The sequence below is a fragment of the Halochromatium glycolicum genome, from assembly GCF_016584085.1.
Taxonomy (GTDB): domain Bacteria; phylum Pseudomonadota; class Gammaproteobacteria; order Chromatiales; family Chromatiaceae; genus Lamprobacter; species Lamprobacter glycolicus.
Map to the genome: position 1 here is coordinate 1 of NZ_NRSJ01000003.1, position 57,671 is coordinate 57,671.

A 57,671-nucleotide genomic window follows, 5' to 3' on the forward strand; every position below is an offset into this window, starting at 1 on the left:
GCCGGGTGACCACGGGTGATTGCTCACCCGTGGTTCCCACAGATCCGGACGTGCGGAATTCCCGCATCCGGCTCCTCAGTTGAGCAGTCGCTACACAACAATCGTTGCACACCCATCGGACAAAAGCCCTATGCCGCGATCTTCTGTCGTACTGTTCAGATGAGCAGGTGACCCAATGTTCACGCCATCATCCCTCCAGAAGGTGTCTCAACCGACCAGCCGCTTCCCTCAGACGGGTCCTCTGGGGCGAGTTCCCCGCCGTCATCGGTACTATCCGCTGGCTCCGATTGCTCAGCCGCCATCGTGCCGCACTTCGTTGCCTTCGCTTGGCACTACCTTGCCTTTGGTCCACTTCGCTCTGGCCGATTGGACCGCGTCCGGCCAGCCTGGGCGGCTTCTTACGCGGCGCCCGCACCGCGTCGCTGACAAGGAACGACTGAGCCCTCCCAGGTTCCTGGGTGACCCTTGCAACCATGCCCTGCTCTCAGACCCCGGTGGAGTGCGCGCATCCGGCCACTGTCAATCCGCTCACTGTTGCCTTCCGCCTTTTCCACAACGTCGGCTCCACATTCACTCTTTCGAGGCTCAATCACACGGCCTAGTTGCCCCCTGTGTACGCTTCGCAGGTGGGGTCGCCCCCACACCACGCAACACTCGGTTCCGGTGGATGGCCAGTCCTTTCCGGTTCGGGACTTTCACCCGGCGGGTCACAATAAGAGGTTTCCGATCACTCAAATCATTTCGCGATCATCCCCCTCTTCCAGGCTTTGCCTGGCGCAAGAAAATAAAGGCTTTGCAGCGTCCAGCGGTCCGAACTGAGACCCGATCTGAAGGGGATTAAGACACGTGTGAGTGTCAAGGCTTCCCTGCCCCGATGGTCCGAACTGAGACCCGATCTGAAGGGGATTAAGACCGGCTCGCGCACTACACGCTTAACCAAGCGAGGGTCCGAACTGAGACCCGATCTGAAGGGGATTAAGACTGATCATTAAAACAAGTGTGTCATGGGGTTGCAGTCCGAACTGAGACCCGATCTGAAGGGGATTAAGACTCTGCAGTTGGGAGTGCATACGCCTTGCCTGGCATGTCCGAACTGAGACCCGATCTGAAGGGGATTAAGACTTCTGGATGCTGGCTAGGTTGATGTTCATGGTTTTTGTCCGAACTGAGACCCGATCTGAAGGGGATTAAGACTTGACGGTTACGTCTGCTTGCCACTTGTTTCCCGTCCGAACTGAGACCCGATCTGAAGGGGATTAAGACGTCCAGAACAGTAGTAGGTCCGATGATGATTTTGTCCGAACTGAGACCCGATCTGAAGGGGATTAAGACGGACGCTCGCCATTGGCTGTAGAACTCCGTGATCGGTCCGAACTGAGACCCGATCTGAAGGGGATTAAGACCACTAAGTCCCGCTCGGTCAACACTGCCGAGCCGTCCGAACTGAGACCCGATCTGAAGGGGATTAAGACTCCAGATTGGTCGGGCCTTGTTGTCCCTCATACGTCCGAACTGAGACCCGATCTGAAGGGGATTAAGACAATACAGTTCGACCCAGTGGTCGGCTGTATTGGTCCGAACTGAGACCCGATCTGAAGGGGATTAAGACTCACCCAAGGGATGGACCCATCGGACGCTCGCCGTCCGAACTGAGACCCGATCTGAAGGGGATTAAGACACGCATAACACTTTGAACACACGGACCCTCGAACGTCCGAACTGAGACCCGATCTGAAGGGGATTAAGACCATCGCGGATCATCGAGACCCTGTAAGCGTTTGTGTCCGAACTGAGACCCGATCTGAAGGGGATTAAGACTCATTCTTACGGAACGTCACAGTCAGGAACCGACGTCCGAACTGAGACCCGATCTGAAGGGGATTAAGACCTTTCCCGCAACGTATGTTGCTTTCGCAGCTTCATGTCCGAACTGAGACCCGATCTGAAGGGGATTAAGACGGCTGTGTCGGTAGCAAGATGGCTGAACAGTGTGTCCGAACTGAGACCCGATCTGAAGGGGATTAAGACCTTTTTTGTAACATGGGGCTGGCGCCTGCACGGTCCGAACTGAGACCCGATCTGAAGGGGATTAAGACTATTATTTTTGTTACAAAGTAACGAAAAGGATAGTCCGAACTGAGACCCGATCTGAAGGGGATTAAGACGCCGATCGCCCGACGCTTGCTTGGCGTCCTTGTCCGAACTGAGACCCGATCTGAAGGGGATTAAGACAAGTTGTTAAAGATCGAGGTAAGCTCGGCGGCTAGTCCGAACTGAGACCCGATCTGAAGGGGATTAAGACCCCACCAGGGAAAACCCTGGTCATCGGTGTGATGTCCGAACTGAGACCCGATCTGAAGGGGATTAAGACAAGAGTCCCGTCCCATTTGCCGAAGAATGCGGCGTCCGAACTGAGACCCGATCTGAAGGGGATTAAGACCTAGACGTGACCTTCCCGTTGACCGCGCCATTAGCGGTCCGAACTGAGACCCGATCTGAAGGGGATTAAGACGATCACGCGCTCGGCGAGCTTGTCCATCAGCTCGCGTCCGAACTGAGACCCGATCTGAAGGGGATTAAGACGCCCGCGTAACAGCGCGACGTTGAGCAGTACCAATGTCCGAACTGAGAGCCGATCTGAAGGGGATTAAGACACGGTTGCAGCCCAGTTTGTTACACGGAGCGCTGTCCGAACTGAGACCCGATCTGAAGGGGATTAAGACCGACAAGGCACCGTCTAGTTTGGTTGCGAGCGCACGTCCGAACTGAGACCCGATCTGAAGGGGATTAAGACCAGTGCTCGCGCGAGAGCTTGACGCTTTTCATTTGTCCGAACTGAGACCCGATCTGAAGGGGATTAAGACCACGCAATTCCGTAATAATTGACGCGCGGGTCGTGTCCGAACTGAGACCCGATCTGAAGGGGATTAAGACTTTTGGAGAACTCGGTCAGTGCGGCCGAGTTGTCCGAACTGAGACCCGATCTGAAGGGGATTAAGACCCATCTGATCGGTGCCGCCGATGACGCGGGTCGTCCGAACTGAGACCCGATCTGAAGGGGATTAAGACCGCTCTAGGTCTTTTGCGCATTCGGCTCTGAGTTGTCCGAACTGAGACCCGATCTGAAGGGGATTAAGACGTGTGCGATCTCGCGCGCTTCCCGCTTGGTCTTGTCCGAACTGAGACCCGATCTGAAGGGGATTAAGACAGCGCCGGACAGGCGCACCTTGATGCGGGCATGGCGTCCGAACTGAGACCCGATCTGAAGGGGATTAAGACGCGATCTCTCGCACGAGTTCATCAATCCCGCGGTCCGAACTGAGACCCGATCTGAAGGGGATTAAGACCGAAACAATCGATACGTTGGTCTTCATCCCAAGTGTCCGAACTGAGACCCGATCTGAAGGGGATTAAGACCGTGACCATTCCCTTAATCTATTAACCGCTATTCTGTCCGAACTGAGACCCGATCTGAAGGGGATTAAGACGGCGGTGCAAGCGGGTCGTTCTGCGCGTCCCGTGTCCGAACTGAGACCCGATCTGAAGGGGATTAAGACTCAAAAAACTCTAGCGATTCGCTTCCGGGCCAGCGCTTCGTGCGCCTATGCGCGGCCCGTACGGTGCAGATGCTGTGATGGCCCGAGCGAGCGGCGCCGCCCATCACCAACCCGAACCTGCCCGCCCCGACCGCCACCGCCTGGCTGCCCTGGTGCATCGCCGATTCCGCCGAGGCATCCCCGCACCCCGGCGCCCTGCCAGCGATCCCGGCCGGCGGCGCCGGCTGGCTGATGGCTGCTGCGGGCGGCCACTGGGCCGACGGCAGCTCGGGTCTCGGTCGTCGCCCGTAAGCGGCCATCAAACCGGCCTTGTATCGGCCCGCTAAGCTGACAACGCTCTGATAGAATTGGTCATATGCAAGAGACGCATCCGGCCAATCAAGCGGTCAGTCTCGTTGATCGAGGCGAGAGCGCGGCCGCGATGATGCCGCTGACGATCGGGCAAACGGTACCCGAGCGTGAGGCGCTCAGCGATCAGGTCGTCGCGCTCGTCGCCCGCTCGTCCGGGTTCCAGCATAGCCTGCCGCAAGGCATTGCCTCGGCCCTCGCCGAGCTCGTGCGGGCGATGAACTGCTACTACAGCAACCTGATCGAAGGGCACGCGACCCATCCGATCGACATCGAGCGGTCACTGCGCGAGGACTTCAGCGCCGTGGCCGAGCAGCGCGATCTCCAGCTCGAGGCGCGCGCCCATATTGCCGTGCAGGCCTGGATCGATGGCGGTGGCTTGCAGGGGCGCCTGTTCAGCCGGGAGACCCTTTGCGCCATTCACGAACGCTTCGCAGCCCAATTGCCGGAGCGCCTGCTGTGGATCACGCATCCGGATACGGAGGCGCGCGAGCGTGTCATTCCCGGCGCCCTGCGCACGCGCGATGTCCGTGTGGGCCGGCCTACACCGCCCAGCCCCGGCGCCATCGCGCGCCTGCTCAGTGCCTACGCCGAGCACTATGCACGCCTTGGCACGATGGAGTGCTTATTGGCCGCCGCCGCCGCCCACCATCGACTGCTCTGGATACATCCATTTCTCGATGGCAACGGGCGGGTCGCCCGTCTGCTCTCGCATGCGCTCTTCGTCGAGAGGCTGGCGACCGGTGGTCTCTGGTCCGTAGCGCGGGGACTCGCGCGCCAGGTCGACACCTACAAGGGCCATCTGGCCGACTGCCGTTCGGATCTGGAGGCGGTCAGCCGCTGGCTCGCGCGCCAGAAGGACAACCCGAACACGCTGGCCGCCTACCAGCGCGAGATCGAGCGCTTCCTGCTCTGGCTCGGTCTAGAGCGCGGCAAGGCGCTTTCTGAAGCAACCGGCGCGGACATCACCCTGTTCGATGATCTGCTGCAGGCCCCGGAGCGCTGGCCGCAGTGGTACGGTGAGGCAAAGCCGCGCCATGATCACGAGTGGAAGCCCTGGGGCGGGCGGCTCAGTGCGCGCTCGCGCTATGCGGCCCTGGCGGTGGTGAACCGCTGCTACCGCCGGCTGGTGACACAGGGCTATCTGCGCCTGAACCCGGTCGATGCCGCCGGGCTGCGGCTGCGCCAACTGCGCGCGGCGGCGGTGCAGGAGCGCTTCCTCGATTGATGGGGTTATCGAACTGTCTGCGCTGCGATCGGTGTCAGCTCAACGTCAGGCCCCAGGGCGCGGATCATCGGATCGAGCCTGCGCAAGCGCTCCGGTAACTGCTGAAGCGCATCGGCGGCGGCTTCACGCGATGCATAGCTGCCGATCAACACGGCATGCCAGCGCTGACTCGGAGAGGCCTTGGTGAGCGTTTGCGCTTTTCCGATGAGTCCTTGCTGCTCCGCGAAGCGCACGAGACTCTGCTGGTCGCGAAAGCTGATCAGCTGGATGCTGTAGCGAGGTTGAGCATCCCCTGGCCTGGTGGCTGCCGCACCAGGGCCGTGATCGATCCCGGGGCTCGATCCGGCTGCTGTCGTCTGGTCTTGGTCGTCCGTTGTTTGAGGTTTCCTCAGTGCGAGCCTTCTTGCTCCGGGCGCTGTAGGTTGCTGCTCGGCAAGAACCCTCTCCATGCTGGTGGCGACCGTCGGAGGTGTTGGCGCGAGCGGTGGTAAAGGGTCGAGGGGTTTGGCGATCTGGGGGCGAGGCCTGCTGTGCGAGGACAGCCTGGCGGTCTCCTCGGCGATAGGCCGAACCGGAGCCACTCCCGTTCCCGGCCAGCGGACATCGAGCTGCTCGATGCCGATGAATCCAGCGAGGACCGCAGCGCCGACCGCGATGCGCCGCACGGGCTTACGGGGTGGTCCCTGTCCGCTGAGGCCAAGCAGGGCGCTATAGATCGGGCGCCCGCCTAAGCCCTCGGCGGTGAAGGTGGCGGCAAGGCAGGTCAGGATGATCGGCAGTGCAAGCGCCTGGGCGTCGGTCAGCTCGATCACCAGGATGATCCCGGTGAGCGGGGCTCGGACCGTTGCTGCGAATAGCGCGCCCATCGCTGCCACCGCGAATACGGCCGGCTCCAGCGCTAACGCCGGTGCCAGGTTTTCGACCACCAACGCGAAGGCCGCGCCGCAGAGGGTTCCGAGCGCGAGCATCGGTGCGAAGATCCCGCCAGGAAGGCCGAGCCCGTAGCTCCCAATCGTGGTCAGCAGCCGCACCGCGAGCAGCCCCAGCAGGAACAGCAGCCCAGGATGGCCGTGCAGAAGCGATTCGACTAAGTGCTCGCCGCCGCCCACAGTCGCCGGTGCGAACCAGAGCAGGGCGCCCAGGATCATGCCGCTCAGCGCGGTCGTGACGTAGGCCCGCCGGGTGCCGAGTGCGCGGAAGGTGCTGACCGAGCCCAAGACCAGCCGATTGAACAGCACGCCCAGGGCGCCGATCAGCAGGCCCAGGATCAGGAACAGCGGTGCCGTCTGCAGCGGCGCCTGCCCGAGGTCGGGCATCGGCATGTCGGGACCCTGCCCGAGCAGCCAGCCGCTGACGACGACCGACGCACAGCAGGCGAGGATGACCGACTGGATGGTCGCGAAGCGATACTCGAAGTGCTCGCGCAGCTCCTCGGTGACGAACACGATCGCTGCGAGCGGCGCATTGAATGCCGTTGCGAGGCCGGCGGCGGCGCCGGCCGCGATCAGCGCCCGCTGATCCCTGGGGCGCAGTCCCGGCCGCTCGCTCGCCATCTGCCCGAGCGCGGCGCCCATATGGATGGTCGGCCCCTCGCGCCCGAGCACGAGGCCCGAGCCGACCGCGAGCGTGCCGGCGATGAACTTGATCGGCAGCACCCGCCGCCAGCGCAATGCGCGTTCACCGGCGAGGATGGCCTCGACCTCCTGCACGCCGCTGCCGGCCGTCTCGGGTGCGAAGCGGCGCACCAGCCAGAGCGCGGTGACCAGCACGAGCGCGCCGGCTGCCATCACGACCAACCAGCCCGGTAGGGGCCATGGCTCGAGGAAGCTATGGAGCAGGGCTCGGCCGGCGGTGCTCTGCTCGAGCAATGCATGGAACCCCGCCCCGATCAGTCCGGCGAACGCCCCGACCAGGGTTGCCGCGGTGTAGAGTTGCCAGAGGGGCTTCGGGGGCTTCATCGCGAGGCGCATCGCGCGCCGAGCTCAACGATGCCGAGGGCGCGGAGGCTTCGCACCTGTCACCATAACGGGTACCGAGTGCCGGTCGCTTGGTCGACGGGGCTGACGCGCGGGCCCGCAGGCTTCATCATTCGATTAGCGCGGTCGCTCGGCCTCGACTCGATGCTTGGCGTTGATGAACGCGGCGTGCGGGACATAGAGCAGCTCGGCGACCTTGCGGACCAGGTATTCCTCCATCGTCGTCAACCGGTCATCGGCGTACGCGACGCGCCACAAGGATTCGATCAATGCGATCTTCTGCTCCGGGGCGAAGCGCTCGTTGATCAGCCGTGTGAACTGGAAGTAGTCGGTGGCCTCTCGCCGTTCGGCCTCGGCGCACTCGAGCAGTGTCTGTGCCTCATCGGCCGGCAGCTCGAAACGCTCCCGCACGAGCTGGGCAGCAAGGTCGCGGCCTGGTCCGCGTCCGCGCTCGCTGGGGTCCTCTTCCATGTGGGTCATCTCGAGTATCAGCGCTGCCGCGGCGCAGCGCATCGCGTGATCCTCGTCGACGCTGCCATCCGGCCGCGGCGCCAGCACGTGTTCGTCAAAGAAGCGTCGGATTCGATCGATCATCTGATATCCGCTGGTGCCCGGGAGGCTTCGACGAAGATGGCGCGCCTGGCAGGATTCGAACCTGCGACCCCCGCCTTCGGAGGGCGGTACTCTATCCAGCTGAGCTACAGGCGCGTGTCGAGGGGCTGTGATGCCTTCGATATCGGTGGCTTGCCAAGAGATGGCGTGCCTTGAACGGCATCAGACGCAGAAGGATAGCTCGAATCGTCGCTGTCGTCCATGGCGGGCGCTTGTTCCAAGAGGGGGTCGGCGAGCCGACTGGTTAGTCGGCGCGCGCCAGCATCTCCTTCAGCGCCGCCAGGTGCGCCTTGCCGCGCTCGCGCTGCTCGGCGGCGTCGGGTGGACGCTGGTCAACCTGGTCGAGCGCATCGGCCGGGAGCTCGTCGAGGAAGCGGCTCGGTGTGCAGGTCACCTGCTCGCCGTAGCGCCGGCGCTGACGCGCGAGCGTGAAGTTGAGCCGGTTGCGGGCGCGGGTAATCCCGACATAGGCGAGGCGGCGCTCCTCCTCGATGGTATCGTCCTCGATGCTGCTGCGGTGCGGGAGCAGCTCCTCTTCCATCCCGACCAGGAAGACCTCCGGGAACTCCAGACCCTTGGCCGCGTGCAGGGTCATCAGTGAGACCCGGTCGCCGCCTTCCTCCTCATCCTGGCGCTCGAGCACATCCATCAGTGACAGGTGCGCGACCATCTCCGGCAGCGTGCCCTCCTGCAGCGCGCCCTTGTTGAGCGCATCGAGCCAGCCCAACAGCTCGTCGACATGCTCGATGCGCCGCTCGGCGACGCGCAGGCTGGAGCTGGTGTCCTTGAGCCAGCCGGTATAGTCGAGCTGGTCGATCAGCGTCCGCACCGCGGCGACCGGCCTGTGCTCGGCCTGACGGCGATGCTGCTCCAGCCAGCTCGTGAGCTCGACCAGGCGCCGGCGCTGGCGTTCATTCAGGTGCTCGGCCAGCGCCAGATCATCGCAGGCGTTGAACAGCGAGGTCTCGCGCTGCTGGGCAACGGTGGCCAGGCGCTCCAGCGTGGCCGGGCCGATCTCGCGCCGCGGCACATTGATGACTCTCAGGAAGGCGGCGTCGTCAGCGGGGTTCGCGAGCAGGCGCAGATAGGCCATCACGTCCTTGACCTCGGTGCGGGCGAAGAACGCGGTGCCGCCGGAGAGGAAATAGGGGATGTTGAGCGCCCGCAGCGCCTTCTCGAACGGTCGCGCCTGGTGGTTGCCGCGGTAGAGGATCGCGAAGTCCCCGAACGCGCGTCCCTTGGTCTGGCGGCCATGCAGGATCTCGCTGGCGACGCGCTCGGCCTCGTGGGTCTCGTCGCGGCAGCGCAGCACCCGCGGGCGGTCGCCCGGCCCGAGCGCGCTCCACAGCCGCTTCTCGAACAGATGGGGGTTGTTCGCGATCAGCCCGTTTGCCAGATCCAGGATGCGCCCGGATGAGCGGTAGTTCTGCTCCAACATGATGACCTTGAGCAGCGGGTAGTCGTCCTTGAGCCGCGCCAGATTCTCCGGGCGCGCCCCGCGCCAGGCATAGATCGATTGGTCGTCGTCGCCGACCACGGTGAAGACGCCGTCCGGGCCGACCAGCAGCTTGACCAGCTCGTACTGGGCGTTGTTGGTGTCCTGGTACTCGTCGACCAGCAGATGGCGGATGCGGCCCTGCCAGCGCTCACGCACCGCCGGTGTCTCGCGCAGCAGCCGCACCGGACGCAGGATCAGGTCGTCGAAGTCCACCGCATTGTAGGCCGCCAGTGTGCGCTCGTAGCGCTGATACAGGCGCGCGAGCCCGGCCTCGAATTCATCATCGGCTGCGCCCTCGGCCCGGGCCGGGTCGATCAGCCCATTCTTCCAATGCGAGATGCGCGCAAGTGCCGCCGAGGCGCTGGTGGCGCCGTCCAGCCCGGCTTCCCCAAGGTGCTCCTTCAGGATCTGCTCGCCGTCTTGCGGGTCGACCAGCGAGAAGCCCGAGCGCAGCCCGGTGTGCGCGGCCTCACGCCGGAGCAGGTCGAGGCCGAAGGTATGGAAGGTCGAGACGCGCAGGCCATGGCCAGTCCGGCCCTTGACCAGGCGGCCAACGCGGGCCTTCATCTCGCGTGCGGCCTTGTTGGTAAAGGTCAGCGCAACGATGCTGCGGGCGTGATGCCCGCGCTCGCGGATCAGATACGCGATCTTGTGGGTGATCACCCGGGTCTTGCCGGAGCCGGCGCAGGCGATCACGAGCAACGGACCCTGGGTATGACGCACGGCCTCGACCTGGCTTGGATTGAGGCCTTTCATCGAGGCGGCGTCGTGCAGCTGGTTGTTGATGACATCCTCTCAGCTCGCAGTTGGAGATCAGCAGGCCATGAAGCGGGAGGTCGGGGATTGGGAGGTCGTCGACCGGTGGGGCATCGAATGGGAAGTCAGGGATCGGGAAGGCCGGGATTGGAGCCGGATCATCAGGCGCAGACGCGCGCGTTGGTGCCGAGTTACCATAGTTAAACCGCGAATCCGCACGCGCAGCTGGCCGGTCTGTGTTGGTCGAGCAACAGAGCGCGTGCTTTACCCCGTCTGGAAGGTCGTTCGAGCCGGGGTTCTCAGTGTCACCCCGTCTCGGCCTCGAGGCCAAGGTCTTCTATGCCAGCGTTTGCATCCTCAATGACATCCATCCGTCTCGGCCTCTTGGTCTCGCTGTTGTCACTGCTGCCTGGTGTCACGTTCGCTCAAGCGGATGCTGGCTTCCTGTCCGCACCGGAGGTGCCCTCGCTGCCCGGTCCCTATGAGGGCGACAGCGTCAGCGCGCCTGAGGTCACCATCATCGAGACCGATGAGGAGGTGATCTACGAATATCGGGTGAAGGGGCAAGTCTACATGGTCAAGGTCGAGCCGATCGCGGGGCCTCCCTACTACATGGTCGATACCAACGGGGATGGCGTTCTCGACGTCCAAGAGCAGGAGGCGCCTGAGCTCTCGGTGCCGCAATGGTTGCTGTTCAGCTGGTAGCAGTGTTGAACCGGGACGCAACCGTTGAACGCGCGGCGGAAGGTGCAGCCGGCCCCGTTCAGGCCGCGTTGGGCTTGAGGTGATGAACGAGGAACAGGGGATGCGGTTCTCGCGCCGTTTGCTCCCAGTGGCCGAGCGGCTGGAGTCGGTCAACCGGACGGTTGGCCTCTTGGTGTCCTGGCTTGCGTTGGCGATGGTGCTGGTGACCTTCGTGGTCGTGGTGCTGCGCTATGCGTTCGATTCCGGCTCGATCGCGTTGCAGGAGTCGGTCACCTACATGCACGCGATGCTGTTCATGCTCGGCGCTGCATTTACGCTCCAGCAGAATGGCCATGTGCGCGTGGATATCCTCTATCAGCGCTTCTCGCGCCGAGGCCGCGCTTGGGTCGATCTGCTTGGCACGCTGCTGCTGCTGTTTCCGGTCTCGGTCTTCCTGCTGGTCGCGTCTTGGGATTATGTCGCCGAATCCTGGGCCGTGCTCGAGGGCTCGCGGGAGGCCGGGGGCATTCCCGGGGTCTGGGCGCTGAAGACGCTGATCCTGCTGATGCCGTTGCTGCTGCTGGTGCAGGGGCTGATCTGGGTGCTGCGCAACGGCCTGTTCCTGGCCGGCGTCGAGGCGGCGCTGCCTGAGCCTGGTGCCCGGCTGGAGACCGACGCCGATGGCTGAGCTGATGCCGGTGCTCCTGGTGCTCGCGGTCGGCGCGGTCCTGCTGCTCGGCTATCCGGTGGCACTCTCGCTGGGCGGCACCGCGCTGCTGTTCGCGCTGCTCGGCGAGGCGCTCGGCTATTTCGATCACGCCTTCATCGAGGCGCTGCCGAATCGGGTCTACGGGGTGATGACCAACGAGACCCTGATCGCGGTGCCACTGTTCGTATTCATGGGCGTGATGCTCGAGCGCTCGCGCGTCGCCGAGAACCTGCTCGAGACCATGGCGCTGCTGTTCGGGCCGTTGCGAGGCGGGCTCGGGATCTCGGTGACCGTGGTTGGGATGCTGCTTGCCGCCAGTACCGGCATCGTTGGCGCGACCGTGGTCACGATGGGGCTGCTGTCGCTGCCGACGATGCTCAAGCGGAATTACGATCCGAGTGTCGCTGCTGGCACCATCTGCGCATCGGGCACCCTGGGTCAGATCATTCCACCGTCGATCGTGCTCGTCTTGTTGGGTGATGTGCTGTCGGCGGCCTATCAGCAGGCGCAGCTCGACATGGGCATCTTCTCGCCGGAGACGGTCTCGGTCGGTGATCTGTTCATCGGCGCGCTGATCCCGGGCCTGCTGCTGGTGGCTGGCTATATCAGCTATATGGTCGGCGTGGCCGTGTTTCGGCCGGCCGCCGTGCCGGCGATCCCCGCCGCCGAGCGTCCCCAGCACGATGCGCGCTTCTGGCTGCGCGTGATCCAGGTCTTGCTGCCGCCGCTGGCGCTGATCGTCGCAGTGCTGGGCTCGATCCTGTACGGGGTCGCGACGCCGACCGAGGCCGCCTCGGTGGGTGCGGTCGGGGCGCTGCTGCTCGCGGCCTCGCACCGGCAGCTGAATTGGAAGACGCTGCAGGGGGTGGTGCGTCAGACCACCATTGTCACCAGTATGGTCTTCCTGATCTTCATCGGCGCGGCGATCTTCTCGCTGGTGTTCCGCGGTTTCGGCGGCGATGAGATGGTGACCGACTTCCTCAGTAGCCTGCCAGGCGGCACCGTTGGTGCGGTCGCCCTGGTGATGCTGGTGATGTTCCTGCTCGGGTTCATCCTGGACTTCATCGAGATCACCTTCGTGGTCGTGCCCATCGTCGGCCCGGTGCTGTTGGCGATGGGGCTCGATCCGGTCTGGCTCGGCGTGATGATCGCGATCAACCTGCAGACGTCGTTCCTGACGCCACCATTCGGGTTCTCGTTGTTCTATCTCCGCGGGGTTGCTCCGGCAGAGGTGCGCACGGCGCAGATCTACAAGGGCGTTGCCCCGTTCATCCTGATTCAGCTGTTGATGCTCGCGGCGCTATCGCTCTTCCCGGCGTTGGCGACATGGCTGCCGGGCGCGATCTATCGATAAAAATGGACAATGGGTCGCGACGGCGACTCATCGCCATCGAGATCAGCAGCTTGGGTGGGCGAGCACTTGTCCGTCGTTTGCTTCCCGTCGTTGCCGCGATCGGTGGCCTCGGAATCGGGAAGTCATCTGCGGACAGGCACGAAGCGGTTGGGTGTGATCGAACCGCCTAGATTCGGAGTGGGTCGCCGAGAGCGCCGGTGAGGGGTGGAGGCAGCTCGGTGTTTCGGTGCTCGAGCAGTTCGTTGAAGAGAGCGGGCTGCGGTTCCTGAAACATGACGCCGATGCCGCTGTTGTCGCCATAGGTCACGATGGCTGGCAGCAGCCAGCGTTTGCCGGCGCAACGCAGCTCGAGCTCGATCGGTGTCCCATTCGGCAGTGTCAAGGCCTGCACGGATAGGAACATCCCACCGATCGAGAGGTTGCATGCCGTCGCGCCCAGGAAGGGACGCTTGTGGTAGCGGATGTAGACCGGCAGGTCGAGCTGATGTCGCGCCCCGTAGCGTCGTTCCCCAGTCATCCTGTGTTCTCCTGCTTGAAGATTTCTATCGTTGGCACGTGATCTTAGCTGCTCAACTTTACCGTCGAGTTCAGCTTCGATGACTGCTCTGTGACCGTTACCACGGACATCCCTGTTGTCCCCGCTGCCTCGCGCCGTGATACTGCAATGATTCCGCTTGATTGCTGAGGGCTCGCATGGATCGTCAACAAGCCGCCAAGTTCGTGCTCGATTGTCTCCGGACGATGCTGGCTCGCAATGGCTCGGATCTGTTCATCTCGGCCGGTTTTCCGCCCGCCTGCAAGTTCGATGGCAAGCTGACGCCGCTCAGCCAGCAGGCGCTGAAGCCCGAGCAGACCTCGATCTTGGCACGCTCGATCATGAACGATCAGCAGGTGCGCCAGTTCGACGCGAGCAAGGAATGCAACTTCGCGATCAGCCCGCCCGGCATCGGCCGTTTCCGGGTCAACGCCTTCGTGCAGCAAGGGCGCTCAGGGCTGGTGTTGCGGACCATCCCGACCGAGATCCCGACTGTCGAGCAGCTCGGGCTGCCGGCGGTGCTCGCGGAGCTGGTGATGGCCAAACGGGGTCTGGTCCTGGTCGTCGGCGGCACCGGCTCGGGCAAGTCGACCTCGTTGGCGGCGATGCTCGGCCACCGCAACCGCGAGAGCTATGGTCATATCATCACGATCGAGGACCCGGTCGAGTTCGTCCATGATCATCAGAACTGTCTGGTCACCCAGCGCGAGGTCGGCCTCGACACCGAATCCTGGGACAATGCGCTGGTCAACACCCTGCGGCAGGCGCCGGATGTGATCCTGATCGGTGAGATTCGGACGCGCGAGACGATGGAACACGCAATCAATTTCTCCGAGACCGGCCACCTGTGCCTGTCGACCCTCCACGCCAACAGCACCAACCAGGCCCTGGACAGGATCATCAACCTGTTCCCAGAGGAGCGTCGCGCGCAATTGCTGATGGACCTCTCACTGAATCTGCGGGCGATCATCTCGCAGCGGTTGTTGCCGAAGATCGGCGGTGGGCGGGTCGCGGCGATCGAGGTCATGATCAATTCTCCGCTCATCCAAGACCTGGTCTTCAAAGGCAGGGTCAGTGAGATCAAGGCGGTGATGCAGCGCTCGAAGGAGCTTGGGATGCAGACCTTCGATATGGCCTTGTTCGACCTCTACGAGGATGGCCAGATCAGCTATGAGGACGCGCTGCGCAGCGCCGACTCGATGAACGAGCTGCGCCTGCGCATCAAGCTCGAGAGCAAGCGCGGTTCCGGGACGGGCGCGTTGGGCGATGAGGACGGGCTTGCGCTCCTCGACGACAACGAGCTTCCGAGCTCCGCGTTCCCCGACGACCCCGGCTCCCGCTGAGCGCTGTATGGATTTCCGCCCTTATCTCGAGATGATGGTGGCGAAGAAGGCGTCCGACCTCTTCGTCAGCGCCGGCTCGCCGGTTCAGATCAAGATCGACGGCAAGTTCCATCGCATCGGCGAGACCCACTACACCCCGGCACTGTGCCGTGAGGCCGTGCATTCGCTGTTGACCGAGGCACAGATCGCGGAGCTCGATGCCAAGCGCGAGATCGACCTCGGTATCGGCCTCGCCGGTTGCGGTCGCTTCCGCATCAACGCCTTCCATCAGCGCGGCTCGCTCGGCATGGTGATTCGCTATCTCTCGACCGAGATCCCAAGCATCGATGCCCTGCAGCTGCCGCCGGTGCTCAAGGAGATCGTGATGCACCGGCGTGGTATCGTGCTGATGGTCGGGGCGACTGGCTCGGGCAAGTCGACCACGCTCGCGGCGATGATCGAGCACCGCAACCTCAACAGTCAGGGTCATATCCTGACCATCGAGGACCCGGTCGAATACCTGCATCCGCACAAGGGCTGTATCGTCAACCAGCGCGAGCTCGGCGATGACACCCTCTCCTATGCTGCGGCGCTCAAGAGTTCGCTCAGGGAGGCGCCGGATGTGATCCTGATCGGCGAGATCCGCGACCGTGAGACGATGGAGGCGGCGATCGAGCTCTCCGGTACCGGCCATCTCGCGATCTCGACGCTGCACGCGAACAACGCCCATCAGGCTATGGAGCGGATCATCAATCTGTTTCCGCAGGCGATGCACAAGACCCTCTTCATGGACCTGTCGCTGAACCTGCGTGCGATCATCGCGCAGCGTCTGGTGCGCACGGTCGAAGACAAGCGGGCCGCGGTGGTCGAGATCCTGGTCAACACCCCGCACATCGCGGATCTCGTCCGAGAAGGCCGGGCCGACGAGATCAAAGAGGCGATGGCCGACAGCAGCGAGGGCGGCATGATCACCTTCGACGACGCCTTGCTCGCGCTCTACCGGGAAGGCCGCATCAGCCTCGAGGAGTGTCTCGTGCACGCGGATTCGGCGGCGAATCTCGAGGCGCAGATCAACTTCGGTTGATCGCTGCTGCGGCCACTGAGGTCTGGCTCGATTCGACGATCTCGCGGTCCGCGCCGTCTGATGCGTCGGCATTGGTTTCGTGTCTAACCGCAGCCAAATCCCGTCGATCCAGCGCTTTGCAGATTGACTCGTTCGGCCTGACCAGTTGGCATACCTGTCCCGATTGATCGCCAGACAGGTTGCGCTGACGGGCCTCCCGTCGATCGCGACAGCGATGTTCTAGCGGGGCGGTCCGGTCGCGGTCTACAACCATCAATAATGAGGATCTTTGTCATGCTCCGATTCAATGTCCCCGTGCTGCATTTGAACGCCGTGCTCGGCGCACTCATGGCGTTCAGCAGCGCCGCTGCCCTCGCAGAGAACCCCAAGGTGGCGATGGATGTGCGTATCGGCGGCGAGCCGGCCGGCACGATCGAGGCCGAGCTGTTCGCCGATGTGGTGCCCAAGACCGCCGAGAATTTCCGTGTGCTCTGCAGCGGTGAAGAGGGCGAGGAGATGCGTTACGCCGGCAGCCCGTTCCATCGGATCATCCCCGGCTTCATGATCCAGGGCGGCGACTTCACCAACGGCAATGGCACCGGTGGCAAGTCGATCTACGGCGGTCAGTTCGACGACGAGAACTTCGAGCTCAAGCACGACGAGGCGGGCCTACTGTCGATGGCCAACGCCGGACCGGACACCAATGGCTCGCAGTTCTTCATCACGCTCGCACCGACGCCCTGGCTCGACGGCCGCCATGTCGTCTTCGGCAAGGTGACCTCGGGGATGGACGTGGTCGAGGCGATGGAGGCGCAGGGCTCACGCCGTGGCCAGACCAAGACCGAGGTCGTGATGAGCGATTGCCGCGTGCTCTGAGGCCGCGCGAGCCGGCTTCGGGCCCTGCGGCGATCGCGTCGCCGGGCGGATAGCGACCCGGGGAACCGGATATATACCCAAACCACGTCAGTCGACGGCAGGGCGTAGCGGAGGGCCGCTGCCCGACCCGGAGCGGGCTCGAAACGCCGAAAACTGATCTGCGATGAGTATAGCCATTTCATCGGGTCGCCGGACAAGACACGCCCGAGCCGTTCGATGACAACGGGCTCATCCTGTCCAGCAGTCAGCGCGCATCGCAATATGCGCCGCAGTGGAGAAGACCATCAACGAAGGCCTGCGCCGAAAGATCCGGTGCCGTACGCCGGTCTCCAGCAGTGAACCCGAAACACTCGCCGCGAGATATCGCGGCCACTGCTGGAGACCCTCATCATGAGCACTGCAACCCTCAACGTTTCGCATCAACAGCCACTGGCCGAGCGTGCTCAGGCGCTCGATCTCAGCGCGCATGCTCACTGGCTGATCCGTCTGCCGTTCGCAAGCGTCTTCCTGTTCCACGCAGTCGGCAAGTTCGCCGACATGGCTGCGTTCGCCGGCATGATGGAGCTGCCGCTGTTCGTTGCCTGGCTTGTCGCACTGGCCGAGCTCGGTACCGGCTTGGGGGTCCTGATCGGCGGCGTGCTGCGCAACGGCCTGGTGACCCGCCTCGCCGGCCTGGCCAGCGTCCCAGTGCTGGTGGGTGCGATCGCGATGGTCCATTGGGGTCAATGGAGCTTTGTCCCGAGCGACAGCCACCCGATGGGCGGGATGGAGTTCCAGGTCCTGCTGCTGGCAATCGGTCTCTGGTTCGCACTGACCGGCAACGCCTCAGCTCGCCGCTCGCGTTGATCCTCGAGGAGAGCGGCCGGTCTCGCCGGCCCTCCTGACCGCCGACCCCAGGGCCTGCGTGAGTACGCAGGCCCCGCGCTGTTGCTGACATAAGGCGATTTCTGTCAAAGCTCATACCGCCTTGCTGGTCTTTTCGCTCGCCTTCTTCGTCGCGCCGCCGGTCACATAGCCCGGCTATGCTCCCGGCGACGCTCCTCGAAGGCAAACGACAATCCTGCGCAATTCGGTACGAGCTTTTCCGGCAATCGCCTAAGCGCTTGTCCGCGAATAACTTGAACATTTTCGCAAAGCTGGCCTTGCGTTATGGGTGCCAGCAGGCCAGACCTGTTCAGGTTATTTGCGGACGGGCCCTAAGCGGGCCCACATGCAGGGGGTGGCCCTGAACCTCTCGACTGAACTGCGGCCATGTCCCGGCAGAAAGGGTGGTGCAAATGGCCAATGAGTGGTGCCTTTCAACCAGATGCAGCCGTTGAACGGCCCGCAGGGTTCCTTCCGCATCCCTGATCGCAAACAGGCCGGGACAGCCCGGGACAGCACGACGCGGCAGAATCGCCATTCGATTCCAAGGAGCTGTAACACATCGGGTTGAAGCGCCGTTATCGTGCCGTCTGTGCGTCGGTATGGCTGCCCTGGCATAAGCGCTGCTTAGTGGCTCTCAGATTGTCCTGTCACCGTTTTGGAACCTGACGCCGATTCAACGGGAACAGGTGTGTTTTGTGCCATTGGAGTCACCGATGATGCATCCTTTGGCGGGCGGTGCCCCAAAGCCTGCTCGCTACGCCAAGCTTCTGCTGCGGCCGTTCGGCCTCGCGTGGATACTGATGATAAGTGGGGCCGCGACAGTCCAGGCGGCTCCGGAGGCCCTGGCGCGGGTCGACCCGCCCACCGCAGACCACAGCCAGTTCGAGCCGCTGCAACAGGATTTCGCGAGCGGGCGCGAGGTCACCCGCGCCTGCCTGGAATGCCACACCGAGGCCGGCAAGCAGGTCCGTGCCAGCATCCATTGGCGCTGGGAATACCGGCATCCGCAGACCGGCCAGCTGCTCGGCAAGCAGCATGTGGTCAACAGCTTCTGCAACAACGTCACCACGAACCTGGGGCGCTGCACCGCCTGTCACGCCGGCTATGGCTGGGACGGTCCGGACTTCGACTTCAGTGATGACAGCCGCGTCGATTGCCTGGTCTGCCACGACACCACCGGGACCTACGAGAAGGCCCCGAAGCGCGGCGGCCGCGTGCTGCAAGAGCCGGTCAAGGTGCACGGCCACCCGCTGCAGCCGCCAGACCTCGGCAAGGTCGCCCGCAACGTCGGACCGACCAGCAGCGAGACCTGCGGCAGCTGCCATTTCTTCGGCGGCGGTGGCAACGGCTCCAAGCACGGCGATCTGGACACCTCGCTGCTGGACCCGCCGCCCGGGCTCGATGTGCACATGAGCGATGCCGGCGCCGGGCTCGAATGCAGCGACTGCCACGTCGAGCGCGCGCATCAGATCGCCGGCAGCCGCTACCAGGTGACGGCGCGCGACCGCAAAGGGACCGGTGCGCCCGGTCAGCGCCGCTACGCGGCGACCTGCGCGTCCTGCCATGGCCTCGAGCCGCATGCGCTGGGCAGTGATCCGGCCGCGCTCTATCAGGGCGCCAAGCTCAATGCCCATGTCGACCGGATCGCCTGCCAGACCTGCCATATCCCGGCGATGGCGCGCGGCGGTGTTGCGACCAAGATCTGGTGGGATTGGTCGCAGGCTGGCCGGCTGGACGCCGATGGCAACCCGATCAAGCGCCATGATGCCGATGGCAATCTCACCTATTGGACGCGCTGGGGCGAGATCGAATGGGGCAAGGATCTGGTGCCCGACTACCGCTGGTTCGACGGCACCATGCGCTACACCTTGCCCGACCAGACCATCGATTCGTCACAGCCGGTCCCGATCAATCGCTTTGCCGGCCATCACGATGATCCCGACGCGCGCATCTGGCCGTTCAAGATGATGCGCGGCAAGCAGCCCTATGATCCGGTCAAGGACCAGCTGGTCTACATGCAGCTGTTCGGCAAGACCGAGCAGGCCTATTGGCAGGGGCTCGAGTGGCAGCCGGCCATCGCCAGCGCGATGGAGGCCGCCGGGCTGCCGTTCAGCGGCGAGGTCGGCTTCACCGAGACCCGGATGGCCTGGCCGATCACCCATATGGTCGCCCCGGCTGAGGACGCCCTCGCGTGCGGTGAGTGCCACGCCCGCGATGGCCGCATGGCCGAGCTGACCGGCTTCTACCTGCCAGGCCGCGACAGCGAGCCGGCGCTCGACCGCTGGGCGCAGCTGGCACTCGCCGCAGCGCTGCTCGCGATCGGCGTCCATAGCGGACTGCGCATCCTGTTCCACCGCCGCCGGAGGCACGCCGAATGACCCGCACCGTCGTCATGTTCACCGGCCTCGAGCGGCTTTGGCATTGGAGCCAGGCGCTGCTGATCATCCTGCTGCTGATGACCGGTTTCGAGGTGCACGGCAGCTATCGTCTGCTCGGCTTCGGCGCCGCCGCGACCCTGCACGTGCTGGCCGCGCTGGCGCTGATCGTCGTCTGGGTCTTCGCGATCTTCTGGCATCTGGCGACCGGCGAATGGCGCCAGTATCGGCCGACGACGCGCGGGCTGGCAGCGGTGGTGCGGTTCTACCTCTACGGCATGTTCCGCGGCGAATCGCATCCGTTCAATCCGCGCCCGAAGCGCAAGCACAATCCGCTGCAGGCCGCGTCCTATCTCCTCTTCGGCGTCGTCATCTCGCCATTGCTCTGGATCACCGGGCTGCTCTATCTCGGCATCGACCTGTGGTCGGCACCGGCCGATCTACCGCTGGCGCCAATCGCACTGATCCACGTCGCTGCGGCCTACGGTGCGGCCCTGTTCCTGCTGGTGCATGGGTACATGATCACCACCGGCCGCACCCCAACCGCGCACCTGAAGACCATGATCACCGGCCGGGAGGAGATCGAGGAAGCGGCTCAGCGTGAGCAACAGCCTGAGCGCGGGTGAGGGCCGTTGTGTCGGGGTTCACGCAGTGGCCAGCACGCTGCGCACCTCGAAGCCGACGACGTGACGTTGCTCGCGGCTGAATACGACACCGATCAGATGGATCGGCTCGCCGCGGGCACGGTATCGGTCCGCATAGCCGTGAGCCTCGAGCTGCGCGAGGGCGCGACCTCCCGGTTCCAGCTCGACGACCTTGAACTCGAACAGGTAGACCTGCCCGTTGAAGCGCAGCGCGAGATCCAGCCGGCCGGCATTGCTCGTCTCCTCGGGCGTGAGATCGAGCCCGAGTGATGCGAAATAGGCGTATGAGGCTGGCGATGGGCAGGGATATCGACTCAGGCGATTGCCGGAAAAGCTCGTACCGAATGGCGCAGGATTTTCGTTTGTCTTCGAGGAGCGTCGCCGGGAGCATAGCCGGGCTATGTGACCGGCGGCGCGACGAAGAAGGCGAGCGAAAAGACCAGCAAGGCGGTATGAGCTTTGACAGAAATCGCCTCAGCCCGAGGTTGTCCGTTCGCGCTGCCAGAGGATCGCAGCGATGATCAGCGCCAGTCCGAACGGGGTGCTGGCGGCGATCGGCTCGCCGATGATCAGGTGTAGGAACACCAGGGACAGGAAGGGCGCGAGATAGATCAGCTGTGCGAGCCGGGCGGCGCGATGGCTCCATTGCAGGGCGGTGAGCCAGAGCACGAAGGTCAGGCCCATCTCGAACAGCCCGACGTAGATCAGCGCCGGCCAGGCCGCCGCCGGCGGCAGCGCGATTCCGCCGAACAGCGGGCTGGCGAGCAGCGCCAACAGCAGCCCGACGCCGAAGCCGAGGAACAGCGCGATGACCGGATCGGCCTGCGCGCGTGCGTTCAGCAGCCAGAAGCTGGCCCAGATCAGGGTGCTCCCGAGCGCCAGTGCGACCCCCCAGGGGTCGATCCCATCCAGCGACAGGCTGCCGCCGGTGACGATGATCAGCGCGCCGATGAAGCTGATCCCGATCGCCAGCCCCTGCCTGCGGCTCAGCGGCTGGCGCAGGATCGGCACCGCCAGCAGTGCCAGCACCAGCGGCCAGGCATAGTTCAGCGCCATCGCGATCTGCCCGGGCAGGCGCGCATAGGCCGCGAACAGCACCAGGTAGTACAGGAACGGATTCAGCGCGCCGAGCGCGGCCGCCTGGAGCCAGGTCGCGCGCGGGACATCGCCGAAGCGCGACCAGGCCCGCTGCGCGCTCAGGATCAGCGCCAGCGCGATGACCGAGGTCGCGCTCGCATAGACCAGCAGCTCGAACGGGGTGACCCAGCGCAGCGCCAGCTCGAACGCGGTCGCCGCCGTCCCCCAGAGCAGGACGACGATCCCAGCGAGCAGGATGGCCCAGCGATCAGAGGCGATGGCCAGCCTCCAGCGCAGCCCGGTCGGAATTCATCAGGGGACCCATCAGGGGGCGCTCGTGATGGTGCTCGTCATCGAGCTCGTCATGGTGCTCGTGATGGTGCTCGGCATGGTGCTCATCCCCCGGGGGGCATCAGGAGGGCATCATGACCCCGTCAAGGCGCCGAGTCCCGCAAGGCCAGCCTGCGCCCGGCGAGCCAGACCAGCAGCAGCACCGGCACCCCGATCAGGGTCGTGAAGATGAAGAAGCCCGGGTAGCCGATGCCGTCGACGATCGAGCCCGAATAGCCGCCGATCACCTTCGGCAGCAGCGTCATCAGCGAGCTGAAGATCGCGTACTGGACCGCGGTGAACGAGACGCTGGTCAGGCTCGACAGGAAGGCGACGAAGGCCGCGCTCGCCAATCCCGCCGCGAGGTTGTCGGCCGCGACCGTCAGATACAAAAGCGGCAGGCTGTGCCCGGCATAGGCGAGGCCGACGAAGATCAGGTTGGTCAGCGCCGAGAACACGGCGCCCAGCATCAGGATGCGCATCACGCCGAAGCGCGTCGCCATCAGCCCGCCGATGAAGCCGCCGGCGATGCTCACCAGCACGCCGAAGGTCTTCACGGCCTCGGCGATCTCGGGCTTGGTGAAGCCGAGGTCCTGATAGAAGACGTTGGAGATCACGCCGAGGACGATGTCCGAGATCCGGTACAGGCCGATCAGGGCCAGCAGCAGGAGCGCTGTACCCAGCCCGTAGCGACGGAAGAAGTCGAGCACCGGCTCGACCCAGGTCTCGCGCGCCATGCGGCGGTTGACCGCGCCGAGCCGGACCAGCGCCCAACCGACGCCGGCGGCGATGGCAACGGCAAGGCTGAAATGGAGGGTCTCGATCAGGAAGGCGCCGAGCGCGCCGCCGCCGACAGCGGCCTTGAGCGCCGCGCTGGCGCCGCCGGTCAGGAAGAAGCTGCCGGCGAAGGCGGTCGCCGCGAGCGCGAACACCAGCACCAGCCTCGCATAATCGGCGGCGCCATAGCCCGTGCTTTGGCCGCGCTCGACGTCGGGCTCCGGGACCACCAGGGTCGTGACCACGCCGACGAGCATCGTCGCCGCCATGATCAGATAGGTGAGCCGCCAGGCGTCATACGAATACTGCGCCATCGACGAGAAGAAGGCTGCGGCCAGGAACAGGGCGCCGGCGCCGCTGACGACCATGCCGACCCGATAACCGGCGATATAGGCCGCCGAGAGCATCCCCTGCAGCGCCGGCGGCGCGCTCTCAATCCGGAACGCATCGATGCAGATGTCCTGGGTCGCGGCCGAGAAGCCGAGCATCACCGCCGCGAGCGCCATCGCCACCAGGCTCTCGCGCCCGGCGGCCGGGTCGACCGAGGCCATCAGCACGATCGCGGTGATGATCGCCAGCTGTGACAGCAGCAGCCAGGCGCGGCGGCGGCCATAGCGCCGGGTCAGCCAGGGAAGCGGCAGCCGGTCGACCAAGGGCGCCCAGACGAACTTGAACGAATAGCCGAGCGCGGCCCAGCTGAAGAAGGTCACCGCATTGCGCTCGACACCGGCCTCGCGCAGCCAAAGCGACAACGATGAGAAGATCAGCAGCAGCGGAATCCCGGCCGAGAAGCCGAGGAACAGCATCGCGAGCACGCGCCGGTCGCGCAGGGCGCTGAGTCCCCGACGCCAACTCTGGTTGCCGTTGTCGGCGGTCGGGGCGGGAGGAGAAGGTGCTTGACTAGTGCGCGTCATCAGGTCACGGCTGGCTCGGCGGCTGAGGCCCGTTGGGGCGAAGGCGCGCCATGCTAACGCTAACGGTCAGCCCCCGGCAGGCGTGTTCGCCGCCATAAGGTGTTCCGAGAACCGGAACCGGTCCATACTAACGCTGTTTTAGGCTTCGAGAGGATGCCCACGATGGCCAGCGCCGTGCTCAGACAAGAGGTCGACGAGCTGCGTGAGTACATGAAGGAGCTCAGTTATCAGGCGATGCGCACCGAGATGTCGGTGAATCGGCTGTCCGACGAGATGCGTGCGTTCAAGGACGAGATGCGTCAGTTCAAGAATGAGATGGGTGAATTCAAGGATGAGATGCGCGCGTTCAAGGGCGAGATGGGCGATTTCAAGGATGAGATGCGCGCGTTCAAGGACGAGATGGGCGATTTCAAGGATGAGATGCGCGCGTTCAAGGACGAGACTATCCGCGATCGCCAGCGCATGAACAAGCAATGGGGCGATCTGGCCAACCGGCTGGGTACGCTGGTCGAGGATATCGTCGCGCCGAGCCTGCCGAGGGTCGCGGCCGAGCTGCTCGGTTGCGAGCGACCCGAGCTGTTCGCGCTGCGCGTGGTGAGGCGCCGCAACGGCGAGGCCCGGGAATACGATGCGCTGGTCGTCTGCCCAGAGGCCGTGCTCATCAACGAGACCAAATCCCGTCTCCAAAGCAGCCATATCGACCCCTTTCTCGAAAAACTGGCCGAGCTGCCCCGCTTCTTCCCCGAGTACGAGCACAAGCGATTGGTTGGCGTGCTCGCCAACCTCTATCCCGATCCGAGCGTGGTGCGCCGGGCCAGTGCCGCAGGCATCTTGGTGATGGGCATGGGTGACGACGCCATGCAGGTGCTGAATCCGGAGGCGCTGGAGGCGCGCGATTAGGCTGACACGATTAGGCTGACTGGAGCGGGGCGCTTGGCGTTGGAGGCTTCCGCTCGGGCGCTGCATCGATCAGATTGAACGACGATCAAGCCTGGCGGCCGGCATCCACTGGTGAGTGTTAAGGGGTCACAAACTCCCAATGAACCGAAGCTGCTCTCCGAGCTGCTTCGCGGTCGATTGCTGCGTGTAGTCGGTTATCGCGAAGTCACCGGAGCCCAAGCGATACGGGGCACCTTCATGTCGTGGCCGGCAAGGACAATACGCGTCGGCGTAACCGTTGAGACCGGAAGTCCAAGCGCGCGGTATGGCGCCCCCCTGTCTGCTCACCTGGCGACATGGATCTGAGCCAACTGCTGTCTGAGCTCTGGGTCGTGACCGTCGTTGGGCTGCAGGCGGCCGCGATCGTCCTGACCTCGGCGCATCTGGTGCTGAGCAATCGCGATGTGCCGTCCACCGTGGGCTGGATGGGCCTGGTCCTGCTCGCGCCCGTGGTGGGCGTCGCGTTGTACTGGGTCTTCGGGATCAATCGGATCGAGCGCAAGGCCCATCGGCTGCGCCCCGAGACCTCATTGCAGAGCGACGCGGCGAGCCTGGATGCGGAACAGCGCGCGCATCGGCTGCTCGAGGCGCGCTTTCCGGGGCTGGTCGCGCTCGGTCATCTCGGTGATGAGCTGACCCAGTCGGCGCTCGAGTTCGGTAATCGGATCAGGCCGCTGGTCAATGGCGATGCGGCCTACCCCGAGATGCTCGCCGCGATCGATACCGCCGAGCGCAGCATCGCGTTGTCGACCTACATCTTCGACAACGATGCCGCCGGGCAGCAGTTCATCGCTGCGCTGCAGGGGGCGCAGGCGCGCGGCGTTGCCGTGCGCGTGCTGATCGACGGGGTCGGCCAGCACTACAGCCGCCCGCATACGCCCAAGGTGCTGCGCGGGCTCGGCATCCCGACCGGGGTCTTCCTCGAGTCCGCCCTGCCGGTGCGCAACCCGTATGTCAATCTGCGCAACCATCGCAAGATCCTGGTCGTCGATGGTGCGCTCGGCTTCACCGGCGGGCTCAATATCCGTGAAGGCTGCGTGCTCGCGCGCGGGTCGCGGAACCCGGTCCAGGACCTGCATTTCCGGATCGAAGGCCCCGTGGTGCGCGGCCTGATGGAGGCATTCGGCCTCGACTGGGGCTTCACGACCGGGGAGCGGCTCGGCGGCGAGGCCTGGTATCCGGTGCTGGAACCGGTCGGCGAGATACTCGCGCGCTGCGTCCCGGATGGGCCGGACGAAGACTTCGACGTCTTGCGGCGGTTGATGCTCGGGGCGCTCGCCCAGGCGCAGCAGCGAGTGCGGATCATTACCCCCTATTTCCTGCCCGATCAAACCCTGATCACGGCGCTCAATGTCACCGCGATGAGCGGGGTCGAGGTCCAGATCCTGGTCCCGCAGCGGAACAATCTGCGCTTCGTGCAATGGGCTGCGGACGCGCAGGCCACGCAGATCCTCGAAGGCCGAAGCCGGATCTTCCTGACGCCGCCGCCCTTCGAGCACACCAAGCTGATGCTGATCGACGACGCCTGGTGCTTCGTCGGTTCGGCGAACTGGGACCCGCGCAGTCTGCGCCTGAACTTCGAGCTGAACGTCGAATGCTACGACTGTGCGCTTGCGCGCCGGCTCAATGGCCTGATCGATGAGAAGCTCGCCAGCGCGAGCGAGCTGACGACGGCCGAGATGCAAGCGCGCTGGCTGCCGGTGCGGTTGCGCGACGGGTTTGCGCGCTTGCTGATGCCCTATCTATAGCGATCGTGTGGAGAGGGCGCTTTCAGGAACAGGCACTAAGGCGATTTCTGTCAAAGCTCATACCGCCTTGCTGGTCTTTTCGCTCGCCTTCTTCGTCGCGCCGCCGGTCACATAGCCCGGCTATGCTCCCGGCGACGCTCCTCGAAGGCGAACGAACATCCTGCGCAATTCGGTACGAGCTTTTCCGGCAATCGCCTAAGGTCTCGGACTGTTGGTCGGGCCAGTGTTCTCGTATGCTTTCGGGTCGACTGCCAGAGAATCCCGAGCAAGCAATCATGTTGACACGCCTGGACACGATCACCCTGGAGACGACGGCACCGATCCAGCTCGTCGACCTGACCGAACAGTTGCGCCAACGCTGTGCACTGAGCGGTGTGCGCGATGGTCTCGTAACCCTGTTGTCGCGCCATACGACGGCATCGATCTGTCTGAACGAGCGCGAGACCCAGCTGCAGCGCGACATGGTCACCTTCCTGAAGCGCTTGGTCCCGCGCGATGGCGACTATCTGCACAATCTCGCACCGGTCGATGATCGCGACAATGCGCATGCGCACCTGCTGGCGCTGTTCACCAATGCATCGGAGACCATTCCGATCGCCGACGGCGAGCTGTTGCTCGGCGGCTGGCAATCGGTCTTCTTCGTCGAGCTGGACGGTCCGCGTCCGGAGCGCAGTGTGACGCTGCAATTCCTTGGCCAAGCGCAGGAGGGCTGATCGCTCATGAAGACCAGCGAGATCGATGGTTTCTTCGCCGATGCCGGTCGTCTTGATCCCGAGGCGCATCTGATCCTTGACTATCGGGTCGAATGCTCGGGTGATCCGCGCATCGCAGCGGCGCACCTATGCAGCGAGCAGTCGACGGCGCAATGGCGTCGGGTCGGGGTCGACGAGGACTATCGGCCCAGGTTTGCCGCGAAGGTGCTGGACCTGGAGGTCGAGACCGAGCTCTCGGGGACCAGCTATCTGCTCGACCCGCCGGTGAGCGGCCCGGTCAGCGTCTGCCGGGTGCGCATTGCCCATCCGTACACGAACTTTGGCCCACGGCTACCGAATCTCTTGAGCGCCGTGCTCGGCGAAGGGCCCTTCTTCGCACCCGATGTGCCGATCATCAAGCTGCTCGATATCCAGTTCCCGGACACCTTCCTGGGGCAATTCGATGGGCCGCAGTTCGGTCTGCACGGCTTGCGGGAGCGCTGGCAGATTCGCGAACGGCCGTTCTTCTTCGGTGTCATCAAGCCGAACATCGGGCTCGATCCAGAGTCCTTCGCTGAGCTCGGCAAGCAGGGTTGGCTCGGCGGCCTGGACATCGCCAAGGACGACGAGATGCTGGCCGACCCTGACTGGTCGCCGATCGCGCGCCGCTCGGCGTTGCTCGGCGCTGCTCGGAAGGAGGCCGAGCAGGCGACCGGCGAGCACAAGGTCTATCTCGCCAACATCACCGATGAGGTCGACCGACTGCTGCCATTGCACGACCTCGTGGTTGCGAACGGCGCCAACGCGGTGATGGTCAACGCCCTGCCGGTGGGCCTGAGCGCGGTGCGCATGCTGCGCAAGCAGGCACAGGTGCCGCTGGTGGCCCATTTCCCGTTGATCGCGGCCACGAGCCGGCTGCCGCATTTCGGCGTGCATACCCGGGTCTGGACCAAATTGCAGCGCCTGGCCGGCTTCGATGTCGTGATCATGCCGGGCTTCGGGGGGCGCATGATGACGCCTGAGGATGAGGTGCTCGAGTGCATCGCCGCCTGCGTCGAGCCGATGGGTCCGATCAAACCGGCGCTGCCTGTGCCCGGCGGCAGCGACTCGGCGGTGACCCTGCCGGGCGTGCATGAGCGGGTCGGGGGCGCGGATTTCGGCTTCGTTCCGGGACGCGGCGTGTTCGGACATCCGATGGGGCCCGCCGGCGGCGCGGCGAGCCTGCGCCAGGCTTGGGAGGCGATCGCGGCAGGGGTGCCGCTGGCGACGCATGCGGCGACGCATCCGGAACTGGAAGCCGCGCTCAAGGCGTTCGGGCCGGTAGGCTGAGGTCGGGATACTGATCGCCCTCGGGCGGATCTTCCCGTTCCTCCAGCCTTTCGCCAACATTTGGCACCCGCGGATGCAATCCTGTTCGTGAACCGGCTCCCGGTTGTTTCGGGACGTTGTTCGTGATGGATTGTGTTCCGCAGGAGGGCCCAGGCTCCTCAGGGAACGGCAGACGACGACGCGAGCGGGCTTAGCGTAGCGAACCGCGCACAACGTCCCTGCGGGCATGGCGACTCGCGACACTCCAACCTGAGGGCGCAGCAAAATGACTCCTCCAGAGCAGCACGACCGTCCACTGTCGGGATCGAATGGATCGCAGGGGGTCTGGCACGACGACTCGACCGACAAGGTGAGTACCGAGTCGAGCCGCGCCGTCGCGGCCGTTCGAGCCGTGGACGCCGAGGATGCAACCCTGGACTTCGCTGAGCCTCTCGCCGCCTGGCTGGCTGGTGACGACTGGGTCACGCGCATCCGTCACGTCAAGGAGATGACCGATCAGTATGGTAAGGGTCTCATCAGCGACGTCACCGCGCGGTGCATCGCGATCGATCAGGCCGTACTGGATGCCTGTCGGGCAGGTTCCGGCATCACACAGGTCGTGCTCCTTGGTGCCGGCATGGATACGCGCCCCTACCGTCTTCACCTCCCCGGCGTCGCCTGGTTCGAGGTGGACGTGCCGGCCATCTCCTATCTCAAGCGGCAGCGGATCGCGCAGGCCCCGGCCCACCTTCGCCCGTACACCGTCGCGCGCACTCGATGCCTCGAGCAGGTGCCTCTGGACCTGGCGAGATCATTGGATCAACTGCGACCGATGTTGATTGCGCGCGGCTTCGATGCGCAGGCCCCGGTGCTCTATGTCCTCGAGGGGCTCGTGTACTACCTTTCCAAGCCGCAGAACCACGACCTGTTCGATCAGCTTCCAGCGGCGCCTGGCTCACAGGCACTGGTGAGCTGCATCCCGGCGGCACTGAGGGCATACGTGAACGACCCCGCGGTGCAGGAGCGGGTGCCGCGCTTCCGCGTCATCGCCCCGTCATGGCAAACGGATCTGGAGACGTTTCGGGAAACGCTGGGCAACCGGTGGAGGATCACTGAGGAGGTCAATCTCTTTGACCACGCCGAGCGCAACGGCAGGCGCCTGGCGCGGGACCCGGAAATCGATCGCGAGCCGCGCACGGTGGCCGAATCCTATCTGGTGTTGAAGGCCTGCTGAGCGGTTCAAGTCCCGTTTGCAGTGCGACTGCTTCGGCTGGAGATCGAGAACGGGGCACCAAGCGCGGGCGGCGGGTGCCGCGCGGCCGCAGTGGGTTGAGCGCCGCCGGGCTTAGAAGGTCTAACAGAATGCCCTTTGCGGCCTAGCCAATCAGCAGCTTGTGCAGGCTAGCCTGGCATTTTGATAGGGCCTCTTCAAGTCCGATTAGCTCGGACCCGATGCCGCATTGGCGCAGACGGTGACCGCCGGGATTCCAGCCATCCGCGGCGATTGCTCTGCGCTCACCCTGGTCAGGGCCGACTGGCTGCTCTGCGCTCCCGGCTGGGGGCGACGGCAGTCCAACGGTTAGCGGGCACATGATCGGGGATCACGCGCGTGAAATGGCTACTCGCTTGGTGAGCTTTTCACGCGCTTGAGGTCTCGGGCGATGTCGGTCAGGTCACGACCTGCGGCTGGCGCCGGCGCAGCAGGCGGCGATTGAGCCGAAGCAGCGTCTCCAGGCTCTTCCACTGCACGATTACCAGCGGCAGCATCAGCACGAAGAAGACCGGCGTCAGCGGGGTGACCAGGCCGTTGCCGACGAGCCCGAACATGATCCAGAACCAGCCGAAGACGAAGAAGGCGACGCCGGGACAGATCAGGCTGTAGGCGCCGGGGCTGTACTGATCACCGTGCAGGTAGTCGCGGAAGTAGCCGAGCCGGCGCATCACGAAGTAGCCGAGCAGCCCGAACAGGATCTCGAGTGAGAGGATGACCGAGGTCAGCACGAACAGGGCCGGCTCGGAGACGGCGAGATCAAAGCCGTGCTTCAGCCCCATGATCATGCGCACCAAGGTGATCCCCGATAGCGTCAGGATCGGGATCAGGATCCAGAGGCTCGGCGAGGCGCTCGCGGTGAGGCCGTGGCGGAACATCGCGTTGACGCCGACCACCAGCTTGATCAGGCCGAGCAGCGCCGACAGGCTCAAGAAGAAGATTGCGAAGAACAGCCCGATCGCATTGATGATCTGGTTCTCGCTCATCGCGCCCGGCGCGGCGAAGGCGACCGCGATCATCGCAAAGGCGAAGATCGGCATCATCTGGCCGAGATTGGCGTTGCCGATGAAGTCGAAGGAGCCGGTCACCATCACACGCGCGAGGTAGCGCCCGTACATGTTGAGCGCCATCGCCCCAAGGGCGATCAGCACCACCAGCACGCCGGGGAACAGGTACTCGGCGATCCCCCAGAGGCCGGGGATCGTTGCGGCGCCGACCGCGAACAGCACGTTGATGGTCATGGTCAGGGTCAGCGGGATCGCCATGAAGGCGACATCCTTGTTGCGGGCCTCGATCTGGGCGAGATCGGTGCTACGGCGCCAACGTCGATAGCGAATCAGATTCCAGATCAGCAGCCGGATATGCATCACGGCCATCGTCAGCATGCCGCCGACGCCAAGCAGGATCAGCGGACGGACCCAGTCCGGTCCGCTCGCCCAGAGCGAGAGCAGGTGATCTGCGGTGACGACCGGGGTCTCCGGATGCGGCACCAGGAACATGAAGTAGAGGAAGAAGGTGACGGTCAGTCCACCGGCGCCGAGGGCTGCGAGGAAGTAGAGCGGGTGATAGGGAGGTTGTCGTGTCTCAGTCATGATACTGCTCCGAGTGAGAGTGAATTGGGAGCAGTATATTAGAGTTTTATAATATACTCATTGATGGTTATCAACCTGTCTGGGTCTGGGTCTGGGTCTGGGTCTGGGTCTGGGTCTGGGTCTGGGTCGCTGGGAATGTGTCCAGGGGCCTCCAAGCCCCGGGCATGGATGGGCTGCGTTAGGTTGTCACGGGCACCGATGGTATCGGCTGGCCGCCTACATCAAGGCGGATGCTCACGGCTTCTCGCCGCACCGGCTTGGCCTCCTTCGCGCTGTCCCCGAGAAGGTAAGGCTCGAGCATCGCACGCAGGTCCACCTGGGCGCGCAGTCGGCGGCACAGCATGAAGATGCCGGCGAACTTGCGCTGCAGGAACATCGTCGCCGGGTCCGGCATGTGATTGAACATCTTGTCGTTGAACATGTCGCGGCCCTGGGCGAAGACCTGCTCGAACAGGCGCGAGGCACCGAAATCATAGGGGCCGTCGGTGGTGATGACCTCGCCCGAGCGCATGACCAGGTCGAGCAGGCGGTCGACGTGCTCAGCGGGGTCGTCGGGACCGATGTAACCCAAGGCCGTGGCGCCCTGTTGCAACGCAGCGCGATCCTCAGCTAACGCTGCCCGCCCCAGTTGCTTGTAGCCCTCGAGTAGGCTGTCGGGCACGGCGCGGGTCGCGCCGAAGTCCAGCAGTACGATGCGGCCGCTCGCGGCATCGTAGAGGAAGTTGCCGAAGTTGGGGTCGGTCTGCACCAGTGCGAACTCGAACAGCTCGCGCAGCATGAGCCGAGACATGAGCTCGGCGACGCGGTTGCGCTCGGCATGGCTGAAGTCAGAGGCCGTGAGCTGGTCGATCGAGACGCCCTCGGCGAAGTCCATCGCCAGGATGCGCGGCGTCGAGAGATCGGGATGGACCGCCGGCACGACGAAATCCGGATCATCGCCGAGGTGCTCCCGGTAGGCGGTCAGCGAGGCGGCTTCGGCCTCGTAGTCGGCCTCCTCGTGCAACTGCTTGCGGGCCTCCTCGAGCATCGGGGTCGGATCGAAGCCCGCAGGCAGCATGCCCATGTTGCGGCTCAGAAAGCCCAGATTGGCGATGTCGCTGTCGATGCTTTCGCGCACGCCCGGGAACTGCACCTTGAGCGCGAGGCGGCGGCCATCGCGGGTCTCGGCGCGGTGCACCTGACCGATTGAGGCCGCCGCGATCGGCTCGAACTCGAAGCGCTTGAACTGCTTGTTCCAGTCCTTGCCCCATTCGGCGGTGAGGACGCGGTTGAGCTGGCTCAGCGGCATCGGCTCGGCGCGGTCGCGCAGGGTCGCCATGATCTCGGCGGCCTCGGGTGTGAAGACATCGGAGCCGTCCATCGACATCAATTGGCCCATCTTCATCACCGCGCCGCGCATCCGCGCGAGCCGGTTGGTCAGGCGCTCGGTGGCTTGCGGGCTGAGCCGGATGCGCTGGTCGTCGCCCTCACGGGCGCGCGCCATCTCGAGCATGCCGCGCACGCCGATGCCGGCGGCGAAATCGGTGGTTGCGCGGCCCAGGTGCCAGAGCCGGTTCAGCCGCCGGCTCGGGACGGCCAAGCCGCGTGTTGATGGTTTGCTCGCCATGGTTTCGGCCTTTCCTCGTGAATTGAACGGATTTTGTCGTATGTGGTCATCGACAATTAACGCACAAGGCTAACAGTGCCCATCCTGGGCTGTAGATGATGGAACGCATTCGCTTTTGCATGTTGATCGGTTGCCGCATGCGGGCGACAACAGCCACCGAGAGCGGTAGCGTTCCTGCTTGGCCCCATTTGATGGAAGGAGGAAGCGACCGATGAGCACCACGATGGCCGTGCTGTTGAACGGGATTGCACAAGTCGAATACGACCGCAGCAAACCATTGCCGGACTACCAGGGTGCCTATCTCGACAAGATGGACCGGAAGATGGAGACGGAAGGGATCGATCTCGATGGCAATTGCGTGACCGCGCCCGATCTGGGTCAGAAGGCCCAGTTCATTGCCGGCAACCTTGCCCACGCGATCGTGACCGATAACGAGGCCCAGGTGGCGGCGATGACCACCTGGCTGGCAGTGCGGATGCCGGATCTGCAGCAGGTGAAATTGCAGGAGGAGGAGGGGGGCTTTGCGATCGAGCTCGACTTCGAGCAGCCCTACGTCAAACAACATCCGGTGCAGATCACCCCGCGGAGCCGCTGACGGCGGCGACCGACGGGCGGCATTGACAACAACCCAACGACCGAGGTGGCCACCATGAGGCAGATCCTTGCACCGACGCCGTTTCGTCTGGTCTTGACGGCGTCGATCATGGCGCTGAGTCTGACGGCCTATGGCGCTGGCGACGAGGCGGTCCTGAGCGACCTGAGCAATCCGGGCTATCACGCCCAGCCAAGCTGGTTTAAGCACTCGTTCCTCGATATCGCTGAGGACGTCGCCGAGGCGGCCGAGGCCGATAAACGCTTGATCCTCTACTTCTACCAGGATGGCTGTCCCTACTGCGAGAAGCTGCTGCGCGAGAACTTTGGTGATCGCGAGATCGCGAAGACGGCGCGCGACGGCTTCGATGTGGTCGCGCTCAACATCTGGGGGGATCGCGAGGTCACCGATCTCGAGGGCGAATCGACGACCGAGAAGCGATTTGCCGCTGCGCTCGGCGTGCAGTACACCCCGACCATGCTGCTACTCGATGAGCAAGGCCACACGGTGCTGCGCATCGATGGCTACTTTCCACCGCATCAGTTCCACCAGGGGCTGCGCTACGTCGCGCTCGAGCGAGAGCAATCGGGCGAGACCTTCCCCGAGTTCTATCGCCGCCAGCAGCCCAAGGAAGCGACGGGAAGATTGCATCAGGAGCCCGGCTTCCTGGTCTCGCCCCTGCGGCTTGCGGACAATCGAGCGGGCTCGGAGCGGCCCTTGGTGGTGATGTTCGAGCAGCCCGTCTGCGCGGCCTGCGATGAACTGCACCTGGACATCTTGGAGCGGGACTCGGTGTCCGACTCCTTGGCCGCCTTTGACGGGGCCGTCGTCGACGCCTTCTCGAGCGAGCCGATCCAGACGCCCGATGGCCGCGAGCTCCCGCTGCGCGACTGGTCATCGGAGCTCGGGATCATCTATACGCCGAGCCTGGTGTTCTTCGATGCCGACGGCAGCGAGGTGTTTCGGACCGAGGCCTACCTCAAGGCGTTTCATATCCAGGGTGCGCTGGATTATGTCGCCAGCGGTGCCTATCGAGAGCAGCCGAGCTTTCAGCGGTTCCTCCAAGCGCGCACCGATGCGCTGCATGAGCGCGGTGTCGAGATCGATATGATGGAGTGAGGCCGGGAGACGGCTATCGCAGGGTTGGGTAGGCAGCGCCGCTCAGACGCCACGGATGGCGCGGTCGATTCGCGCCTTGGCCTCGTTCCAGGCATCGTCTCCAATGCCGATGACGACCGAGCGCTCCATCAGGCCGTAGGCGATCGGGCGCTGCTCCGCCGGGATATCCCTGAGCTTGGCGAGCTTGAACAGCCGCCCCGCGCGCTCGTACTCGAGCGTGTTGACCAGCGCGTAGAGGGTCAGGGCGGCAGCGGACTCCGGCGCCGCCTCGATCGCGGCGACGGTCTGGTCGAGGGCTGTGGTGGGATCGATCATGACAGGCTCAAGGTTGCAGCGCGGTTGTTAGCGGCTGTCCGCAAATGACCTGGATCGGTCTTGCTGACTGGCAGCCAAAACGTCGGAGTCGGCTTTGCCACCTGACCCTCCGCTCTGCCGTGCCGAGCATTGACGTGCTTTGGGTATAGGTGCGGTCCAGCGATTAGCGACTGTCCAGAACTGACCTCCCGATTTAGGGGCGACAGGCTGAGGAGGCTTTGGGAAGCAAATGGCGGACATTTCCTTAGAAGCCGTAACAGAATGGCTGCTTGCCTTTCGAAATCAGGGGCTATCGCGATTCAAACGGGCGTTTTGATGGGGCCGCTTAGGATGAGAACGACCCCGAAGGACCGGAGTTACTCACCGGCGATGGTCATCTTGTCGATCAGCCAAGAGCCGGTGGTCGTGCTGCCGCAGAAATCGTGATCGTTACCGATCTCGACGAGGCCCTTGAACATGTCCTTGAGGTTGCCGGCGATCGTGATCTCTTCGACCGGATATTGGATGACGCCGTTCTCGACCCAGAATCCGGAGGCCCCGCGCGAGTAGTCGCCGGTGACGTTGTTCACGCCCTGGCCCATCAGTTCGGTCACGAACAGGCCGGTATCCAGTGCTTGCAGCATCTCGGCCCGATCCTTGTCCCCCATGCGCAGGCTTAGGTTGCGCACGCCGCCGGCATTGCCGGTCGTGGTCATACCGAGCCGACAGCCGGCGTAGTGGTCGAGCAGATAGGTCTGCAGCACCCCGTCACGGACGATCGTCTTGGGCGCAGTGGCGACGCCATCGCCGTCGAACGGTGCGCTGGCCAGGCCGCGCGGGCGTAGCGGGTCTTCCTGGACTTGGACGAACACCGGGAACAACGGCTCACCGAGCTGGTCGAGCAGGAAGCTCATCTTCCGATACAGGGCCGATCCGCTGATCGCGCCGCAGAGGTGACGGAGCAGCCCGGCGGCCTGCTCGGCACGAAACAGGACCGGGGCGCGGCGGGTGCCGAGGCGCCGGCCGCCGAGGCGCGCAACGGTGCGCTCGGCGGCGCGGCGCCCGACGCTCTCGGCCGCCTCGAGGTCCTCGGGGGCGCGCGCCGAGGTCCACCAGTAGTCGCGCTGCATCTCATCGCCCGATTTGCCGACGACGGCGACGCTCAGGCCGTGACGGGTGCTTGGATAGCCGCCGACGAAGCCATGACTGTTGCCGTAGACCTTGAGTCCAGCATGGGTGCTGAGGCTGGCGCCTTCGGAGTTGATGATCCGGTTGTCCTGGGCGCGGGCCGCGTCTTCGCAGTCGGTGGCCAGGCGCACGGCGCCGTCGACGCTGATGCCCCAGGGGTGGTCGAGGTCGAGTGATGGCAGCTCGCGCGCCATCAGCTCGGCCGGTGCCAGTCCCGCGCAGGGGTCCTCCTGGGTATGGCGCGCGATCGTGCAGGCTTGGGCGACCGCGTCCTCGAGCGCCTGCGGGGTTAGGTCCGAGGTGCTGGCCGAGCCCTTGCGCTTGCCGAAGTAGACCGTGACCCCGAGGCCGTGGTCGCGGGTGTGCTCGACGGTCTCGATCTCACCCATCCGCACTGCGACCTCAAGGCCGGTGCTGGCGCTCACGACCGCCTCGGCGGCGGTGGCGCCGCAACGCTTGGCCTCGGAGAGCAGCCGGTCGATGGATTGCTCCAGGCGTTGGAGTTGTTCAGTGGTGTCGGCTGTGGCCAGGTTCGCCATGGCAATGTCCTTGTAGTGAAGAGTGTCGGCGGGAGCGACCGGTCAATGCCCCAAGCCTGGTCGAGGCGGCTCGCGTCTCCAAGGGCTGGGGATGATCGAAGACGGCGCTTCCGCGGCCGTTCGAGAGGCAGGGTTGCGATAATCCAGTGTCGAATCCGGTGTCAAACCCGGGTCCGAACGGGTCGGCCCGGCGTCAACTGGAACCGCTCCGAACCGGAACCCGTTCGACCGACTCAATCGGCCCCGGTGCCGCCGACGGTGAGCCCGTCGACGCGCAGTGTCGGCTGGCCGACGCCGACGGGCACGCTCTGCCCGTCCTTGCCGCAGGTGCCGACACCGGCGTCGAGCTTGAGGTCGTTACCGACCATGCTGACCCGCGTGAGCACGTCCGGGCCGTTGCCGATCAGCGTGGCCCCTTTGACTGGCTGGCTGATCTTGCCGTTCTCGATCAGGTAGGCCTCGCTGGCCGAGAAGGTGAACTTGCCCGAGGTGATGTCGACCTGGCCGCCGCCGAAATTGGCGGCATAGAGTCCATGTTCGACCGAGGCGATGATCTCGCCCGGGTCATGGTTGCCTGCCCGCATGTAGGTGTTGGTCATCCGCGGCATCGGCAGGTGCGCATAGGACTCACGACGGCCGTTGCCGGTCGGCTGCATCCCCATCAATCGCGCGTTGAGCCGATCCTGCATATAGCCGACCAGCACGCCGTCCTCGATCAGCGTGGTGCAATGGCTCTCCGTGCCTTCGTCGTCGATGTTCAGCGAGCCGCGCCGGCCCGGCAGGGTGCCGTCGTCGACCACGGTGACGCCTTTGGCCGCGACCCGCTCGTTCAGCCGGCCACTGAAGGCCGAGGTGCCTTTCCGGTTGAAGTCGCCCTCGAGCCCGTGCCCGATCGCCTCGTGCAGCAGCACCCCGGGCCAGCCGGCGCCGAGCACCACGGTCATCGTCCCGGCCGGCGCCGGGCCGGCCTCGAGGTTGACCAAGGCCTGCCGCACGGCCTCGCGCGCGAAGCCAAGGGCGCGGTCCTCGGCCAGCATCCAGCCGAGATCCAGCCGCGCGCCGCCGCCGCTGTGCGCCTGCTCGCGGCGACCGTTCTCCTCGGCGACGACGACGACGCTCAAGCGGATCAGGGGGCGTACGTCAGCGTTCAAGCGGCCGTCGTCGGAGACGACCAGAATCGTATCCTGGACTGCGACCAGGCTGACCATGACCTCCTTGACACGGGTGTCCATCCCGCGCGCTTCGGCATCAACGCGATGCAGCAGATCGATCTTGGCCGCATCGTCGAGGCTCTCAATCGGATTCATCGGGTCGTACAGGCGCCGTCGTGCGGGCGCGCCGCCAATATTGACGGGGGCGGCCCCGCCGCCGCGTGCAATGGCGCGTGCGGCATCGGCTGCCTTGGTCAGGGCCCCGAGCTCGAGCTCATCGGAGTAGGCGAAGCCGGTCTTCTCGCCGCTGATCGCGCGCAGACCAGCGCCCTGCTCGATATTGAAGCTGCCGTCCTTGATGATGCCGTCCTCGAGCATCCAGGACTGGAGACGGCTGCTTTGGAAGTAGACATCCGCGGCATCGATGGCCGGACTGCTGAGCGCGCTGATCAGACGGTCGAGGTCGCTATCGCCAAGGCCGACCGGGGCCAGGATGCTTTGGCGTGCGAGCGCGATGGAATCGGTCATAGGTGTGTTGATTTCGGCTTGTGCAAGACGGTGGAGGCCGAGGCCTGATGTCTTCGAGGTGGTATGCCCGCAGGCGTTTTTCCAGCCTTGGTCGGCATCGGGGATAGCGGGGACTCGGGGAAGGCGCTTTGTACGCCAGGCTTGCCGGTATTGCCGGCTAGCGGCATTTCAGACGGCGATGCTCGAGCACGGGGAAGGTCTTGCGCAGGAAGACCTGACGATCGCGGTCGAGCGGGCAGCAGACCTGCCCCACGCCGCGGGCCACCTCGGCCAGCACGTTGCCCCAGGGGTCGACGACCATGCTGTGCCCATAGGTTTCCCGTCCGCTGAGATGGAAACCACCTTGGGCAGCGGCGATGACGTAGGCAAGGTTCTCAACCGCGCGGGCGCGCACCAGGGTCTCCCAGTGGGCCTTTCCGGTTTGAGCCGTGAAGGCGGCCGGCACGGCCAGGATCTCGAGGCCGCTATCGACCATCCGACGTGCTGTCTCAGGGAACCGCAGGTCATAGCAGATCAGGACCCCCAGCCGTCCGAACGGGGTGTCGACGACGGGGCTCTGCTCCCCGGGGGCAATGGTCGCCGATTCCTGATAGCGCTCGCCGCCGCTTGGTAGCACGGCATCGAACAGGTGCAGTTTGTCGTAGCGTGCGACCCGATCGCCCTGGGCGTTGTAGATCAGCGCCGCCGAGCGCACCCGCTCCGGGTCGCCGGTGCGGATCGGCACGGTGCCGCCGACCAGCCAGACGCCGTAACGGCGGGCCATCTTCGCCAGAAAATCCTGCAGCTGGCCATTGCCATCGTCTTCGGCGAGACGCAGCAGGTCGCGATCCTGTTGACCCATGAACGCAAAGTTCTCGGGCAGCACGATCAGACCTGCTCCGGCCTCGGCCGACAGGCCGATCAGGCGCTCGGTTTCGATCAGGTTGGCGGTCGTGTTCGGACCAGAGGCCATCTGGATGGCCGCGACCTTCGGTGCTTCGCTCATGGCATTGGGTCAAGGGCGGCGAGAGCGCCACCGATGACGGTTCCGTGTCTGCTCTGTCGATAGTCGGTAACCATAGCACCCCGAGGGACCCGATGGTGCGAGCAGACGCCTCTCCGCCGGCGCGATCCGGCTTCACCCGCTCAGAACCCCTCGAGGAACGGGTTGTCCGGCTCCGTCCGAGCAGGGGAGCGTTTGCGCTGCTGAGCCGATGACGGGCTTGTGTCGTCTGACGCTGACCGCTGCCCGCTCGCCTCGGGGGTGCGGCCCGATTCCGATTCATCGGGGTCTGGCTCGTTGACAAGCAGATCGCCGACGGCCAGCGCCCCACTGGTGCCGATGCGGGTGATCTCCGGATCGCGCCAGGGGCCTTCGACACGGTATGCGTAGCGCCCCAGCCGCTCGACGCCACCATCGGTCACCTTGTCGGCCAGGAAGACGGCGGCGCCGAGCACCGGCCCGCCGGCGACCGCTCCGGCCAGAGCAAGGCCGGTACCGATCTTCGGTGTGACCTCGACGCGCTGATCAAGCAGCCCTTCGACCAGATTGGTCTGGCCGGTGATCTGGATGTCGGCCGGGGGCGCCAAGACCTCGAGGGCGCGGATGCGTGCCTCGCCGCTGCGAATCCTGATCTCGCCCCTGATGCTGTCGAAGCTGAAGCCGTCCTCGAAGACATCGCTGAAATCCAGGCTGAGCCGCCGCCGCAGTGCGCTCGTGTTCAGGATGCCGAGCATGCGCCCGACCCCGGGCTCCATCTCGAGCATGCGTCCAGCGCCGATCTCGAGACCCAATTGCCCGCGCGCACTGGCGAGGGACAGGTCGGACGGTCCCCCGGGCCAGGCAAGATCGATCGACAGCGTGCCCGGGGCGCCGCTCAAGGCGCTGTAGAACCCACTTTCGCGCAGCAGTTCACCAACGGCATCGCTCTGCGCCTCGATCTCGACCACTGTCTCAACGAAATCGGTCGCATCGATCAGCCATTGGCCATGTCCGCTGGCCTGCACATGCGGACCCTCGAGGCTCAGCTCGGTAAAGCGCAGCCCATCAGGCCGAGGTGCGGTCAGGATACGCAGGTGCCCCAGCAGATCATCGCCGTAATGCAGCCGTTCGATCTCGACATCCCAGCCGCCTAGTTGGCTTGGGTCCGCTGCCGAGATCGATGCGCGCCGCGCGCTCTCCCCGGCTTGGTCCCCGGCCTGGTCCTCGGCCTGGTCCTCGGCGAGCGGTGCAATATCTAGTCTCTCGAGCCGGGCCTGGATCGGCTCGCGGCGACTCGGGGGCGGCAGACGGATGCGGCCGCTGCCGGTCTGGTCGGTGCGGAGCTCCACGGTCCAGGCGTCTTCAGACTCAGGCGTGATCAGGGCGTCCAGCCCATCCAGCTGCCAGGCCCCGAAACGGAGCTCGGCGACCTGGAGCTGGACGGGCAGCAGCACGAGCCCCGTCGTGCCGGGGCTGTCCTGGGGCGAGTCCGGCTTGGTCTGAGCGGCCCATTTCAGCCAAGGGTCGAGATCTAGCTGTTCGAGCCGACCGCCTACGCGCAGACGGCCGGGTGGCGGTAGCGCTGATGGAAGCCGATCGAGTCCGATCGCGGCGCGCCGCGCCCGGACCTCGCCCTGTTCGGCCTGACTAAGCTCGAGCAGTGCACCGAGCGCCCCATAGCGAAGATTGACCGACAGGGGCCACTGCCCCTGATAGCGCCCGCTGAGCTGGAAGCGTCGTGCTTCGCCAGCCGATTTGCCGAACGGGGCCGGCGTTTCGACCGCGAGCCCGCGCAGGTTCGAGGTCAGATCGAAGCCGATCGGCGGGTCTGGTTGAACCGCATCGCGGTTCCGCAGCGAGAGCAGCAGACGCCAGTCGAACTCGCCATTGGTCAACCTTGAGAACACCTCCGGAAGCGTCGCTGCGATTGCATTGACAGGGGTCTGGCCGCTGAGGCCGATCTCGGTGCGCGCCTCCGGCGTACCGGCGCCGCGGGTCTCGACGTCGACCGCGATCGGCTGTTCGCCAAGGTTCGCGCTGATCGATTCGGCGGTGATTCCGTCCGGATCGAACCCTAGCTGGCCGCCGATCTCGGTGAAGCGCAGCTCGCTGCCCTTGATCTGCAGGCTCGGCGCGCCGTCACCGAGATCCAGCGTGCCGGCGTAACGGAACGGCAGCCCGCGCGTCAGCGGTACACCGAGATCAAGCCGGAGCTCGCTGCGTCCCTCGATCTCAACCGCGGAGGCGAGCCCGCCAAGCCTGTCTGCCAACGGGGTCGTCGAGAGCACGTGCAGCCCGTCTGCGAGTGGTCCCTCGCCGCGCGCCTCGATCTCCATATAGCGCGGTTGCCATAGGTTGGCCAAGCGGGCCCGGCCGGCTTCGACCCGGATATTGAGGATTGATGCACTCGGCACCTCGATCTCGAGACGGCGGTTCTCGAAGCGCACCGTGGCGGCAATGTCTCGCAGCGGCGGCCAGCTGCGCGAGCGCTGCGGTGCGGCGCTGCGGAGGCCCGTCGTGCTGGCGGGTCTACGTGCACCGACGCCGTAGTCGAGCGTACCCTCGACGGCACGCAGCACGAGCTGGAAACGGCCCTGGTTGTCATCGAAGGGGAATTGATCGAGCGCGCCGCGCAGCAGCAGGTCGCCGGACTCGACCCGGCCGGCAACGATCGCCCGCTGCAGCCAGTCCTCGAGCCGGTCATCCATGATCCCGGCAGGAAGCCATTGACGCAGCCCGCTGATCCGGCCGTTCCGCAGATGGATATGCAGGTCCAAGAATGGACTGGCGCCGGATGGATGGGCGCACAGACTCAAGCGAGTCAATGTCTCGACGTTGGCGGTCTCGGCGCGCAGCGCGGGCGTCCAGAGATGGATCGATCCGGCCGGCATCAGGCGCCAGGCGAGCTTGCCGCGCAGCTGCGTGAAGCGATGGACGCGGGCGAAGAAGGGCCGCAGGTTGAGCTCGACGTCGGCGGCATCGATCTCGGCTCGGCCGCCCTGGGGGCCGAGTTCGCCGCTGAGATCGAGTCCTGCGATGGGGGGGATTGCGGCGCCAGCATTGATGCGAAGGTCCTCGAGCTCGCCCCGGAGACGCCAGTCGACGACCGCGGGCAGGCCGGGCACGCGGCTGGAGCTGTCGCCGTCAGCCGGCGCGTCGATCGCCGCCGCCGATCCTGTCGGCGTAAGGCCGAGATGGAGGGCGAGACGGCGCACCTGACCGCTGACGCCGGCGGTCATGAGCGACGCGGCCGGCTCAGGCAGCTGGGGCGCGATCAGTGCCAGGACCTTGCCGACCGGCCGCAGCGGTACCGCGCCGACTGCGGCGAACAGGCTTGCGGGCGGGCTGGCTGCGCTCGCCGATGGGCTCGGTCTTCGCTGATAGCGTACCCGTGCCTTGGTAGAGGCCATCTCGTCATCGCTACCGGGCCATCGGAGGTCCTGGATATCGAGCTTCCAGCCATCCTCGTCGCGCTGCCAGCGTGCCATGCCAGAGAGCTCGCCGAGACGATAGCCGCGTTGCCCGGCACTGGCCGCCACTGTCAAATCGCTGACTGCGATCCGGGCCAGCGAGTCCTGCAGCTGACCCTCAACGAGCCGGTTCCAGCTCTCCAACTGGAAGGTCGATGTCGCCAGGCTCAATGACCCTCTGCTCGGCGCGTCGATACGCCCTGAGCCAAGGTCCAGGGCGTCTGGGCTTACTGCGGCCCGCCCCGATGCGCCCAGTCCCGATGCGCCCAGTCCCGATGCGCCCAGCCCCGATGCGCCCAGCCCCGATGGGCCCGGCCCCCAAGCGCCTGAGTCGAGTCTGCTTGTATCCTGGCCGCCAGTCTCAGGTGCTGCCGTGACTCGGTCGGCTCCGATCGGTCTGCCGGCGCCTGCCGCTGCTGCGGTCGGACCCAGGCCATATGCGCCGATGTCGGTCCCGAGCCAACCGAGGTAGATGCGGCCGGACCATTGCGCCGGTGTTGCGGCCGGTCCCTCGAAAGCGCCAAGGACCTGTATCTCGCCGGTGGGATCGACATCCGGACGGACGCGCAGTCGCAACCGGTGGGAGCGGCCGTCGTTGTTGAGCTCGGCCACCTCGATCAGAAAGGTTTGCGAGAACCTCGATGCCGAGCCAGGCTCAGTCGTGCCAGCTGTGCCAGCTGTGCCAGCTGTGCCAGCTGTGCCGGCTGTGCCAGCTGTGCGTGCTGCCGGTGCGCTGTCGTGCTGGTCTCGCCAGATCAAGCGGCTATCGAGCAAGCGGAAGCGACCTTGCTTCAGAAAGAAGTCCAGCGCGGCGATATCGTCGCCTCGCATCCTGTCCAGGCCGAGCACGCGCACCTGGCCATCGCGGCCTCGGGCCACCTGGATCTCAGCGCCAACCAGGGTGATGGATTCGATCCGAGGGCGCTGCGCGGTCAGCGATGCGAGCAGATCGATCTCGACGCGCAACGCCCGCGTCCTGAGCAGGACCTGCGGGTCGGATTGCCCGTGCGCGCCAGGCGCGAGCAGCTGTGCATCGCTGAAGGCGAGCACAGGGGACAGTCCGCGCAAGCGCAGCGCGAGGGCGCCGACCTCGACCTCGACGCCGAGGGTCTCGGCGAGACCTGAGATCACCGCCTCGCGCAGCCCTTCGGCGTGCGGCAGCAGCAGCCGTGTCGCGAGCGATAAGATCGCGAACAGGATCAGTGCGCCGGCTGCGACCGTTACAAGGGCGCTTGCAAGCCTATGGAGCGCACGCGTCATCGGGTCAGTCGATGCATCGCCTCCGGCCTAGATCAGGACGACGTCGTAATGCTCTTGAGTGTAGAGCGATTCGGCCTGCAGCTTGATCGGCTTGCCGATGAACTCCTCGAGCTCGGCCAGATGCCCCGACTCTTCGTCGAGGAGACGATCGATGACCTCCTGAGAGGCGAGCACCAACAGTTGCTCGACCTCGAACTGACGGGCCTCGCGCAGGATCTCGCGGAAGATCTCATAACAGGTGGTCTCGGCGGTCTTCAGCGAGCCGCGGCCGCCGCAGCAGGGGCAGGGCTCGCAGAGGATGTGCTCGAGCGACTCATGGGTGCGCTTGCGGGTCATCTCGACCAGGCCGAGCGCCGAGACCTCGGTGATATGGGTCTTGGCGTGATCGCGCGCGAGGCACTTCTCGAGCGCCCGCAGCACCTGCCGCTTGTGCTCCTCATCGGTCATGTCGATGAAGTCGATGATGATGATGCCGCCGAGGTTGCGCAGCCGCAGTTGGCGGCAGATCGCCTGCGCCGCTTCCAGGTTGGTCTTGAAGATCGTCTCCTCGAGGTTGCGGTGACCGACGAAGGCGCCGGTGTTGACGTCGATCGTCGTCATCGCCTCGGTCTGGTCGATCACCAGGTGACCGCCGGACTTGAGCTGGACCTTGCGCTGCAGGGCCTTCTGGATCTCGTCTTCGACGCCATAGAGGTCGAACAGCGGCCGCTCGCCGCCGTAATACTCGATGCGGTCGACGATCTCGGGGATGTACTTGACCGCGAACGGCCTGCCCTTGTCGACGGTCGCGCGTGAGTCGATCCGGATGCGCTCGACCTCCGGGGTGACCAGGTCGCGCAGCGCGCGCAGCGCGAGCGGCAGATCATCGTGGATCAGACCGATCTCGCTGCTGTTGTCGCAACGCTCCTTGATCCCGCGCCAGAGCTTGGCCAGGAACGCCATGTCGCGGCACAGGTCCTCGTCCTCGACGGTCTCGGCGGCGGTGCGGGCGATGTAACCGCCGACGCCCTCGTGCTCGTCGACGTAGGCTTGCAGGATCTCGCGCAGGCGCTTGCGCTCGTCGTCGTCCTCGATCTTCTGCGAGACCCCGGTGTTGCCCAGGCGCGGCATGAAGACCAGGTAGCGCGACGCGATCGAGATATTGGTCGTGAGTCGCGCGCCCTTGGTGCCGAGCGGGTCCTTGACCACCTGCACCAGGATTGGGTCGCCCTCCTTGACCAGGTTGGTGATCTGCTCACTGCGCGCCTCGCCGTCGGTGGTGATGATGTCGGAGGCATGTAGGAAGGCCGCGCGGTCGAGGCCGATCTCGACGAAGGCCGCCTGCATCCCGGGCAGCACGCGGCAGATGCGGCCGCGATAGATGTTGCCGACCAGGCCGCAGCGCTCGGCCCGCTCGATGATGATCTCCTGAACGACACCGTTCTCGATCACCGCCACGCGCGTCTCGGGCGGAGTGACGTTGATCAGGATCTCTTCGCTCATGGGGTGGGCGCAGTGGGCGCGGTCGTCCGGTTCATCGATATCGACCTCGTGACTCTCGGTCCTGGTTGGCTGAATGGCGGGTGCTGCGTTCGGTCGCAGCGGGGAAGCCGGGCTCTGGCGGTGGCCATCGGTGTCATTGGCCGACGGAACCGAAGGCCGGTCCTTCCGATCCGTCGCGGCTCATTGAAGTAAGCGAGCGCGTCTGCTCGCCTGCCTCAGGCGATTTCTGTCAAAGCTCATACCGCCTTGCTGGTCTTTTCGCTCGCCTTCTTCGTCGCGCCGCCGGTCACATAGCCCGGCTATGCTCCCGGCGCCGCTTCCGGAAGGCAAACCCGGAAGGAAAACCCGGAAAGCAAGCCCGGAAGGCAAACCCGGAAGGCAAACCCGGAAGGCAAACCCGGAAGGCAAACGAGGATACTACGCAATTCGGTCTGAGCCTCTCCGATCATCGCCTAAGATCGAAGCACCTCGATCCCTTGTTCGCGCAATAGGGCCGCGGTTTCGTACAGCGGCAGCCCGACCACGTTGCTGTAACTGCCATGCAGGGACTCAACGAACATGGCCCCGAGCCCCTGTATCGCATAGGCGCCGGCCTTGTCGCGCGGTTCGCCACTCTCCCAGTACGACAACGCCTCACTGGGTTCGATCTTACGCATCCGCACCGCGGTTCGGCTGAGGCACTGGCGTTGAGACGGCGCTCTGGCGCCCTCGGGGCCGACGGCAAGGACGGTGACTGCGGTCAGTACCTCATGCGTGCGATCGGATAATAAGGCTAGCATCGACAGCGCTGTTTCGGCATCGGCCGGTTTGCCGAGGGGGCGGCCATCGATGACGACCGCGGTGTCGGCGGCCAGCAGCGGCCCCGTCGGGGCCTCGGGCAACCTCGCCCAGCCCGCCTGGGCCTTGGCTGCGGCAATGCGGGTCACGTAGGCATCAGGCGGTTCATCCGGCTCGGGCGTCTCATCGATTTCGGCAATGATCACAACGGGGCTGAGGCCGAGCTGCTCGAGCAGCTGCAATCGCCGCGGTGATTGCGATGCGAGATAGAGCTGCAGCGGTTCTGGGTGCCGCGGGCGTGACTGCAGAGGGGACGATTGCATCGGGGACGATTGCGCCGGGGAGGATTGCGCCGGGGAGGATTGCGCCGGGGAGGATTGCGCCGGTGAGGATTGCGCTGGGGAGGATTGCGAAGGGCTGGGCTCCACTGCAGCGACCTGCATTGAAGCCATGTCCTGGGCTGGGTCCGTATCGTTTGACACAGAGGATCGATTCGAGCTCATTGCGCTCCTCGGTGGTAGGGGTGGCCTTGGAGGATCGTCCAGGCACGATAGAGCTGCTCAGCGAGGACGACGCGCACGAGTCCATGCGGGAGTGTCAGCTCGGAGAGCGACCAGCGCCGCTCCGCGCGCGCGAGGCAGCGCTCATCGAGGCCCTCGGCACCTCCAACCAGCAGGGCGATATCGCGGCCGCTGGCGAGCCAATCCTCGAGCTCGGATGCGAGTGCCTCGGTGGACCAGCTGCGGCCGCGGACATCGAGTGCGATCACCAGCGCGGTCGGCGGCGTCGCCTTCAAGAGTCGCTGGCCCTCGATCTCCAGTATCCGCTCGCGCTGCGCTCTAGAGGGCTGCCCGCCTTGTCCGTGCTTGCCGCGAACGGCAGGCTCGATCTCGACCAGCGATAGGGTGCAGCTCGGTGGCAGCCGCTTGGCGTACTCGCTGAAACCCGCGTCGACCCAGGCCGGCATTCGCCGTCCGACGCTCAGGATTTGGATACGCATCGCAGATCAAGCCCAAGCGGCGGTGCTACGGTTCGGAGAATCGAAATCGAAATCAAGACTTGTGAAACCTTGTCAAGTAAGCGAGGATTGTCCTTGTTTTACATGACAATCGCTGGAGGATGCATTGCAGGATCATGACTAGGCTGCCGACACCCCGCCCCTGCTCCGCGCACCGCCTGTGGTACCTGCGTGGTCCGTTGTCCGCGCATCTCCTTCTCTTCCTCATGCTGCTCATCGTGACCCTGCTCACCGGCTGTGCCGGCGGTGGAGGCTTGCGCGGTGACGGCCTCAAGTCGATGGACTACAGCGCCTCCGACACCTTCCCGGTGCCGGACCCGATTCAGCCCAATGTCGACTTCTGGCGCAAGGTCTATGGCGTTTGGAGCCGCTCCGAGGTGGCGTTCCACGATGACGAGCATCTGGGTGTCGTCTATGAGGTCGCAGAGCTGCCCGGCGCCACGCGCGAAGGCTATACCAATGCGCAGCGGAATTGGGTGAGAGCGCGCAAGGCGATGTATCGGGATCAACTGCGCGCGCTCGAGTCCAAGGTGCGGCGCGATGCACCGCTCAGCAGCACGGATAAGGCACTGCTCGCCAAGCTCGAGCGTGGCGCGGGCCGCGATGCGGTCTATGGCGCCGCCGACCGTGTGCGCAGTCAGCGCGGTGTGCGCGAGCGCTTCCGGCGCGGGCTCGAGATCAGCGGTCGTTATGACGAGCATTTCCGCAAGACGATGCGGGCTCGGGGTGTGCCCGAGGACCTCGCCTATCTCCCGCATGTCGAATCCTCGTTCCAGACCCACGCGCGCTCGAGCGTCGGGGCCGCGGGCATCTGGCAGTTCATGCCGGCGACTGGCCGTGACTATGGCATGCGCGTCGATCGTGTGATCGATGAGCGCCTCGATCCGATTACCTGTGCCGACGGGGCGGCCCGTTATCTGTCGGCGGCCCATCGCCTGCTCGGTAGCTGGCCGCTGGCGATCACCTCTTACAACCACGGCAAGGGCGGGATGGCCAATGCCAAGGCCCAGCATGGCAGCGACATCGGCAAGATCGTCAAACACTACAAGGGTCGAGCGTTCGGATTCGCGTCCCGAAATTTCTATGCCTCGTTCGTTGCCGCCCGGGAGGTCGCCGAGCATCCGAAGCGCTATTTCCCGGAGGGGATTCGCTACGAGGAGCCCTGGTCCTCCGAACGCATCGTGCTGCGCAGCGCGATGCCGGCTGAGCATGTCGCGCAACATTACGGCATCCCAACGGCCCGTCTCGGCAGGCTCAATCTACACTGGCGCGAGCCCGCACTGAATGGCCGTTCCCGGTTGCCGGGTGGCACCACGGTCTGGCTTCCGAAGGGCAGCCTCGCGCGGGTCGCCAGTCTGCCTCCGGCCTACGACGATCGCATCCGTGTCGCGTCGACGGCGACGCTCAGCACAGGCTCTGGCTCCAATCCTGGCAGAGCCGCCGCCGAACGCCGCCAGGCGAGCCGTTCGTCCGTCGCGAGCGCGGCAAGCCCCGCGGTTGCGAAGCCTGCAGCGAAACGGGCGCCCAAGTACCACGTCGTGAAGCCCGACGAAACCCTGTATCGGGTCGCGGTCAGCAACGGCATCTCGGTTGAGAAGCTTCGGCAGCTCAATCGGTTGGGGCCGAACGAGAACACGATCCGGGTCGGTCAGAGGCTTCGGGTGAGCGGCTGACGGAACGGGCGGTCCCGGAAACGACGGTCGGCCGGTGCGCAGTCCGGGCACGGGCTTGTCACTGACGACCTCATGCGCTTGCGGGGCCTGAGCTGGGCCCTGAACCGGGCCTTGAGCTGGGCCCTGAGCTGGGTCTTGAGCTGGGTCTTGAGCTGGGCCGGAATCGGCGCACCTGCCGACAGAAGTCGCGGTGAGTCGAGGGTTTGGTTGTCGGCCGGTAGCGCAGTCGCAGGTACTGCTCGACGATGGCCGCGGCCGATTGCTCCAGATCGGGCCTCGCCTGCTGTATCCGCTCGAGGTAATGGAACGGACCCTCGTTGCGCTCCGGAGGGAGCCCGATGCGGGCGAGGCGGCGGCCGAATTGCTGCCAGCAGCGCTGGACCGGGTCGCGCGGTCGGGGCTGGCGCGCCAGCACGAGGACCCAGGTGAGCATCACGGCCGACCCGGCGATCGTCATCAAGATCGCCAGGCCGTACTCGCGCAGCGCCTCGAGACCGAGCCGATCCAGCAACCGCAGCTGATCGCGGCTCGAGAACCCGAGCACCCAATTCTTCCAGCCGGAATCGAGCGCATCGGCCAGGAAGCGGGCGCCGCGGAGCAATTGGCCCAGTGCGCTCGTCTCCTCGATGCGGAAGCGCGCCGGCGCCGTGCGTCCGAGGGTGTCGAACCGCAGTTCGCGCTCGATGCGCTCGGCGGCAATGGCCGCGGTCGGGTCCACCCGCACCCAGCCTTGGCCGTCGAGCCAGACCTCGGCCCAGGCATGGGCGTCGGATTGCCTGACCAGGTAGTCGCCGCTCAGCGGGTTGTATTCGGCACCGAGATAACCGAGCACGATCCGCGCAGGGACCCCAGCCAGCCGCATCAGCAGCGTGAAGCTCGAGGCGTAATGCTCGCAGAAGCCGGCCCGGGTCTCGAACAGGAACGCATCGGTGGGGTTGTCGCCGAGCGTTGGCGGCAGCAGCGTATAGCGGAACGGCGCCCGATTGAAGAAGCCCAGCGCCTGTTCCACGACCTCGGCAGCCGAGCCGGACTGCTCCCGCCAGCCGCCGACCAGCGCGCGCATGCGCTCGGTGACATTGGACGGCAGCTGAAGAGCGGCCCGCTCGTCCATTGCGGAGAGCCCGCTCATCCGATAGTCGACGACCGAGCTCGCCCGATACAGCCGCAGATCGGTCACCGGCTTCGACGCGAGTAGCTGGAAGTCGGCGGTCAGGCGGGCACCATCCGGCAGCTGGGTCGGCAGCTCGAGGGCGAACAGCCAGTGCTGATCGGTTGGCTCGAGCAGCACGCTATAGCGGATCGGCTCGCTGATGAGCGTCCGGGTCGGCATCCGGTCGGCCGCAGACGCGGCGTCTGTTTGTTGCTCGGGACGCGGCACCCAGCGCTGGCCGTTCGTGCGCCAGAGTACCGGTCCGCGCCAGTACATCGCGTCGGGGGGCAGAGCCGGCGGTGAATCGAAACGTACCCGGAACGCATCCTCACCCGAGACGATCAGCTCGCTGATCGAGCCCGGCTCGAGCGAATCCGTGAGTCCGGTCACGCCGCGCTCATCGTCGAGCTGAAGATCCCACAGCGGTGCGTCGAGCCGCGGAAAGAGCACAAACAGCACCAGCGCCAGCGGCATGGCCTGTGCTGTCAGGATCAGTGCTCTGTGACCCGCAGCGCGCCAATCGGCGAGTCGGTGTTCCGGCCGCCCCGCGACGCTGAGATCGGCCAGCAATGCGACCGCGCCGATCAGCATCAGCACCATCCAGGCCGCAAGCCAGGGGGATTCGCCGAACAGGAACTGGATCACGAGCAGAAAACCAAAGGTGACCATCAGCACCCGGAGGTCACGGACCGTGCGGCTCTCGAGCCGCTTCAACGCGATCATCACCAGCAGCAGCGCGCTGCCGGCGTTCTGGCCGACGAGCGAGTGGTAGGCATCGAGCACGAGCAGACCGCCGAGCAGGGTCAGGGCGAGCAGTAGCCACCGGTTCGGCTGCAGACGCGGCCAACGGACTATCGCGGCGCTGATTCCGAGCAACGCGAGCACGAACAGCCCGACCTGCAGGCGCAGCGCGAGCAACAGTGGTAAGGCGCCGAGCCCGAGCAGTGCCGTCGCGGCGCTGAGCTGCCAGGCATCCGGGCGACGACTGCGGTAGCGGTCACCGCCGGTACTCGGTGGTTCGGCGACTCGATCCGCCCGGTTCTGCTGGGCTGCCTCGTGGGAGCGGGACCAAAGCCGATACGAGCGTCCCTGCGGCCGATCTCGGCGCTGGCTGATCCGGCGTTGTGCAGCCACTAGCTATTGCACCTGATCGCCGGACAGAAGGCGCCACAGGGTTCAGGGCCTGCGCATCGATCTCGTTCGGCGTTCAGCATGATTGCCTGATCTCGAGCCAGCTCAGGCTGCGCGAGGCGCGCTCGGCGCTGAATCGAATTCAGCCGGATAGCGGGCCAGGGCCTCAAGGCACCGACGCTTGTGATGCTCGCCGCGGCCAGCAGGAATGACCTCGGTGCCAAGTCGCAGCCCATACCGTAACGGTCGGGCCTCCGCATCCAGTATCTGCCTGGTCAGCACAGAGAGCCGCTGCTCGAGGTTGCCGCGATGCTGATGCAGATCGAGCTGCACCTCGGCCGCCGGGTCGCCGGCGAACTCTTTGGTGACCAATCCGCGCTCGCGGGCCAGGACCTTCCAATCGATCTGCCGCGGCGAGTCGCCGGGGCGGTAGCCGCGTGAGCCGATAAAGTCCTCAGCGCCGCTATCGCGCCAAGCCGCGGCCTCGGCCTTGGCTTCGCTGCGATGATCCGCTGTGGTGCCGAGCCCGGGCGGAGGCGCTTCCGGCGCCGGTGCAGGATAGACCAGGACCTGCGCCGGGGTCCGGGTCCAGGCCCAGGCACGGAACAGACCGAGCGGGTGTCGGGTCTCGATCAGGAGCTCGTCGATCTGTACCGGTCCGCGATGGAACGTCGCAACGCTGACGTCGATCTCGGCGTGAGCGCTGGCGGGGATCGGACCGCAGCCGCCGCCGCGCAGGCAGACCTCCCCATGGTCGCGGCCGCGCCAATCCCAGAGCTCGACCCGGAAGCGGGCTTGCCGGCCGCAGAAGACCGGCTCGGCGTCGGCGCAGCGCACCGATAGCCCGAGCAGGTTGTACCAGCAGTGGTGCATGCTCACCAGTGCGATGCCGGCCATCAGGAAGGTCAGGAACAGACCGAGGTTGTTCTGGTAGTTCAGGGAGCCGAGCAGGGTCGCGAACAACATCGCACCGAACGCGAAACCGGTCGCGGTCGGCAGGATGTAGATCCGTCGCGCGCCGATCGTCGCGATCCCGTCGTGATCATGGGGGCAGCGACGCATGAGACCGTCGAGCCAGGCCTGCTGTCTCCTGCTGGTCAAGGGTGCGAGGCGATCCGAAGTGCGACGATCAAAACGGCCGCTCGACTCGCGCAGTCTCTTGATTTCGCCAGCCGCAGGGGACGTTCTGCTCGAAGGTTTGCAGCAGGCGTCGCTTGTCCGCAGTCGAGTCAGGGCGCGGCTCAAAGCGGATCAACAGCAAAGTCTTCGACATCTTGTGCAAGCGCCCCGGGGTAAGCGGTCAACTGCGGTTTCTAGGGTTAAGGGATCGGGACGGCGTCGAGGATCTGGGCCGCGGCGCTCGGATCGGCATGGGGATCGCCGTCGTCACCTTGTCTCAAACGGTGCGCCACCACGGCCGGCAACACCTCCTGGATGTCATCGGGGGCGACGAAATCACGCCCATCGACGAGCGCCCAGGCCTTTGCGGCCCTTAGCAGGCCAATGCCGGCGCGCGGCGAGAGTCCATGGCGGAAACGACTGCTCGCACGCGTATAATCGAGGATTCCCAGGCAGTAATCGATGATCGGCGGCGCGGCATGAACCCCCTCGAGCCTTGCCTGGGCCTGAACGAGGGTCTCGGCATCCATGAGCGGTTCCATGCCGGCGACCAGCGCGCGTCGATCTTCGCCGGCGAGCAACAGCCGCTCTTGGTCCTGGCTCGGATAGCCGAGCGCGATCCGCATCAGGAAGCGATCGAGCTGCGACTCCGGTAGCGGAAAGGTGCCCACCTGATGCGCGGGGTTTTGCGTCGCGATCACGAAGAACGGTTGCGGGAGGCTTCGAGTCTCGCCCTCCGCTGTGACCTGGCGCTCTTCCATTGCCTCGAGCAGTGCGCTCTGGGCCTTCGGGGTCGCGCGATTGATCTCGTCGGCCAGCACCACTTGGGCGAAGACAGGGCCGGGGTGGAAGCGAAACTGCTCGGCGGAGCGGTCGTAGATGGAGACGCCGAGCACATCCGCTGGCAGCATATCGCTGGTGAACTGGATGCGCGAATACCGGAGCCCGAGCAGCCGGGCCAGCAGGTGGGCGAGCGTGGTCTTGCCGACGCCGGGCAGGTCTTCGATCAGCAGATGCCCACCGGCGAGCAGACAGATGAACGCCAGCTTGAGCTCCTGCGTCTTGCCGAGGATGACCGAGCCGGCCGCCTCGATAAGCGGTCGAAAGGGGTTGAGCGCTGGCGCAGCGCCGACAGGTTTGAGCATAGCGATGGGTGAGCGCTCAGGCCGTCAGGGGCGCTTCGAATCTTAGGCCGTTCGGCAAATGATAGGGGTCTACGCCAAGAGGAATCGGGATCATGTTGGCAGAACAGCAATACGACGTCATCGTCGTCGGCGGTGGACACGCGGGCACCGAGGCTGCACTGGCCGCGTCGCGCGCGGGCGCCCAAACCCTGCTGCTGACCCATAACATCGAGACGATCGGCCAGATGAGCTGTAACCCGGCCGTCGGCGGGATCGGCAAGGGCCATCTGGTGCGCGAGATCGATGCCCTCGGCGGACTGATGGCGTATGCGACCGATCATGCCGGCATCCAGTTCCGGGTGCTCAATCGGCGCAAGGGGCCGGCGGTGCGGGCGACCCGGGCGCAGGCCGACCGCATGCTCTACCGGGGGACGGTGCGCGCGGCGGTGGAGACGGCGCCGAATCTCGACCTGTTCCAGCAGGCGGTTGACGACCTGCTGCTCGAATCGACTGGGCAGGGCGAGCGCGTCGTCGGCGTTCGCACGCAGATGGGGCTCGAGTTCCGGGCGCGGGCGGTGGTGCTGACGGTCGGCACCTTCCTCGGCGGCCGCATCCATATCGGGCTGAGCAATTATCAGGGCGGTCGAGCCGGTGATCCGCCGGCCAACGCGCTCGCGGAGCGTCTGCGCGCGATGCCGTTTCGGGTCGAGCGGCTAAAGACCGGTACACCGCCGCGGATCGCCGCGCGCAGCATCGACTATAGCCAGCTCGATGAGCAGCCGGGCGATACGCCGGTGCCGGTCTTCTCCTATCTCGGCAGCGCCGATCAGCATCCGCGGCAAATCAGCTGCCATATCGCCCGGACCACCGAACGCACCCACGAGATCATTCGCGGTGGTCTGGCGCGCTCGCCGATGTATTCGGGCGTGATCGAGAGCATCGGCCCGCGCTACTGTCCGTCGATCGAGGACAAGATCGTGCGCTTTGCCGATAAGACCTCGCATCAGATCTTCGTCGAACCCGAGGGGCTGACCAGTGGCGAGGTCTATCCGAACGGGATCTCGACCAGCCTGCCCTACGACATCCAGCATGCGCTGGTGCGCTCGATCCCCGGCTTCGAACAGGCGCATCTGACCCGTCCCGGCTATGCGATCGAGTACGATTTCTTCGATCCGCGCGATCTGGCGCCGTCGCTCGAGACCCGGTATGTCGCGGGGCTGTTCTTCGCCGGGCAGATCAACGGCACCACCGGCTATGAGGAGGCCGCCGCGCAGGGATTGCTCGCAGGCGTTAACGCAGCGCGGCAGGTCAAGGGGCTCGAGTCATGGTCGCCGCGGCGCGACGAGGCCTACCTCGGCGTGCTGGTCGATGACCTGATCACCCGCGGCACCAACGAGCCGTACCGGATGTTCACCAGCCGCGCCGAGTATCGTTTGATGCTGCGCGAGGACAATGCCGATCTGCGGCTGACCGAGACCGGGCGCCGGCTTGGACTGGTCGATGATGCGCGCTGGCAGCGGTTCGAGGTCAAGCGCGAGGCGATCGAGCGCGAGCAGCAGCGTTTGCGCGGCTGCTGGGTGCGTCCCGGAACCGAGCTTGCCGCCGAGGTCGAACGCCGCACGGGTGAGCAGATCAAGCGCGAGGTGCGGGCACTGGAGCTGCTCGCGCGGCCGGCGGTCGATTATCAGGACCTGGTCGCCTGCGAGGCGATCGGTGATCCGCTCGGGGTCGCTGCCAGCCAGACGGCCGCAGGAGGGGGGGCGCCGCCGGCACCGCAAGCCGATGCGGTCGACCCTCTGCCGCGAGGCGCGGGCGCGGCTTCGAACGAGGACGTTCAAGGCGGTGTCGCGAGTGGCGTCCGCGCGAGCGCCGCACGAGCTGCCGGCTCGGTCCATCCGGATGCACTCGCGATTGCGGAGCAGGTCCAGATCCAGGCGACCTACGGGGGCTATCTGGCACGGCAGCTGAACGAGATCGAGCGTCAGCGTGGTCAGGAGGCGCGCGTGCTGCCGGTCGATTTCGACTACGAGACGGTGCGCGGGCTCTCGGCCGAGGTGACCGAGAAGCTGCGCCGGGTGCGGCCGGCAACGGTCGGTCAGGCGGCCCGCATCCCGGGGGTGACGCCGGCGGCGGTGTCGCTGTTGTTGATCCATTTGAAGCGGTTGAGTGCGTGAGTTGGTATTGGCGCGGTGTCTGGTCCAATCTTGAGAGGATTTGCGTTGCCGAGACGAGATGAAAACGGGGTGGTCGAGCCGGCGGCGTTGCGGGCGCGGCTGGATGCGGGGCTGGCGGCGATGGGCGGCGACGGTGCGGGGCTGGATGATGCGGTTCGGGCGAGGCTGGTCGACTATGTGCGGCTGCTGGCGCATTGGAACCGCGCGTTCAATCTGACCGCGGTGCGTGATCCGGCCGCGATGGTCCCGCGTCATCTGCTCGATAGCCTTGCGGTGCTGCCTTGGGTGATACAGGGGCCGGTGCTGGACCTCGGCACCGGGGCTGGCCTGCCCGGAGTGCCCCTCGCGATCGCGCGGCCCGGGCTCGCCTTCACGCTGTTGGACAGCAACGGTAAGAAGACGCGTTTCGTGCAGCAGGCTGTGCTCGAGCTGGGGTTGACGAATGTTGAGGTGGTGCAGGAACGGCTAGAGACATACCGTCCGGCGCGCAAATTCGCTACCATTGTCGCGCGTGCGCTGGCGTCTCTGCCACAGCTCATCGCTGGCGCGCAGTCTCATGCCGCCAGTGATGGTCGTCTGTTGGCCCTGAAGGGTCGCCTGAGCGAGGATGAGCTCGCGGTGTTGAACGGATGCAACGACCATGCTGCGCCCCAGAGATCAGCAGCCGGCTTCGGCGGCAAGCAGCGCGCCGATCCCCCTTTGTGCCATTCCCTCACCGTTCCTGGAATCGACGGCGAACGGACCCTGATCGAGGTTCCCTTCGGTAGCAGTACCTATGGCTAGCATCAAAACCATTGCGATCGCCAATCAAAAGGGCGGCGTGGGCAAGACCACAACCGCGATCAATCTGGCAGCCTCGCTGGCAGCGGCGGGGCGGCGGGTGCTGCTCGTCGATATGGACCCGCAGGGCAATGCGACCATGGGGATGGGCGTCGACAAGAACGCGCTCGAGGTCACCGGTGGCGATCTCCTGATGGGCAATGCCGCGTTCGCTGACTGCGTCGTGCACCTCGAGGCCCCGGCGCAAGGTCTGGACCTGCTTCCATCCAACGGCGACATGACCGCAGCCGAGGTCGGGCTGATGCAGTCGTCGCAGCGCGAGCGGGCCTTGTCCAAGGCCCTCGCTGGCGTCTCCGATGCCTACGAGATCGTCATCGTCGACTGTCCGCCGTCGCTGAACATGCTGACCGTCAACGCGCTCGTGGCCGCGGACGGGGTGTTGATCCCGATCCAGTGCGAGTACTACGCCCTCGAGGGGCTGTCCGCCTTGCTCGAGACCATTGAGCAGATTCGCGGCAGCCGCAATGCGGCATTGCGCATCGAGGGCATCCTGCGCACGATGCATGATCCGCGCAACAACCTGGCGAATCAGGTATCGACGCAGCTCGTGACCCATTTCACCAATGAGGTCTATCGAACGATCATCCCCCGCAATGTGCGCCTGGCCGAGGCCCCCAGCCACGGCCTGCCAGCGTTACTCTATGACCGAGGGTCGCGTGGTTCGATCGCCTATCAGGCACTGGCGAGCGAGGTCTTGCGGCGTCGCGCGCGTCAGCCTGAGTCGCGACCGAGTGCCGCCTGAGCTCAGCCCTAGCCTGGAGTCTTGGCGGCGATGACCACGTCAAAGAAGAAGGGGCTCGGCCGCGGGCTCGATGCCTTGCTGGGAGGGGCTCGCGAGCTCGGTGAGCAGGACGGTAGCGAGGCCGGCGATGCCGCCTACACCGCATCCGGTGCCGGTGTGGTGACGCGGCCGGCGCAGGGCGAGGCGGTTCGCGAGCTGCCGGTCGAGCAGATCCAGCGGGGGCGCTACCAGCCTCGGCGTGGCTTCGATGAGGACCGCTTGCGTGAGCTCGCGGACTCGATTGCCGCCCAAGGCGTGATTCAGCCTGTCGTCGTGCGTCCGGTGGCGGGGGCGATGTATGAGCTGCTCGCTGGCGAGCGGCGTTGGCGAGCGAGTCAGCTCGCCGGTCTCGAGCGCATCCCGGTCGTCGTGCGCGAGGTCGATGAGCGGGCAGCGCTCGCGATTGCGCTGATCGAGAATATCCAGCGTGACGATCTCAACCCGCTGGAGGAGGCCGGGGCCTTGCAGCGGCTGCTCGATGAATTCGGTCTCAGCCACATGCAGGTCGCCGAGGCAGTGGGCAAGTCCCGCAGCTCGGTGACCAATCTGCTGCGCCTGCTCGAGCTCGAGGGGCCGGTCAAGGGGCTGGTCGAGGATGACCGCCTCGAGATGGGCCATGCGCGGGCGCTGCTCGGCCTGCGCG

Annotated in this window: 41 protein-coding genes, 1 tRNA gene, 1 pseudogene and 1 CRISPR repeat array (1 of these 44 running past the window's edge); of the genes and pseudogenes, 22 read left to right on the forward strand and 21 right to left on the reverse strand. The window is 65.4% G+C overall.

The window, feature by feature from the left end:
* The first annotated feature begins 808 nt into the window (after nt 1-808).
* Nucleotides 809-3,557: a CRISPR direct-repeat array (repeat unit 36 nt; unit sequence GTCCGAACTGAGACCCGATCTGAAGGGGATTAAGAC).
* 355 nt (nt 3,558-3,912) lie between these two features.
* Nucleotides 3,913-5,133 (forward strand): Fic family protein, encoded by a 1,221-nt coding sequence (locus CKO40_RS02340; RefSeq protein WP_200344380.1) that lies wholly within the window; start codon nt 3,913-3,915, stop codon nt 5,131-5,133.
* A gap of 5 nt (nt 5,134-5,138) precedes the next feature.
* Here CKO40_RS02340 and clcA read toward each other — a convergent pair whose 3' ends face one another.
* The 4 genes from clcA to CKO40_RS02360 all read right to left on the reverse strand — a co-directional run bounded on the left by clcA (nt 5,139) and on the right by CKO40_RS02360 (nt 9,975).
* Nucleotides 5,139-7,103, reverse strand: coding sequence for a H(+)/Cl(-) exchange transporter ClcA (gene clcA / locus CKO40_RS02345; RefSeq protein WP_200344382.1), 1,965 nt, complete (start codon nt 7,101-7,103; stop codon nt 5,139-5,141).
* Nucleotides 7,104-7,226: 123 nt separating this feature from the next.
* Nucleotides 7,227-7,703 (reverse strand): tellurite resistance TerB family protein, encoded by a 477-nt coding sequence (locus CKO40_RS02350; RefSeq protein ID WP_200344384.1) that lies wholly within the window; start codon nt 7,701-7,703, stop codon nt 7,227-7,229.
* Between the two features lie 37 nt (nt 7,704-7,740).
* Nucleotides 7,741-7,817, reverse strand: a tRNA-Arg gene (locus CKO40_RS02355).
* 148 nt (nt 7,818-7,965) lie between these two features.
* Nucleotides 7,966-9,975 (reverse strand): UvrD-helicase domain-containing protein, encoded by a 2,010-nt coding sequence (locus CKO40_RS02360; RefSeq protein ID WP_200344386.1) that lies wholly within the window; start codon nt 9,973-9,975, stop codon nt 7,966-7,968.
* Nucleotides 9,976-10,335: 360 nt separating this feature from the next.
* On the opposite strand from CKO40_RS02360, the gene CKO40_RS02365 reads away from it, so the two are divergent.
* From CKO40_RS02365 to CKO40_RS02375, 3 genes are all read left to right on the forward strand, one after another.
* Complete coding sequence (locus tag CKO40_RS02365) at nt 10,336-10,680, forward strand: DUF2782 domain-containing protein (protein ID WP_200344388.1); 345 nt, start codon at nt 10,336-10,338, stop codon at nt 10,678-10,680.
* A gap of 82 nt (nt 10,681-10,762) precedes the next feature.
* Entirely contained in the window at nt 10,763-11,347 is a 585-nt protein-coding gene (locus CKO40_RS02370; RefSeq protein ID WP_200344390.1) for a TRAP transporter small permease subunit, read from the forward strand.
* Nucleotides 11,340-12,722 carry a TRAP transporter large permease gene (locus tag CKO40_RS02375; RefSeq protein WP_200344392.1) on the forward strand — a complete coding sequence of 461 codons (1,383 nt, stop codon included), beginning with the start codon at nt 11,340-11,342 and terminating at the stop codon, nt 12,720-12,722. The genes CKO40_RS02370 and CKO40_RS02375 overlap by 8 nt, the downstream gene beginning before the upstream one ends.
* 166 nt (nt 12,723-12,888) lie before the next feature.
* Here CKO40_RS02375 and CKO40_RS02380 read toward each other — a convergent pair whose 3' ends face one another.
* Entirely contained in the window at nt 12,889-13,239 is a 351-nt protein-coding gene (locus tag CKO40_RS02380) for a PilZ domain-containing protein (protein ID WP_200344394.1), read from the reverse strand.
* A gap of 176 nt (nt 13,240-13,415) precedes the next feature.
* Between CKO40_RS02380 and CKO40_RS02385 the strand changes: the two genes are divergently transcribed.
* The 6 genes from CKO40_RS02385 (at nt 13,416) to CKO40_RS02410 (ending at nt 20,386) form a co-directional block, all read left to right on the forward strand.
* Entirely contained in the window at nt 13,416-14,600 is a 1,185-nt protein-coding gene (locus CKO40_RS02385) for a PilT/PilU family type 4a pilus ATPase (protein ID WP_200344396.1), read from the forward strand.
* A 7-nt stretch (nt 14,601-14,607) separates the two neighbouring features.
* Nucleotides 14,608-15,663 (forward strand): PilT/PilU family type 4a pilus ATPase, encoded by a 1,056-nt coding sequence (locus tag CKO40_RS02390; RefSeq protein ID WP_200344398.1) that lies wholly within the window; start codon nt 14,608-14,610, stop codon nt 15,661-15,663.
* A gap of 327 nt (nt 15,664-15,990) precedes the next feature.
* On the forward strand, nt 15,991-16,518 hold the full coding sequence (locus tag CKO40_RS02395; protein ID WP_420827351.1) for a peptidylprolyl isomerase: 528 nt from the start codon (nt 15,991-15,993) through the stop codon (nt 16,516-16,518).
* Between the two features lie 390 nt (nt 16,519-16,908).
* Nucleotides 16,909-17,364 (forward strand): DoxX family protein, encoded by a 456-nt coding sequence (locus tag CKO40_RS02400; RefSeq protein WP_200344402.1) that lies wholly within the window; start codon nt 16,909-16,911, stop codon nt 17,362-17,364.
* Between the two features lie 737 nt (nt 17,365-18,101).
* A complete protein-coding gene (locus tag CKO40_RS02405; RefSeq protein WP_207173341.1) occupies nt 18,102-19,763 on the forward strand; it encodes a tetrathionate reductase family octaheme c-type cytochrome in 1,662 nt (553 codons plus the stop codon).
* Nucleotides 19,760-20,386, forward strand: coding sequence for a cytochrome b/b6 domain-containing protein (locus CKO40_RS02410; protein ID WP_200344406.1), 627 nt, complete (start codon nt 19,760-19,762; stop codon nt 20,384-20,386). The genes CKO40_RS02405 and CKO40_RS02410 overlap by 4 nt, the downstream gene beginning before the upstream one ends.
* An 18-nt stretch (nt 20,387-20,404) precedes the next feature.
* Here CKO40_RS02410 and CKO40_RS02415 read toward each other — a convergent pair.
* From CKO40_RS02415 to CKO40_RS02425, 3 genes and pseudogenes are all read right to left on the reverse strand, one after another.
* Nucleotides 20,405-20,689 (reverse strand): annotated as a pseudogene (locus CKO40_RS02415) (PD-(D/E)XK nuclease domain-containing protein); the annotation flags it as partial.
* Between the two features lie 189 nt (nt 20,690-20,878).
* On the reverse strand, nt 20,879-21,790 hold the full coding sequence (locus CKO40_RS02420; protein ID WP_338074107.1) for a DMT family transporter: 912 nt from the start codon (nt 21,788-21,790) through the stop codon (nt 20,879-20,881).
* Between the two features lie 125 nt (nt 21,791-21,915).
* Entirely contained in the window at nt 21,916-23,502 is a 1,587-nt protein-coding gene (locus CKO40_RS02425) for an AmpG family muropeptide MFS transporter (protein ID WP_200344410.1), read from the reverse strand.
* A gap of 162 nt (nt 23,503-23,664) precedes the next feature.
* On the opposite strand from CKO40_RS02425, the gene CKO40_RS02430 reads away from it, so the two are divergent.
* From CKO40_RS02430 to CKO40_RS02450, 5 genes are all read left to right on the forward strand, one after another.
* Nucleotides 23,665-24,402, forward strand: a complete 738-nt coding sequence (locus tag CKO40_RS02430) for a hypothetical protein (protein WP_200344412.1) — start codon at nt 23,665-23,667, stop codon at nt 24,400-24,402.
* A gap of 350 nt (nt 24,403-24,752) precedes the next feature.
* Nucleotides 24,753-26,189: a phospholipase D-like domain-containing protein gene (locus tag CKO40_RS02435; protein WP_420827352.1), complete on the forward strand. Its 1,437-nt coding sequence runs from the start codon at nt 24,753-24,755 to the stop codon at nt 26,187-26,189.
* A 275-nt stretch (nt 26,190-26,464) separates the two neighbouring features.
* Complete coding sequence (locus CKO40_RS02440; RefSeq protein ID WP_200344416.1) at nt 26,465-26,902, forward strand: secondary thiamine-phosphate synthase enzyme YjbQ; 438 nt, start codon at nt 26,465-26,467, stop codon at nt 26,900-26,902.
* Nucleotides 26,903-26,908: 6 nt separating this feature from the next.
* Nucleotides 26,909-28,210, forward strand: a complete 1,302-nt coding sequence (locus CKO40_RS02445) for a RuBisCO large subunit C-terminal-like domain-containing protein (protein WP_200344418.1) — start codon at nt 26,909-26,911, stop codon at nt 28,208-28,210.
* A gap of 265 nt (nt 28,211-28,475) precedes the next feature.
* The gene (locus tag CKO40_RS02450; RefSeq protein WP_200344420.1) at nt 28,476-29,423 is read left to right on the forward strand and encodes a class I SAM-dependent methyltransferase; all 948 of its coding nucleotides are present in this window, start codon (nt 28,476-28,478) and stop codon (nt 29,421-29,423) included.
* A 434-nt stretch (nt 29,424-29,857) separates the two neighbouring features.
* Here CKO40_RS02450 and CKO40_RS02455 read toward each other — a convergent pair whose 3' ends face one another.
* Both CKO40_RS02455 and CKO40_RS02460 read right to left on the reverse strand, forming a co-directional pair.
* Nucleotides 29,858-31,051, reverse strand: a complete 1,194-nt coding sequence (locus tag CKO40_RS02455; RefSeq protein ID WP_200344421.1) for a TsoY family (seleno)protein — start codon at nt 31,049-31,051, stop codon at nt 29,858-29,860.
* 178 nt (nt 31,052-31,229) lie between these two features.
* Nucleotides 31,230-32,657 (reverse strand): ABC1 kinase family protein, encoded by a 1,428-nt coding sequence (locus tag CKO40_RS02460; RefSeq protein WP_200344422.1) that lies wholly within the window; start codon nt 32,655-32,657, stop codon nt 31,230-31,232.
* 211 nt (nt 32,658-32,868) lie between these two features.
* Here CKO40_RS02460 and CKO40_RS02465 point away from each other — a divergent pair, with 211 nt between their 5' ends.
* Together CKO40_RS02465 and CKO40_RS02470 are read left to right on the forward strand one after the other, a co-directional pair.
* Nucleotides 32,869-33,252 (forward strand): hypothetical protein, encoded by a 384-nt coding sequence (locus CKO40_RS02465; RefSeq protein WP_200344423.1) that lies wholly within the window; start codon nt 32,869-32,871, stop codon nt 33,250-33,252.
* 54 nt (nt 33,253-33,306) lie between these two features.
* Entirely contained in the window at nt 33,307-34,368 is a 1,062-nt protein-coding gene (locus tag CKO40_RS02470) for a thioredoxin family protein (protein ID WP_242476743.1), read from the forward strand.
* A gap of 42 nt (nt 34,369-34,410) precedes the next feature.
* Here the strand turns inward: CKO40_RS02470 and CKO40_RS02475 are convergent, their stop codons facing one another.
* The 8 genes from CKO40_RS02475 to rlmH all read right to left on the reverse strand — a co-directional run bounded on the left by CKO40_RS02475 (nt 34,411) and on the right by rlmH (nt 47,018).
* On the reverse strand, nt 34,411-34,683 hold the full coding sequence (locus CKO40_RS02475) for a hypothetical protein (RefSeq protein WP_200344424.1): 273 nt from the start codon (nt 34,681-34,683) through the stop codon (nt 34,411-34,413).
* Nucleotides 34,684-35,039: 356 nt separating this feature from the next.
* Nucleotides 35,040-36,389 (reverse strand): metalloprotease PmbA, encoded by a 1,350-nt coding sequence (gene pmbA, locus CKO40_RS02480; RefSeq protein ID WP_200344425.1) that lies wholly within the window; start codon nt 36,387-36,389, stop codon nt 35,040-35,042.
* A gap of 233 nt (nt 36,390-36,622) precedes the next feature.
* Nucleotides 36,623-38,068, reverse strand: a complete 1,446-nt coding sequence (gene tldD, locus CKO40_RS02485) for a metalloprotease TldD (protein ID WP_200344426.1) — start codon at nt 38,066-38,068, stop codon at nt 36,623-36,625.
* A 157-nt stretch (nt 38,069-38,225) separates the two neighbouring features.
* Nucleotides 38,226-39,053 (reverse strand): carbon-nitrogen hydrolase family protein, encoded by an 828-nt coding sequence (locus tag CKO40_RS02490; protein WP_200344427.1) that lies wholly within the window; start codon nt 39,051-39,053, stop codon nt 38,226-38,228.
* Between the two features lie 140 nt (nt 39,054-39,193).
* Nucleotides 39,194-43,759: a YhdP family protein gene (locus CKO40_RS02495; protein ID WP_200344429.1), complete on the reverse strand. Its 4,566-nt coding sequence runs from the start codon at nt 43,757-43,759 to the stop codon at nt 39,194-39,196.
* A gap of 27 nt (nt 43,760-43,786) precedes the next feature.
* On the reverse strand, nt 43,787-45,241 hold the full coding sequence (rng, locus tag CKO40_RS02500) for a ribonuclease G (RefSeq protein ID WP_200344431.1): 1,455 nt from the start codon (nt 45,239-45,241) through the stop codon (nt 43,787-43,789).
* A 452-nt stretch (nt 45,242-45,693) separates the two neighbouring features.
* Nucleotides 45,694-46,341 (reverse strand): Maf family protein, encoded by a 648-nt coding sequence (locus CKO40_RS02505; protein ID WP_200344433.1) that lies wholly within the window; start codon nt 46,339-46,341, stop codon nt 45,694-45,696.
* Between the two features lie 176 nt (nt 46,342-46,517).
* Nucleotides 46,518-47,018 carry a 23S rRNA (pseudouridine(1915)-N(3))-methyltransferase RlmH gene (gene rlmH / locus CKO40_RS02510; protein ID WP_200344435.1) on the reverse strand — a complete coding sequence of 167 codons (501 nt, stop codon included), beginning with the start codon at nt 47,016-47,018 and terminating at the stop codon, nt 46,518-46,520.
* Nucleotides 47,019-47,242: 224 nt separating this feature from the next.
* Here rlmH and CKO40_RS02515 point away from each other — a divergent pair, with 224 nt between their 5' ends.
* Nucleotides 47,243-48,709 (forward strand): lytic transglycosylase domain-containing protein, encoded by a 1,467-nt coding sequence (locus tag CKO40_RS02515; RefSeq protein WP_200344437.1) that lies wholly within the window; start codon nt 47,243-47,245, stop codon nt 48,707-48,709.
* Between the two features lie 70 nt (nt 48,710-48,779).
* Here the strand turns inward: CKO40_RS02515 and CKO40_RS02520 are convergent, their stop codons facing one another.
* The 3 genes from CKO40_RS02520 to CKO40_RS02530 all read right to left on the reverse strand — a co-directional run bounded on the left by CKO40_RS02520 (nt 48,780) and on the right by CKO40_RS02530 (nt 53,254).
* Nucleotides 48,780-50,993 (reverse strand): transglutaminaseTgpA domain-containing protein, encoded by a 2,214-nt coding sequence (locus tag CKO40_RS02520; protein ID WP_200344439.1) that lies wholly within the window; start codon nt 50,991-50,993, stop codon nt 48,780-48,782.
* A 102-nt stretch (nt 50,994-51,095) separates the two neighbouring features.
* A complete protein-coding gene (locus CKO40_RS02525) occupies nt 51,096-52,052 on the reverse strand; it encodes a DUF58 domain-containing protein (RefSeq protein ID WP_200344441.1) in 957 nt (318 codons plus the stop codon).
* Nucleotides 52,053-52,309: 257 nt separating this feature from the next.
* Nucleotides 52,310-53,254: an AAA family ATPase gene (locus tag CKO40_RS02530; protein ID WP_200344444.1), complete on the reverse strand. Its 945-nt coding sequence runs from the start codon at nt 53,252-53,254 to the stop codon at nt 52,310-52,312.
* 92 nt (nt 53,255-53,346) lie between these two features.
* Here CKO40_RS02530 and mnmG point away from each other — a divergent pair, with 92 nt between their 5' ends.
* The 4 genes in view from mnmG to CKO40_RS02550 are tightly spaced (at most 45 nt apart) and all read left to right on the forward strand, a layout consistent with a single transcriptional unit that may run on beyond the window.
* Nucleotides 53,347-55,407, forward strand: coding sequence for a tRNA uridine-5-carboxymethylaminomethyl(34) synthesis enzyme MnmG (mnmG, locus tag CKO40_RS02535; RefSeq protein WP_200344446.1), 2,061 nt, complete (start codon nt 53,347-53,349; stop codon nt 55,405-55,407).
* 45 nt (nt 55,408-55,452) lie between these two features.
* Complete coding sequence (gene rsmG, locus CKO40_RS02540; protein ID WP_242476744.1) at nt 55,453-56,190, forward strand: 16S rRNA (guanine(527)-N(7))-methyltransferase RsmG; 738 nt, start codon at nt 55,453-55,455, stop codon at nt 56,188-56,190.
* Nucleotides 56,183-56,989, forward strand: coding sequence for a ParA family protein (locus CKO40_RS02545; RefSeq protein WP_200344448.1), 807 nt, complete (start codon nt 56,183-56,185; stop codon nt 56,987-56,989). The genes rsmG and CKO40_RS02545 overlap by 8 nt, the downstream gene beginning before the upstream one ends.
* Nucleotides 56,990-57,019: 30 nt before the next feature.
* A protein-coding gene (locus CKO40_RS02550; RefSeq protein WP_200344450.1) for a ParB/RepB/Spo0J family partition protein crosses the window boundary here: on the forward strand, nt 57,020-57,671 show its 5' portion. The gene runs 281 nt beyond the window's last position; the window shows 652 of its 933 coding nt (coding positions 1-652); the start codon lies at nt 57,020-57,022; the stop codon falls past the right edge of the window.

What these genes read in the sequence shown, in the direction of transcription:
- pmbA (WP_200344425.1), bottom strand. Translation starts at nt 36,389, where the DNA reads ATGGCGAACCTGGCCACAGCCGACACCACTGAACAACTCCAACGCCTG.
- CKO40_RS02495 (WP_200344429.1), bottom strand. Translation starts at nt 43,759, where the DNA reads ATGACGCGTGCGCTCCATAGGCTTGCAAGCGCCCTTGTAACGGTCGCA.
- CKO40_RS02475 (WP_200344424.1), bottom strand. Translation starts at nt 34,683, where the DNA reads ATGATCGATCCCACCACAGCCCTCGACCAGACCGTCGCCGCGATCGAG.
- mnmG (WP_200344446.1), top strand. Translation starts at nt 53,347, where the DNA reads ATGTTGGCAGAACAGCAATACGACGTCATCGTCGTCGGCGGTGGACAC.
- CKO40_RS02350 (WP_200344384.1), bottom strand. Translation starts at nt 7,703, where the DNA reads ATGATCGATCGAATCCGACGCTTCTTTGACGAACACGTGCTGGCGCCG.
- CKO40_RS02380 (WP_200344394.1), bottom strand. Translation starts at nt 13,239, where the DNA reads ATGACTGGGGAACGACGCTACGGGGCGCGACATCAGCTCGACCTGCCG.
- CKO40_RS02365 (WP_200344388.1), top strand. Translation starts at nt 10,336, where the DNA reads ATGACATCCATCCGTCTCGGCCTCTTGGTCTCGCTGTTGTCACTGCTG.
- CKO40_RS02360 (WP_200344386.1), bottom strand. Translation starts at nt 9,975, where the DNA reads ATGAAAGGCCTCAATCCAAGCCAGGTCGAGGCCGTGCGTCATACCCAG.
- CKO40_RS02400 (WP_200344402.1), top strand. Translation starts at nt 16,909, where the DNA reads ATGAGCACTGCAACCCTCAACGTTTCGCATCAACAGCCACTGGCCGAG.
- CKO40_RS02395 (WP_420827351.1), top strand. Translation starts at nt 15,991, where the DNA reads ATGGCGTTCAGCAGCGCCGCTGCCCTCGCAGAGAACCCCAAGGTGGCG.
- CKO40_RS02410 (WP_200344406.1), top strand. Translation starts at nt 19,760, where the DNA reads ATGACCCGCACCGTCGTCATGTTCACCGGCCTCGAGCGGCTTTGGCAT.
- CKO40_RS02525 (WP_200344441.1), bottom strand. Translation starts at nt 52,052, where the DNA reads ATGCGTCGCTGCCCCCATGATCACGACGGGATCGCGACGATCGGCGCG.
- CKO40_RS02505 (WP_200344433.1), bottom strand. Translation starts at nt 46,341, where the DNA reads ATGCAATCGTCCCCTCTGCAGTCACGCCCGCGGCACCCAGAACCGCTG.
- CKO40_RS02470 (WP_242476743.1), top strand. Translation starts at nt 33,307, where the DNA reads ATGAGGCAGATCCTTGCACCGACGCCGTTTCGTCTGGTCTTGACGGCG.
- CKO40_RS02465 (WP_200344423.1), top strand. Translation starts at nt 32,869, where the DNA reads ATGAGCACCACGATGGCCGTGCTGTTGAACGGGATTGCACAAGTCGAA.
- CKO40_RS02545 (WP_200344448.1), top strand. Translation starts at nt 56,183, where the DNA reads ATGGCTAGCATCAAAACCATTGCGATCGCCAATCAAAAGGGCGGCGTG.
- CKO40_RS02515 (WP_200344437.1), top strand. Translation starts at nt 47,243, where the DNA reads ATGCTGCTCATCGTGACCCTGCTCACCGGCTGTGCCGGCGGTGGAGGC.
- CKO40_RS02430 (WP_200344412.1), top strand. Translation starts at nt 23,665, where the DNA reads ATGGCCAGCGCCGTGCTCAGACAAGAGGTCGACGAGCTGCGTGAGTAC.
- CKO40_RS02445 (WP_200344418.1), top strand. Translation starts at nt 26,909, where the DNA reads ATGAAGACCAGCGAGATCGATGGTTTCTTCGCCGATGCCGGTCGTCTT.
- rng (WP_200344431.1), bottom strand. Translation starts at nt 45,241, where the DNA reads ATGAGCGAAGAGATCCTGATCAACGTCACTCCGCCCGAGACGCGCGTG.
- CKO40_RS02340 (WP_200344380.1), top strand. Translation starts at nt 3,913, where the DNA reads ATGCAAGAGACGCATCCGGCCAATCAAGCGGTCAGTCTCGTTGATCGA.
- rlmH (WP_200344435.1), bottom strand. Translation starts at nt 47,018, where the DNA reads ATGCGTATCCAAATCCTGAGCGTCGGACGGCGAATGCCGGCCTGGGTC.
- CKO40_RS02455 (WP_200344421.1), bottom strand. Translation starts at nt 31,051, where the DNA reads ATGACTGAGACACGACAACCTCCCTATCACCCGCTCTACTTCCTCGCA.
- CKO40_RS02440 (WP_200344416.1), top strand. Translation starts at nt 26,465, where the DNA reads ATGTTGACACGCCTGGACACGATCACCCTGGAGACGACGGCACCGATC.
- CKO40_RS02390 (WP_200344398.1), top strand. Translation starts at nt 14,608, where the DNA reads ATGGATTTCCGCCCTTATCTCGAGATGATGGTGGCGAAGAAGGCGTCC.
- CKO40_RS02375 (WP_200344392.1), top strand. Translation starts at nt 11,340, where the DNA reads ATGGCTGAGCTGATGCCGGTGCTCCTGGTGCTCGCGGTCGGCGCGGTC.
- CKO40_RS02370 (WP_200344390.1), top strand. Translation starts at nt 10,763, where the DNA reads ATGAACGAGGAACAGGGGATGCGGTTCTCGCGCCGTTTGCTCCCAGTG.
- CKO40_RS02405 (WP_207173341.1), top strand. Translation starts at nt 18,102, where the DNA reads ATGCATCCTTTGGCGGGCGGTGCCCCAAAGCCTGCTCGCTACGCCAAG.
- CKO40_RS02385 (WP_200344396.1), top strand. Translation starts at nt 13,416, where the DNA reads ATGGATCGTCAACAAGCCGCCAAGTTCGTGCTCGATTGTCTCCGGACG.
- tldD (WP_200344426.1), bottom strand. Translation starts at nt 38,068, where the DNA reads ATGACCGATTCCATCGCGCTCGCACGCCAAAGCATCCTGGCCCCGGTC.
- CKO40_RS02490 (WP_200344427.1), bottom strand. Translation starts at nt 39,053, where the DNA reads ATGAGCGAAGCACCGAAGGTCGCGGCCATCCAGATGGCCTCTGGTCCG.
- CKO40_RS02460 (WP_200344422.1), bottom strand. Translation starts at nt 32,657, where the DNA reads ATGGCGAGCAAACCATCAACACGCGGCTTGGCCGTCCCGAGCCGGCGG.
- CKO40_RS02450 (WP_200344420.1), top strand. Translation starts at nt 28,476, where the DNA reads ATGACTCCTCCAGAGCAGCACGACCGTCCACTGTCGGGATCGAATGGA.
- CKO40_RS02425 (WP_200344410.1), bottom strand. Translation starts at nt 23,502, where the DNA reads ATGACGCGCACTAGTCAAGCACCTTCTCCTCCCGCCCCGACCGCCGAC.
- clcA (WP_200344382.1), bottom strand. Translation starts at nt 7,103, where the DNA reads ATGCGCCTCGCGATGAAGCCCCCGAAGCCCCTCTGGCAACTCTACACC.
- CKO40_RS02530 (WP_200344444.1), bottom strand. Translation starts at nt 53,254, where the DNA reads ATGCTCAAACCTGTCGGCGCTGCGCCAGCGCTCAACCCCTTTCGACCG.